The sequence below is a fragment of the Tardiphaga sp. genome (assembly GCF_025356345.1).
Taxonomy (GTDB): domain Bacteria; phylum Pseudomonadota; class Alphaproteobacteria; order Rhizobiales; family Xanthobacteraceae; genus Tardiphaga.
The window spans coordinates 1-56,196 of the sequence record NZ_JANXTC010000383.1 but is presented as its reverse complement, the minus strand read 5'-3'; the positions used below and the strand labels follow the sequence as shown (position 1 = coordinate 56,196).

Here is a 56,196-nt window from a genome sequence, read left to right as displayed (position 1 = left end):
AGTCTGCCGCCGACCGTATCGACCGTATCGCTCCACTTCAAGGCTGACATTTTTTTAGAAAACCCTGTTGCGAAAATCAGGCAATTGCGGCAATAATTCCTAGATTATATCATCTTCACCGCCCGGCCATTCCGGGCCAGGGGACCGCAACCATGCTGACTCACGCCCAGATCTGGGGTGCCCTCGACAAGCTCGCCGAACGCAACGGCATGTCAGCCTCCGGCCTCGCCAAGAAGGCCGGGCTCGACTCCACCACCTTCAACAAGTCCAAGCGCATCACCAATGATGGCCGCGAGCGCTGGCCATCAACCGAATCGGTGTCCAAGGCGCTGGCAGCCACCAACGTGCCGATCGACAGTTTTGTAAGTCTGATCGAAGGTACCAAGCGGATCGTGCAGTCGGTGCCGCTGCTCGGTTTCGCGCAGGCCGGCCATGGCGGCTATTTCGACGATGCCGGCTTCCCCGCTGGCAGCAAGGGCTGGGACGAGATCGGCCTGCCCTCGGTCAATGACGAACACGCTTATGCGCTGCAGATTTCCGGCGATTCGATGAAGCCCGCCTATCGCGACGGCGACACCATCATCGTCTCGCCTGGCGCGCAGATCCGCAAGGGCGACCGCGTCGTGGTCAAGACCCGGGACGGCGAGGTGATGGTCAAGGAACTGAAGCGCCGTACCACCAAGGTGCTGGAGCTGCAGTCGCTGAACCCGAACCATGTCGACCGCAGCTTCCCGGCGTCTGACGTCGAATGGATCGCAAGGATCGTCTGGGCGAGCCAGTAGGACTTGGCGCGAACGTAGCGACGCGCACTTCCTTCCTTCTCCCCTTGTGGGAGAAGGTGGCGCGGGCGAAGCCCGCGTCGGATGAGGGGGTTCGGAGCTTGGGCCCCCCTCACCCGTCTCGAACGCTTCGCGTTCGATCCACCCTCTCCCACAGGGAGAGAGGGGGACGATAGGGCGCCGACTATCTTTAAGCGCTCCTCGCCAGGGCGCCGTCGATCATCCCGATCGCATTGGTTACGCCATAGACGGCGACGAACGAGCCGAAGCGCGGACCCTTCTCCTGGCCGAGCAGCACCTGGTACAACATGTTGAACCAGTCCAGCGAGACGCCGGGACGGCCATCCTTGGCCAGTTTCTTGTGGTCGAGGAACGGCTCGCGGCGGCCGATCTCGTAGACCGCGTTCTGGATATCTTCCGGCGTCGCCGCTTCCGGCAATCCCGACAGCGCGTCGCGCAGATCCTGCAGCGCCACGCGCTCGTTTTCGGTCGGCTCGCGGAAGGTCTTGGTCGGCGCGACGAAGTCGCGATAATAATTGATGGCGTAGCCGACCATGGCGTCGAGCCGCGGATGGGTGGCCGCGCTGACGCCGGGCCGGTAGCGGCGGATGAAACCCCACAGCGTCTCGGCATTCTCGGCGTTGGACGACGACACCAGCGTCAGCAGTAGCTGAAACGTGACCGGCATCTCCGCCACCGGCGGATCACCGGCATGGATGTGCCAGGCCGGGTTGGACAGCCGCTGCTTGCCGTCCTGCTTGGCAAAACCTTCGACGAATTGCTGATACTCGTCGACATTGCGCGGGATCACGTCGAAGAACAGCCGCTTGGCCGCCTTCGGCTCGCGGTACATGAACAGCGACAGCGATTCAGGCGAAGCGTAGCGCAGCCATTCGTCGATGGTCAGGCCGTTGCCCTTCGATTTGGAGATCTTGCCGCCCTTGTCGTCGAGGAACAGCTCGTAGATGAAACTCTCCGGCGGCGTGCCGCCGAGTGCCGCACAGATCCTGCTCGACAGTTTGACGGAATCGATCAGGTCCTTGCCAGCCATCTCGTAATCGATGCCGAGCGCCGCCCAGCGTATCGCCCAGTCGGCCTTCCACTGGCACTTGACGTTACCGCCGGTGACCGGGGTCTCGACTTCCTCATGGGTGTCGGGATCGAGATAGGTGATGGTGCCGGCGCCGACGTCGCGGCGGATCATCGGCACCTGCAGCACCACACCGGTGGTCTTGCTGATCGGCAGGAACGGCGAATAAGTCGCGCGGCGATCCGGACCCAGCGTCGGTAGGATCACGTCCATGACCTTGTCATAGACCGCGAGCATTTTCAGCAGCGTCGCGTCGAACCGGCCGGAGGTGTAGTAGTCGGTCGACGAGGCGAATTCATAGTCGAAACCGAAGTGATCCAGGAAGGCGCGTAGCCGCGCATTGTTGGCGGCGCCGAACGACGGATATTCGTTGGAGAACGGATCCGGGATGCGCGATAGCGGCTTGCCGAGATGCGCGGTCAGCATCTCCTTGTTGGGCACGTTGTCCGGCACCTTGCGCAGGCCGTCCATATCGTCGGAGAACGCGATCAACCGGGTCTTGATCTTGTCGTCGGTCAGCACGCGGAAGGCATGGCGCACCATGGTGGTGCGTGCCACTTCGCCGAAAGTGCCGATATGCGGCAGGCCGGACGGACCGTAGCCGGTCTCGAACAGCACTTCATCCTTTGGCTTCTTCTTCAGCCGCGCAACGATGGCCTTGGCCTGTTCGAATGGCCAGGCGTTAGACTGTTCGGCAAGCGTACGCAGGTCGCTCGCGCTGGGTAGATCGATCGTGGACATCAAAAGGCCTCCGGGCCGCGGAACCTAGCGGCTCCGCAGCAAAATGCCAAACCGCCGATATGGTCGATTTCAGAACGGACTGATGGAAAAATACCGCAGCCACAGATCGGTGTAGCGGCCTTTCTCCCACACCCGGAACAGCGCCCAGTTCAGCGCCTGACGCAGCGTGTCATTGCCCTTACGCACGGCAATGCCGATGCCCTCGCCAAAATAGCGGGTTTCGAGGAAGGGGCCGCCGCTGAAAGCGCAGCAATCCGCTGAATCGGTGCCATTGATCCAGAACGCCAGCGCAATCGCGTCACCGAAGATGAAATCGACTTCGCTGCGTTTCAGCGCCTGCCGCAGCGCGTCGTCATTGGGGTAGGAGGTCAGTACCGCGTCGGTAAACATCGCCTTCAGATAGGCGTCGTGCGAGGAGCCCGCGATGGCGCCGACCTTTTTGCCCTCGAGATATTCCGGCCGGATTTCCGGCATGATTGCGTTCTTGCGCGACACGAAGCGGGCCGGCGCGCGGTAATAGGGATCGCTGAAATCGACGCGGGCGCGAATCTGCGGCGTCACCGCCATCGAGGCAATGATCGCATCGCCGCGGTTGCTGGAAATGGCGTCGAGCATGGTTTCGAAGCGTCGCATCTGGATCGTGCAGGTGACCTTGATCTCCTCGCACAGCAGCCGCGCCAGATCGACATTGAACCCGGCGGGATTGCCATCCGGCCCGGTGAAGTTGAAAGGCGGGTAATCGGTCTCGGTCAGGAAGCGGATCACGGTGATACGTGACAGATCGGGCCGGTCCGGCCGGCGTCGCGGATCCCAGAAGCCCGGCACGGCCTGCGGGCCGGGCTGAGTCACGACGGGCGCAACGGCCTGCGCCATCGCGAGTGAAAGGGGCGCCGTCGCTAAAATGAAAATACCCAGCAGGAATCCAGCCGGCGCGATCCCGCGACTGTGCTTTCCTGTTAGCCTAGTATTGATAGCATTAACCATCTGTGGTTGCATGTCCGGGCACTTCGATTGCCGGTCTTATAGACCATCCGGCATCCCGGGCGAGTGCGTTTGTGCGGGGATTGTTGCGTTGGGGGCGTCGCATGGCCCTTCCGGTCCATGTCACAGGGCGCAGGGCGGGAATGACATGGCCGCGCGACCAGCGGACCGGACCGGCCATTGCACGCGAATTGCCCATCTTTCCGGCCAAGCCCACGATTTCCCGGTCACACAACGACAACCACGCTTTCGAAGAAGGACCGGCCGACGAACTCGATTGCCTGCGCCACGTGCTGACGCCCGATGTGCTGCGATCCGCCGAGCTTCGCGCCCGGCAACTCGGAATCGGCGCCGATCAGGTGCTGATCCGACGGGGTGTAATCAGCGAACACACGTATCTTGAGCATTTGTCGCAGCACACCGGTATCGCGCTGGACGACCTCACCACCGCCAATCGCGCCGATTGTCTGCTCGCCGACCGGCAACTGACGCTCGCCGCGGCCTCCGGCATCTGTCCGCTGCGGCGGAATGACGGGCCGATCTGGCTGATCGCGCCACGCGGGCGCGCGGCGCGCATGCTGTCCCGGCTGGTGGTGGCCTATCCGCATCTCACCCGACGCCTGCGGCTGATGTCTTCGGTCGCGTTGCAGCGGTTCCTTACCGAACAGGGCGGCCGGGCTGCGCTGGCCCACGCCGCAACGCGCGGCCTGCATGATCACCATCCGGCGCTGTCTGCCGCACCAGCCAAGGAGCAAAGCGGTCCATGGCCAAGCCGTCTGCGGCGCGGGTGTGGCGTCGGGTCTATGGTGCTGCTGCCCACTGTCATGGCGCCGGGCCTTTGCAGCACCGCACTGGCGCTGTGGTTCCTCGGCTATGCTGGATTACGGCTGGCCGGGGCGTTCTGGCCCCGCCGACCAGAGCGACACCTGCCGCCGCTGCCGGAGCGTTGCCTCCCCGTCTACAGCGTGATGGTCGCGCTCTATCGTGAGGCCAGTTCGGTCGCACGCCTGGTGCAAGCCATCGAGGCGTTCGATTATCCCCGCGAAAAGCTGGACGTCATTCTAGTGATCGAGCCGGACGACCAGCAGACCCATGCTGCCATCAAACGGCTTGGCTTCAGGCCGTATCTGCGCCACCTCGTCGCACCGGCGGTGGCGCCCAAGACCAAACCGAAGGCGCTAAACTGGGCGCTCCCCTTTGCCCGCGGAAGCTTCGTCGCGGTGTACGACGCCGAAGATCATCCCGACGCCGGTCAGTTGCGCGCCGCGCTCGACGCGTTCCGCCGGCACGGCAGTGACGTCGCCTGCGCCCAAGCCAGCCTGTGCATCGACAACGCCACCCACAGCTGGCTGTCGCGGATGTTCGCGACCGAATACGCCGGACAGTTCGATCTCTATTTGCCAGGCATGTCGGAGATGCGACTGCCGCTGCCGCTAGGCGGTTCGTCTAACCATTTCCGCACCGACATTCTGCGCGAAGTCGGGGGCTGGGACGCGCATAATGTCACCGAGGACGCCGATCTCGGCTTTCGGCTGGCGCGGTTCGGCTATCGTTCGGTCACCTTTGACTCGACAACATACGAGGAAGCGCCGATCCACTTTCACCCCTGGCTGCGGCAGCGCACGCGATGGATGAAGGGATGGCTGCAGACCTGGTGCGTCCACATGCGCCGGCCGCGGCAGCTATGGCGCGAGGCGGGCGCGCGTGGCTTTGTCACGCTCAATATCCTGGCCGGTGGTAATGTGGTGACCGCTCTGGCCTATCCGCTCATGCTCGGCCGCCTCGCGATCGAGTTGCAGGGGGCGGCGTCCGCCAGATGGTACGGCTGGCCGTTGCTACATGTGGTGGCCCTGTCCACTGCGATCGTCGCGACGCTGGTGGTCGGCTGGCTGGGGCTGGGCAAACGCGGGCGCCGCCGCGACAGTTGGATCCTGGCCCTGACGGGCATCTATTGGCTGTATCTGTCGATCGCGGCGTGGCGCGCGGTGTTGCAATATATCTGGGCGCCGCACTACTGGGAAAAAACCGAACACGGCAAGGTCGGGCGTACCCATGCCCAGTTCAGCGAGATTGCCCAGCCCGCACCTCGGTCAGTTCACAAATAGCGTTTCAGCTCTGTCGCCGCCGCGTCCGGGGCGCGCTTCAGGTTGAACGGCGACACGAACTTGCCGTCGCGGTCCATCAGATAGATCAGCGCGGTGTGATCCATGGTATAATCACCGTCCTTAAGTGGCACCTTCTTGGCATAGACCCGGAAGCTGGAAATCACCTTGGCGACCGCCTCCGCATTGCCGGTGAGGCCCTGCAGGTGCGGATCGAAACTCGACAGATATTCCTTCATGGCGGCGGCCGTGTCGCGCTCGGGATCCACCGAGACGAAATAGGCGTTGACGCGACCGGCATCCTTGCCCATCGCGCGCAGCACCTCGGAAATCTCGAACAGAGAGGTCGGGCAGACGTCGGGGCAATGGGTGAAGCCAAAGAAGATCAGCGACGGCTTGCCCTTCAGATTCTGCTCGGTGACCGCCCGGCCGGCCTGGTCGGTGAGTTGGAACGCGCCGCCGATCGAGGCCGGCGCGGTGACGCTGCGAAAGCCACCCGTCAGCCACAGCACGATCAGCAAACCCGCCGCGAGGCTGCCTGCAAACGCGGCAATGATGACCAGCGGCCTGGTGGTGCGATCCGTCATGCGATGTCCCTTGAATGGCTCAGATGCAGGCGGCGATGCCCGACTTGATGATTTCGAAGAATACCGCCGTGCCGTAATGCACCCACAGCGCCACCGCGCCGGTCAACGCGACGACGGTGAAAACCGCCGCCGCCGAGACAATGGCCATCGCCACCCGTGATGGACGCCCGGGCACAGCGACGGTGGTTTGCGAAACATTGGGCTGCGGCATCCGACAATCCCGACCGGGCACGGGCGAACCACCCGCCTACCCCGTCCAGATAGAGCCTGCCGCCGCGACCGGCAAGCGCCGGGCGCGGCGCATGCATCACTTCATACTGAAGGCGGTGACGTTAATGGTGCGCCGAGGCCTGGGCATCCAGATAACAAGGCTTGTACATGCCGGTGAGTTGCCGGCCGCGCAGAAAGATCATCCGCGGCGTCAATCCGCCGCGGTTCGCGATCCAGCGCCGGACTGGCGATGGATACATCGAATACAGCATTTGCGTGGCTTCAGGATTGGTAACCGCGCGGCCATTGGCGCCGAAATCCCAGGCCGCATGAAAGCCCAGATTGGCGTTCGAGGTCACGCAGATCTTGTCATGGGGAACTGCGCCGAGCACGATGGTGCAGGCCGAGGCGCACAGGCCGTCGATGATCACCGTCTCGCCGGAACTGCGCAGGCCCTGATACTTGTCGACATAGGTCCCGATCCGTCCGCCGCGATCATCCGCGATGCGGACCACTGCGTGACTGGCCCCCATCCCCGCGAACAGCAACGCCGCCGCGAGCAACCCCGTAACGAACTTCATGACCTGCCCCAGTTTGAACCGAAGTCGACGGACAATCGAATCTGCCCTGATGACGCAGGACTTGATCAGCGTGTTGCCTGAGGGCGTTTTTGTCCAGACACGCATGAGGCCTCGCACGCGATTCAAATCGAGTGTTGCAAGCGAGATGCAGTCGCGCCGGCGGCGCCGAACTGGAACAGCGATGATGTCGCGCGATGATTCCGATTGCCAGCATGAAGTCCTCGCGCTTCAATCGTTGTTAACAAAATTGGGGGAGCGAATGACGCAGGACGCGGACGTCATTGTGGTCGGCGGCGGGCTGGCTGGCCTGGTCGCCGCCACCGAAATCGCCGATGCCGGCAAGCGCGTCATCGTGCTGGATCAAGAAGGCGAGCAGAATATCGGCGGCCAGGCGTTCTGGTCGTTCGGCGGCCTGTTTCTGGTGGACTCACCAGAGCAGCGCCGGCTTGGCATCCGGGATTCCATCGAACTGGCGATGCAGGACTGGAACGGATCGGCCGGCTTCGATCGCGACGACGATCACTGGCCGCGGCGCTGGGCGGAAGCCTATGTCGCCTTCGCCGCGGGCGAAAAGCGCGACTGGCTGCGCGCGATGGGACACCGCATCTTTCCCGTGGTCGGCTGGGCGGAGCGCGGCGGTTATGACGCGATGGGCCACGGTAATTCGGTGCCGCGCTTCCATGTCACATGGGGCACTGGCCCCGGCATTGTCGAACCGTTCGAGCGCCGCGCCCGCGAGGCGCAGAAGGACGGCCGCCTGACATTCAAATTCAGACACCGCGTCGATGCTCTCGACATCACCCATGGCACCGTCGATGGCGTCAGCGGCACCATCCTCGCGCCCAGTACCGTGGCGCGCGGCGAGAGCAGTTCGCGTGAGGTGACCGGCGAATTTTCGCTGCGCGCGCAGGCGGTCATCATTGCGTCGGGCGGGATCGGCGGCAACCACGAGTTGGTGCGGCAAAACTGGCCCGCGCGGCTAGGGCCGCCGCCCCGACGGATGATTTCCGGCGTGCCCGAACATGTCGACGGCCGCATGATCGGCATCACCGAGGCCGCCGGCGCGCGGCTGATCAATCGCGACCGGATGTGGCATTATGTCGAGGGCCTGCAGAACTGGAATCCGATCTGGCCGAAGCACGGCATCCGCATCCTGCCGGGGCCGTCATCGCTGTGGTTCGACGCCACCGGCAAGCGGTTGCCGGCGCCGCTATTTCCCGGCTCCGACACGCTGGGGCAGCTGCACTACATCCAGTCAACCGGCTACGACTATTCCTGGTTCATCCTGACACAGGCGATCATCAAGAAAGAGTTTGCGCTGTCAGGCTCGGAGCAGAACCCCGACCTTACCGGCAGGAGCTGGCTGATGACCGCGCGCCGCGCCATCAACAAGCGCGCGCCGGCGCCGGTCGAGGCGTTCAAGGACCACGGCGTCGATTTTATCGTGCGCGACAATCTCGATGATCTCGTCGTCGCTATGAATGCGCTATCCGGCGACAATCTTCTGCGGCTCGATCACATCCAGACCCAGATCGAGGCGCGCGACCGCGCCATCGCCAATCCTTACGTCAAGGACGCGCAGGTAATGAACCTCCACAACGCGCGAAAATATATCGGCGACCGTCTGATCCGCACCGCGAAACCGCACCGCATTCTCGATCCCGCGCACGGCCCGCTGATCGCGGTGCGGCTCAATATCCTGACGCGAAAAACGCTGGGCGGTTTCGAAACCGACCTTGATGGCCGCGTATTCGGCCAGAACGGCGAGATCATGCCCGGCCTCTACGCGGCTGGCGAAGCCGCCGGCTTCGGCGGCGGCGGCATGCATGGCTACCGCTCGCTGGAAGGCACGTTTCTCGGCGGCTGCCTGTTCTCCGGCCGCGTCGCCGGACGCGCGGCGGCAAAGGCTTTGGCGTAGGCCCGCGCGCCCTACGCGGCGCGGGCCTGCTCCTCCAGCGCGATGGCGTGCATGATCTCGAAGACGCGTTCGCCTTGCATGCGCCGGGCGTCGAAGCCAGTTATCGCCGCGATGCCACCGAACAGTTCGACGTCCTCGCGCGAATCACCGACATAGCCCATCGACCATGACGGAAAGCCGCGGCACGGCGCCGGCTCAAACGCCAGAATCTGGACCTCGCCGTGGCGCGGATCGCGCTGGATCCGCTCAAAAGTGGCTTCGACATCCGGCAGTTCGCCTTCAAGCACCTGCGCAAAGATCCCGTGGTTGAAAATCAGCGCGCCGGTGATGTCGGCGCGCGCATTATTGACGCGCGACGTCGCCAGGATCGAGGCGATCGCGTCGGCGACTTCCGGCGGTTTCCCGATGACGTGATTATTGCTGTAGTAGACGAGACGATAGAGATGGGGCATGTCCGGACTCCGGTCGAGATGATTCAAGGCGAGACATTCACGACGCGCTGTCGAGGTCCTGTTTGCTCTGATGCGACCGCAGGAAATCGACGATCCGGTCCGGCGGCAGCGGCCGGCTAATCAGGTAGCCCTGCACATCGGTGCAGCCATCGGCGACGATCCGAGCCATCTGCTCCTCAGTCTCCACGCCTTCAGCGGTGGTGGTCATGCCAAGGCTTTGACCGAGCGCCGCGATCGCCCGCACGATCGCCATGCTGTTGGGATCGTCGATGCTGGCGCGGACAAAGGACTGGTCGATCTTGATCTTGTCGAACGGAAAGCTGCGCAGATAGCTCAGCGACGAATAGCCGGTGCCGAAATCATCCATCGAGACGCGCACGCCGATCTTGCGCAGCCGGCGCAGCACGTCGAGCGCTGATCTGTAGTCACCGACCAGCACGCTTTCGGTAATTTCCAGTTCCAGCCGTCCCGGTTCCAGACCGCTCTCCGCCAGCGCCGATAGTACCGTCGCCGCCAGACCGGTGCCGCCGAACTGGATTGCCGACACGTTGACAGCGATGGACAGCGGCTGCGCCCAACCGGCGGCTTCGCGGCACGCGGTCCGGATCACCCATTCGCCGATCGGGACGATCAGCCCGGTTTCCTCGGCAAGCGGAATGAAATCGGCCGGCGACACCAGCCCCCTGGCCGCACTATTCCAGCGCAGCAACGCTTCGAAGCCGGTAATCTGTCGCGACTGCAGATTACATTGCGGCTGATACACCAGCGCGAATTCCCGCATCGCCAACGCGCGGCGCAGCTCGATCTCGAGGTTGCGGCGCGCCTGCATTTCCTCATCCATCGCGGGTTCAAAGAAGCTGTAGGTGCCGCGCCCCTCCTGCTTGGCGCGGTAAAGCGCCAGATCCGCGTTCTTCAGCAGGGTATTGCCATCGTCGCCGTCGGCGGGGCTAAGTGCGATACCAACACTGGCGCCGACATTGATGAGATGGCCTTCGAGCAGATAGGAGCGTCCGATCAGATCGACCAGCCGCTTGCCCAGCTTGGCCGCGGCATGCGGCTGCGCCTGTGCGGTCTGCACCACACAGAATTCGTCGCCGCCGAAACGCGCGGCGAGATCGTCGCGCCCCAGCGCCGAACGGATGCGCTGCGCCACCATACGGAGCAACGCGTCGCCGACATGATGGCCGAGGGTGTCGTTCACCAGCTTGAAGCGATCGAGATCGATCGCCAGTACCGCGACCACCTCACCGTCGACCCGTCGGGTCAGCAACTCGCCGAGCCGCTCGCGCAGCAACAGTCGGTTGCCCAGCAGCGTGAGCGTATCGGTGCGGGCCTCCTCGATGACGCGCGCCCGCTCTGCGCGTTGCTCGGTGACGTCCTCGAGCGTGACCAGACGTCCCTGCGGCAGCGCCGTCTGCCGCAACAGCACGCTCCGGCCACCGACATGCAACAGGGTGTCAGCGGGCTGGCGCAGCAGCGCGAAGCTTTCAAGGCCGGCATACAGTAAAGCTTTTTCCTCGTCGCCCCTGAACATGGAATCGAAATTGGGATTGCTGAGCAGGATTTGGTTTCGCTCATCCAGCACGACGACGGATTGATGCAGGTGGGCAAGCACGCTGCTTGCGAGATCCACGGCAGTGAAATCTTCGGACGGCGCCAACGGGGTCATTTCGAGCGTTGCAAGATTCATTGGGTTCACGGCGCCATGGCTGTTCGGCGTCGAACCTAGGTCGGCTCTATTTCAAATAGGTAAATGGACGCCACACATTTTTTGCGTGTATCAGCGGACGGAACTACATTGCAGTTCCTGTGTTTGGTCGCCGACCGATTTCAATCCATTGGCCTGGCCACGCCGATGAGGGGCAGCTCGTGGCCTACCGTTCCTTTGCCATCGCCATCGATGTTGCACACCAAACCGCGAGATAAGGAATGGGAGGGGTAGATGCCGCACCGGCCGTTGATAAGCGATCTGAATGCTGGAGCGGGCGGAGGGAATCGAACCCTCGTATGCAGCTTGGGAAGCTGCCGTTCTACCATTGAACTACGCCCGCATCGTCGCCTCGCCATCATCTAGCCGAGACTGGACGATCCGCCAAGCCGCTTGATGTCCGCGGCGCAGCATGGGACCGGCGGATCAGCCCGAACGCCAGATTCCGGATGACGGCGCCGTTTCAGGTGCTAACATCGTCTCGGGATGGCAGGGCGTGAATACACATTGTTCGATACGCCGGTCGGCCGATGCGGCATCGCATGGGGCCGGGCCGGAATCGTCGGCGTGCGGCTGCCGGAAGCCCGCGAGATCGAGACTCGGCGCCGCCTGTTGCAGCAATTTCCCGAGGCCCGCGAAATGCGGCCACCAGCCGAGATCGAGACCGCGATCGAGGGCATCGCCACGCTACTGCGCGGCGAAACCTGCTTTCTCACCGAGATCCTGCTCGACATGGCCCACCTGCCGCCGTTCAATCGCCGTGTCTATGATACCGTACGCTTGATCCCGCGCGGCCAGACCCGGACCTATGCCGAGCTCGCAGCCCGGCTTGGCGCCAGCGGCGCGATGCATGCCGTCGGCCAGGCCATCAACCGCAATCCTTTCGCCATCCTGGTACCTTGCCACCGTACCCTCGCCGCCGCCGGTCAAACCAGCGGCTTTGCCGGCAATGCCGGGACCGTTACCAAATTCCGGCTGCTGTCGATCGAGGGCGCGCTGGCCGATCGCGGCCCGTCGCTGTTCGATGCCCTGCTCTCCGGCGCGCCACCGCGGGCGCCGAGCTAGGTTTTCGGGATGACAGCGACCACGATCTTGCAGCGCGGCGCGGTCTCGGTGTCGGATTATCGCTGCACCGCGGGACCCAGTGACAAGCCGTTTGCCGAACAGCACCGCTGCCATTCGATTTCCTATGTCCGCAAGGGCAGCTTCGGCTGCCACAGCCGCGGTCAGTTTCACGAATTGGTCCCGGGCAGCTTTCTGATCGGCCATCCGGGCGAGGAATACACCTGCCATCACGGGCACCACGGCGGCGGCGACGAGTGCCTCGCTATTTTCCTCGCGCCAGAATTGGTCGAGACCATCGGCGACGATCCCGGGATCTGGCAGCGCGGAAGCGTGGCGCCGCTGGCCGACCTGATGGTCCTGGGCGAACTGGCGCAGTCCGCCGCCGAAGGGCGCAGCGACATAGGGCTGGACGAGGTAGCCCAGATACTGGCGTGGCGATTTGTCGAGATGGTGTCGGGGCGCTCGCCCCGGCGACTGCAGGCTGGCGCGCGCGACCGCCTCCGCGCGGTGCGGGCTGCGCTGTGGATCGATGCGCATTCCGCGAACGCGATCGATCTCGAGACTGCGGCAAGACAGGCTGGGCTGAGCCCGTTTTACTTCCTGCGGCTGTTTTCCAACGTGCTCGGCGTCACCCCGCACCAATATCTCATGCGGTCGCGGCTGCGCCATGCCGCCCGGCTGCTCGCGGAAGGGGACCGCGCCGTGACAGACATCGCCCTCGATGTCGGCTTTGGCGACCTTTCCAACTTCGTGCGCAGCTTCCACCGCGCCGCCGGGGTCTCACCGCGCGGCTTCCGGCAGGCGTCGCGCGGCGACCGCAAGATTCTCCAAGACCAGCTGGCGGCATCCCGCGCACAGTGATCTAGCGATCATTCGGGGCAACCAGCATGGCTTCCATCCACAAGGAGATTTCGATCGACGTGCCCGCCCACGAGGTCTGGGACGCCGTCGCTGATTTTGGCGCCCTGCACACAAGGCTGGTGCCGGGTTTCGTGACCGATACACGGCTCGACGGCGACGTCCGAATCGTGACGTTCGGCAGCGGCGTGGTCGCCGACGAGATTCTGGTCGGTTGCGATCCCGCGCGGCAACGACTGGCCTATGCCATCATCAGCGAGCGGCTGACGCACCACAGCGCCTCAGTGCAGGTGGTAGCCAATGGCGCCACCTGCTGCCGGGTGATCTGGTCCGTCGATGTGCTGCCGAACGAAATCGCGCCCTATATGGACGCGCAGATGGATCTGGGCGCGCAAGCGATGCAGGCCAAATTCGCGAGGGCCTCATGACCGCGGCCTTCCTCGCAGCGCTGGGCGCCGAAGGCCCTGCCCCTGACCGGGCCGGCCAAATGGACCTCTATGGCTGGCTGATCGGGTCGTGGGATCTCGACGTCACACATGTCATGGAGGATGGCGCGCGGCGCCGGCGACCGGGCGAGTGGCATTTCGGCTGGGTGCTGGAGGGTCGCGCCATCCAGGATGTCTGGATCGTGCCGCCGCGCGGCGAGGCACGGGCGGGCGATGCAGCCGCGAACCGCTATTCCTACGGCTCGACGCTGCGGATCTACGACCCCCGCCACGGTGGCTGGCAGATCCAGTGGACCGACCCGGTGACGCTGAATTTCTGCAGCATGACGGGCCGCCGCGACGGTGCCGACATCGTCCAGCTCGGACGCAATGCCAGCGGCGACGCCATCCGCTGGCGCTTTACACAGATCACCCCGCAATCGTTTCTATGGCGCGGCGAGACCTCGTCCGACAACGGCGAGAACTGGCGGCAAGATGTCGAGTTTCTGGCCAAGCGTGCCGGCTAGTTCATGACAGCGTCGGCCGTATCCGGGGTACCGGGCCGGCCTTGGCGCCCCAGTTGGACAACACCACGCTCAGCACCGAAAGTACGCCCAGCAGCACCATCGAGGCGGCCGTCAGCCGGAAGAAGTTCTGGCTGGTCGCGTCGATCGACACCAGATACCAGCCGCCGATACAGATGAAGATCAGCCGCGCGCTCTGCGCCAGCACCGGGCCCAGCACCCGCGCCGCGCCCTGCGCGGAGAAATACATCGTGGTGGCAAGGCCGAGAAAGGCATACATCGGCGCGGCCGTGGCGAGATATTGCTGACTCGCGGCACGGACGCCGGCGTCGCTGGTGAACAGGCTGACCCAGAGGTCCGGATAGATGGCGATCAGCGTGCCGAGCAGGCCGAGCGCGGTAAAAGCGAGCGAGGCCGCGGTCCATGCGACGCGACGCGCCCGCGCCACCCGGCCGGCGCCGATCGCCATGCCGACCATTGGCACCGCCGCGATGCCCACGGCGAAGGCCAGCGTCGACAGCAGATATTCCAGCCGCGCCCCGACCCCGTAGCCGGCCAGTACCTCGTTACCAAACCGCGCCAGCATATGGGTGAAGATAGCGAGACTGAGCACGCCCTGCAGCGGCGCAAAACAGGCGATGACGCCGACCTTGAGGATGTCGAAGAACATGGCGCGCTGGATTCCGGCCTTGCCCAGCCGCGGCCGCACCCGCGCACGACCGGAAAAAACATAGCCGCCCATGATGGCGATGCCGACCGCATAGGCGATCAGCGACCCGGCGGCGACGCCCGGCATGCCGAAGGACGGAATCGGACCGAAGCCGAGCCCGAGCACGCCGCCAAGAATGATCTGCAGCGCGGCTGAATTCAGCGTAATCACCGACGGCAGCTTCATATTGCCGGTGCCGCGCAGGATCGAGGCCAGCGTATTCATCAGCCACGGGATCACGCCACCGCCGAAGAAGATCGTGGTGTAGCCGATCGCCTGCGTCAGCACGCTGCCGCGTCCGCCCAGCGCCGCCATCAGCATCGGCCCGAACAGCAGCATGCCGGCAGTGAAGATCAGGCCGAAGAATATTCCGATCAGCAGCGCGTGAGCCGCCAGCATCGAGGCGCGGTCGCGGTCGCCGGCGCCGAGCGCCCGCGCCATCGCCGACGACACGCCGCCGCCCATGGCGCCGCCGGACATCGTCATGGTCAGCATCACGAACGGGAATACCAGCGCCATCGCCGCCAGCGCTTCAGTACCGAGCCGGCCGATATAGGAAGTTTCCGCAATCACCACCAGCGAGGCGGCCGACAGCGCGACCACATTCGGCCATGACAGCCGCAGCAGGGTCGGCAGGATCGGATGATCGAGCAGAACATTCCTGACCGGTGCCGCAAGCCCGGGTAGCGCCTTGCCGGCGTCGACCAAGGGCAGTTCGGCGACGGCGATGTCGGACATGCGCTTCCCTGTTGTCCGGTCTTGATAGCCGGATCACCTGTTGTTCCTAGCATCGATTATTGAAACGGACATGCGCGCTATGCGCATGGGCCGGCCGCAATTTCAGGAATGCCTGCCGTTTCAAGCGCAACGCTCCGCGGGGCCTATCGACGCAGAGCCTTCACGTGAAGTTCATGGCAGCGCCGTGAACGTTCGCCGTGTTGCCGCATTTGATACAGGCAATCAAAGGAACTCGCATGCGCAACAAACTTCTGCTTTCCGGCTGTCTCGTCGCTCTGGCGCTGCCACTGGCCGCCTGCAACGAGCAGGCGACCCATGTGTCCGGCGAGGATTTTGGCGCAACGCCCAAACTGGTCGAGCCCGTCAATACTCTTATCCCGACAGTGAACATCGCGACCGCGACCGGCTGGCCGCAGGGCGGCAAGCCCACCGCCGCCAGTGGCATGGCGGTCAACGCCTTTGCCACCGGGCTGGACCACCCACGGACGCTTTACACGCTGCCGAATGGCGACGTGCTGGTCGCCGAAACCAATGCGCCGCCGAAGCCAGACGACAGCAAGGGCGTCAAGGGCTGGATCATGAACATGGTGATGAACCGCGCCGGCGCCGGCGTGCCGAGCGCCAACCGGATCACCCTGCTGCGCGACGCCGATGGCGACGGCGTCGCCGAGACAAAGACCGCGTTTCTGGAAGGCTTGAACTCGCCCTTCGGCATGGTGCTGGTGGGCGACGAGTTCTTTGTCGCCAATGCCGATGCGGTGGTGAAATTCCCCTACAAGACCGGCGACACCAGGATCACCGCCGCGGCGGTGAAGGTCGCCGACCTGCCGGGCGGCACCATCAATCATCACTGGACCAAGGACCTCACCGCCAGCCCGGATGGCCGCAAGCTCTATGCGACGGTCGGCTCCAACAGCAATGTCGGCGAAAACGGCATCGAAGCCGAGAAGGACCGCGCCGGCATTCTGGAAATCGACCGGGTCAGCGGCGCATCGCGGGTGTTCGCCTCCGGACTGCGCAATCCGAACGGCCCGTCCTGGCAGCCGCAGAGCGGCGCGCTGTGGGTTGTCGTCAACGAGCGCGACGAGATCGGCAGCGATCTGGTGCCGGACTACATGACGTCGGTGCAGGATGGCGGCTTCTACGGCTGGCCCTATAGCTGGTATGGCCAGCATGTCGACGTCCGCGTCAGCCCGCAGCGTCCGGACCTGGTCGCCAAGGCGATCGCGCCCGATTATGCGCTCGGCGCGCATACCGCCTCGCTCGGCCTGACCTTCAACACCGGCACGTTGTTTCCGGACAACATGAAGAACGGCGCCTTCATCGGTCAGCACGGCTCGTGGAATCGCCAGCCGCGCAGCGGCTACAAGGTGATCTTCGTGCCGTTCGCCGATGGCAAGCCGTCCGGCCCGCCGCAGGATGTGCTGACCGGCTTCCTCAACGAGGCCGGCAACGCCCAGGGCCGCCCGGTCGGCGTCAAGCTCGACAGACAGGGCGCGCTGCTGGTGGCCGACGATGTGGGCAATGTCGTATGGCGCGTCACGCCGGCCGGCGCCAAGGCGGCGTCGGCGCAATAAGAGAAGCAATAAGCAAGATTAAGGCCTCCGGACCGGAGGCCTTTTGCTCGTCCAGGGCGCGAACGCAGGATCATCCGGAGGGGCGCGTAAGCTGATATAGTTGACCTCGACATCATCGGCGCCGTCGCGCTGTTGCAACGACAGGAGCCCGCGTGCGTCTTTTCGTGTTCGGCCTCGGCTACAGCGCCAGGCGCTTCATCGATCTTTACCCTGAGAATTTCGCGCAGATTGCCGGCACGGTCCGCAGCGCCGACAAGCAAGCGGCGTTTCAGGGCACCGCCGTGGAATCATTGCTGTTCGGGCCGGACCAATGCGATCCGGCCATTGCCGGGCAGATCGCGGCAGCCGACCTCCTGCTGGTCTCGATCCCGCCTGGCACGGCCGGAGATCCGGTGCTCGCGAGATTTGGCGCGATGATCGACGCCAGCCCGATCCGTCGTATCGTCTACCTCTCGACCGTTGGGGTATATGGCGACCATGGCGGCGGATGGATCGACGAGACCGCCGAAGTGGCGGGCGAAGGCCGCCGACGATTCCGGATCGACGCGGAGGCAGCCTGGCTCGCTTTGCCCGGTGATCGCACTACCAGCCTGCGACTGGCCGGCATCTACGGCCCCGGCCGTAATGCGCTGGTCAATCTGCGTTCCGGGACGGCGCGGCGTATCGTCAAACCCGGCCAGGTCTTCAACCGCATCCATGTCGACGATATCTCGCAATCGATCGCGCGGGCCTTTACGCATTCACGCGCCGGGGTCTGGAATGTCTGCGACGACGAGCCAGCGCCACCGCAGGAGGTGATCGGCTTTGCCGCCTCGCTGATGGGCCTCGCCCCGCCACCGGAGCAGGCCTTTGACGACGCCGAGATGAGTGCAATGGCGCGCAGCTTCTATTCCACCAACAACCGAATTGCGAATGCACGATTGACGCATGAACTGGGTGTCAAACTAGCCTACCGGACCTATCGCGAAGGCCTTGCGGCGCTTTGGCAAGACGGCGAATGCAAATAGCGGGAATGCAGCCGCATTCTAAAAACGCGGCGAGCCGGTCGGCCCGCCGCGTGGCTCGACCCAAGCTCCGTTAGCCGTTTACTTTTCCTGTTCCATGGTCACGGCCACAGCCGCATTGGCGGAAAGTCTTACCTTGTCGCCTTCGACTTCGGCGACCAGGCTTCCGTCGATAAAGTGATGATGGCCCTTGTGATGGCCTTCGCCGCTGTCCTTCCTGGTCAGCTTGATGCGACCGCCTTCGAAGTGGTCGACGGTGCCGACGTGGACGCCGTCGGCGCCGATGACTTCCATATGTTCTTTGATGCCGCTGGTGCCGGTCATGTCGAATTCCTATCTGGGTTGGGCGCATGTAACGCGCGAAACGGGTTCCAGTTCGATCCGTCCGGATCCTTAATCGGAATGACCGTCGGGGCAGATGGCTCGATCGGTCGGGACAGCGACCATTTACTATCCTGGCCACATCCGCCAGGAACCGGCAGGCATTTTCAAAATGACGAATTCGAGCGTGATTCCGGACTTTGTCGACCGCCACCAGAGGCTTTTCGTACTGACCGGTGCCGGCTGCAGCACCCATTCGGGAATCCCTGATTACCGCGATGCCGAGGGCAACTGGAAGCGGACCCAGCCGGTGACATTCCAGGCCTTCATGGGCAATGAAGCCACGAGGCAACGCTATTGGGCGCGCAGCCTGATCGGCTGGCAGAGATTTGGCCGCGCCCGCCCCAATGACGCCCACCGCGCTCTGGTCCGCCTGGAGCAGATGGGAAAATGCGAAGTTCTCCTGACCCAGAACGTCGATCGGCTGCACCAGAACGCCGGCAGCTCGGGGGTGATCGATCTGCACGGGCGGCTCGACACGGTTCGTTGCATGGGATGCGAGCGCAAGATGTTACGCGAGGATTTGCAGCATGAGTTGGGCCGGCTGAACCCCGGCTGGCTGGCTTTGGACGCGCTCGATGCCCCCGACGGCGACGCCGAACTCGACAGCGTTGACTTCTCGTCGTTCAAGCTGCCGGCCTGCGCCGGCTGCGGCGGCATTCTGAAGCCGGACGTCGTATTTTTCGGCGAGACCGTGCCGCGCGAGCGGGTTGATACCGCGCTCGCTCACCTCGGCAAGGCCGACGGCATGCTGATCGTCGGCTCCTCGCTGATGGTCTATTCCGGTTTCCGCTTCGTGCAAGCCGCGGCCCGTGCCGGCCTACCTATCGCGGCGATTAATATGGGCCGGACCCGCGCCGATGAGGTCCTGACCTTCAAAGTGGACGACCGCTGCGAAACCGCGCTGGCCTTTCTGCTATGACACGACGGGAACGGACACGACCATGAGTTTTTTCGAACGACTGAAAACGGCCGCGGCCACCGAGTGGCAGGCCTATACTGCGCATCCGTTTACCGAGGCGCTGGCGGATGGTTCTCTGCCGCAAGCGGCCTTTCGTCGCTATCTCGTGCAGGACTACTTGTTCCTGATCGAGTTCGCGCGCGCTTACGCGCTTGCCATCTACAAGTCGCCGACCCTGGCCGACATGCGCGAGGCGGCCGCCGGCGTGTCCGCGATTCTCGACGTCGAGATGGATTTGCATGTGAAACTGTGTGCCGATTGGGAACTATCGCCGGACGACCTCGAACGAACCGTCCCGGCCCCCGAGATGCTGGCCTATACGCGCTATGTGCTCGACACCGGCATGCGCGGCGATCTACTGGCGCTGACGGTCGCGCTGGCGCCCTGCGTGATCGGCTATGCGGAGATTGCTAGCCGGCTCGCCGCGCGGCCCGGCGCCGATGCCGCAGCAAACCCCTATCGCGGCTGGATCGCCGAATATGCCGGCGCGCCGTACCAGCAGATCGCTGCAAAGGCGCGCGACCACCTCGATCGGCTGGCCGAGCACTACGCAACCCCGACGCGCGAGGCCGAGCTGATCGTGATCTTCAAGCAAGCCACCCGGCTCGAGGCCGACTTCTGGGAAATGGGCTGGCGCCACGCGTAGCGTCGAGTTGTGAGTTAGTCACGAGCTTCGCCTGGCTGTGCTGATCGTCTCGCAGGACCACATGGAAGTGGATCTGGATGCGAAATCGGCGCAGGGCTCGACGTCGTCAACGCTTCGAGGGGCCGACGAACTGTCTATTCCGGCGTTCGGTCTGCGATGCTCCGTGGCCGACCTTTATCACCGAACCCCGCTGGCAACGCCTTGTCCCTAGGTCAGATATGACCGCTACACCCGAAAATGCTTCGACAGCTTCAAACTCTGGCCCTGGTAGTTCGAGCCGATGCGCTGGCCATACAGCGCATCGGGGCGCGACAGCATTTTTTCGTAGACCAGCCGGCCGACGATCTGGCCGTGTTCGAGGATGAACGGCACTTCGCGCGACCGCACTTCCAGTACGGCACGAGACCCCTTGCCGCCAGCACCGTCATGGCCGAAGCCGGGATCGAAGAAGCCGGCATAATGGACGCGAAATTCGCCGACCAAGGGATCGAACGGCACCATCTCGGCAGCATAATCCGGCGGCACTTGCACCGCTTCCTTGGAAGCGAGGATGTAAAACTCGCCGGGATCGAGGATCAGCGTGCCGTCAGGGCGCGCCGCGATCGGCTCCCAGAACTCACCGGCAACATAGCCCGCGCGGCGATCAATATCGACCACGCCGGTATGACGCTTGGCGCGATAGCCGACGAAGCCCGAGGCGTTGTCACCGGACAGATCGACCGAGAGCGCAACACCATTGTTGAGGTCGGCATCAAGGCTGTCGACGAGTGGCTCCATCGCATGCAGTTCTTCCAGCGCCTCATTGTCGAGGATGGCGTCGCCAACGCGAAACCGCACCTGCGACAGCCGCGAGCCCTCGCGCAGCAGCACTGGAAACGTCTTCGGGCTGATCTCGGCGTAGAGCGGGCCATGATAGCCGGCGCCGATCACGTCGAAGCGGCGGGTTCCGTCGGCGATCACCCGGGTGAAGACGTCGAGCCGGCCGGTCGAGCTCTTCGGGTTGGCGGCGGCAAAGATATTCGACGGCAACGCCAGGCTCTCGATCAGCGGGACGATGTAGACGCAGTTGGTCTCCAGCACCGCGCCGTCGGACAGATCTATTTCGTGCAGCTTCAACTCGTCGATGCGTTCGGCCACGGTCGAGTTCGGACCTGGCAAAAAACTGGCGCGGACGCGGTAGGCAATATCGCCGAGCCGCAGATCGAGGCTGGCCGGCTGTATCTGGCTTTCCACGAACGGATAGGCCGGCAGGATCAGGCCGGCATCGGCCATCGCCGCGATCATGCGGTCGGGCAGAATACCATCGGCATCATCAGGCAGCGTAAAGGGCACTGAACTCATCCTTGTCACGTCCCGGCACGGACGCTTGCGAAAACGCAATTTCACCGGTTATCCCAGCCCCGGCTTGACGGAAAGGGCCGAGCGGAATATCAGCAGGATTATCCCGTGGTGATTTGAGCCGGCCGGCTTGCAGCCACGTTAAACAAGTCGCTAAACAGGCCGGGGACGCATGTGTGATCCCGGCCGTTGGACGTTCGTCCAGGCCGGTTTTTTTGTGGCTGTTTTTGCAGCCATAACTGGAGGTCACATGTCTGAGACGAAATCGCCCACCGCCTACCGCCCGGAAACCCGCCTCGTGCATGCCGGTATGCTGCGCTCGCAATTTGGCGAAACCTCCGAAGCGCTGTTTCTGACGCAAGGCTTCGTCTACGAGACCGCCGAACTGTGCGAGGCGCGCTTCAAGGGCGAAGACCCCGGCTTCATCTATTCGCGGTTCTCCAATCCGAACACCTCGATGTTCGAAAACCGCATGATCGATCTCGAAGGCGCCGAGGCCGGACGCGCGACCGCGACCGGGATGGCCGCCGTCACCACCGCCATCCTGGCGCCGCTGCGAACGGGCGACCACGTTGTCGCGGCCAAGCAACTGTTCGGTTCCTGCCGCTATGTGGTGGAAGAGCTGCTGCCGCGCTACGGCATCGAGTTCACGCTGGTCGACGGCCTCGATCTCGACGCCTGGCAGAAGGCGATGCGCCCGAACACCAAGACCTGCTTCCTGGAAAGCCCGACCAACCCGACGCTCGACGTGCTCGACATTCCGGCGATCGCCGAGATCGCGCATGCCGGGGGCGCTCGGCTGATCGTCGACAACGTGTTCGCGACGCCGATCTGGCAGAGCCCGCTGACGCTCGGCGCCGATGTGGTGGTTTATTCCGCGACCAAGCACATCGACGGCCAGGGCCGCTGCCTCGGCGGCATCATCCTCGGCTCCAAGGATTTCATCGCCGAACACATCCACAATTTCCTGCGCCAGACCGGGCCGGCGATCTCGCCGTTCAATGCCTGGGTGCTGGTGAAGGGCCTCGAGACGCTGGCAATCCGCGTCAAGCAGCAGACCGAGACCGCGGCGGTGATCGCCGACGTTCTCGCCACACATCCGAAAGTCACCCGGCTGATCTATCCCGGCCGGGCCGACCATCCGCAGGCGGCGCTGGTGAAGAAGCAGATGCGCGCCGGCTCGACGCTGATTGGCTTCGAGATCGACGGTGGCAAGCCCGCCGCGTTCCGTTTCCTCAACGAGCTGAAGCTGACGCGGATCTCCAACAACCTCGGCGACTCCAAGAGCCTGATCACGCATCCCGCGACCACCACGCATCAGCGGCTACCGATCGAGGCCCGCGCCGAGCTGGGTATCAGTGAAGGTTTCGTGCGGTTTTCCACCGGGCTCGAGCACAAGGATGATCTGCTCGAGGACATGGAAGCGGCGCTGAAGAAGGCGTAGCCGCAACGATACACACCGTCCCGGGTCGGCGTTCGCATCGCGACCTTGTCCGGGACGGCCTTACATCGGCCTGAGCGCCTGGACGTTCGACGGCACGTTGATGCCGAGTTTGACCTGGCCGACCGACTTGATGATGTTGTCGCCCAGCAGCTGGGCAAAGCAGGCATAGCCCCAGTCGTTCATGTGCAGGCCGTCGGCGATGACAAAGCTGTCAAACGCCATCGCCTGGCCCTCGTGCCATTCGCGCATCACTTCGAAGCGCGGGAACACGCCGACCTTGCGCAGTTCGGCAACCTTGTTGAGCAGCGCAATGATCTTGCTGGCGCTCTCCGGTTTCGCGTTCACCGCCGGCGAATATTGCGGATCGACCAGCACCAGATCGGCGCCGGCCGCCTGGATTTGGGTGATGCCCTCTTCTACCATCTTCGCGGTATCGGCGGGGTCGAGATTGCGCAGCACCGCATTGGTCCCTACCTGCCAGATCACCAGATCAGGCTTCATGTCGATCACCGAGGCCTGCAGTCGCGCCATCATTTCCGGCGCGTCCTCGCCACCCTGACCGCGATTGGCGACGGTGATGTCGGCGGTGGGATAGGCACGGTGGAGCTGCGCCGCGAGACGATTGGGATAGGTGAATTCCGGCGCGGTCGAGCCGAAACCGGCGGTGGAGGATGAGCCGAAAGCCACGATCAGCACCGGCTCGCCGGCGGCGAGCTTGGTGGCGACGTGCGGCAGCGAGCCCATCGCCTTGGCGCCGCCCTTTGGCGACCGGCATGGCACCCGGCTGAAAATATCGCTGGCGGTTTTGGCGACTTCCTTGACCTTGTCGATCGCCGTGGCGGCGATGCCTTTCTTCTGCGGGCCGGCTTCGGTCGCGGCGATCGCCGTACCAGCCGGGGCCTGCGCGAGGGTCGTGGCGTTGTCGGCGGGCCTGGCGACGTTGACGATCACGGCCTGCGCCGAGTCGGCACGGGCCTGAGACAATTGCCCGGGAAGCACCAACGCGGTGGAAGTCAGCAAGGCGACACTAGCAATGCGAGACAATAAATGGCCGTGGAAACTCATTAACGCTGAATCCTCAATTCCGCTGGACTGGCGTGGGCCGCATCGACCACGAAGGTAGATAATGCCCGACCGAGGCAATCATGCACCCGCTTGGCAAGTTCGAGGCCCGGCGACGGGCTGAACAGGTCGAAATCGCCATTTTCATTCCATTGCCTCATGATCGCGAAGCGGTCAAACAGCGGAACATCGTGCTGCTGCGCCACCACACGCATGTTATCTAGGTAGGCCAAGCCTGAAATCATCGTCTCGGTGCGTGGACTATACTGGAGATTCATTAAAATCACGTCGGTTCCCGCCGCCTTCATGGCGGACACGCCTTCATCGAGGGCGTTGCGGAAATCGTCGGCATCAATCTGCCGCATCGCATCGACGGTTCCAACCTGCCAGATGACCAGCGACGGCTTGCGTTCCTCGACGAGCTTGCCGAGGACCGGGACCATTTCCTCGGCGGTCTTCTTGACCTGCAGCTCCAGCGACACATTGACGTCGACCTTGGGAAATTTGTCGCGCAAATAGGTCTGCAGCCGCGCCGGATAGGCCGCCGACTGGTCGGATACGCCAATCACGGAGGATCGGCTGCCAATCACCAGAACATTGAGCTTGCCACTCGGCTTGACCGCTTCGGCGACCTTCGGCAGGGCACTTTCCGAGGTCAGAAGGTAGGCGGGAACCTCACAGCCTTGTGGCACCGGGATTTCGGCATAGGCCGGGGTGGCCAGCAAGCCGACCAGCATCGTGAGGCGCAATATCGCTATCGCTCTCATGCTCCCCCTCCCGCGAGATCCGCGTCGGCGCTTTTTGCGCGCGTTCCGCCTTTGACCGCTACCCGCTTGTACCACGAAAATAGCCATGCGGCAGACGACATGATCACGATGCCGGCGATGCTGACAAGCAGGTGCATCCAGGGACCGCCGGACACCTCGGCCAACACGAAGTGTCCGGCGAAGGCCAGGAACACGCCGATGCAGAAAATCTCCAGCGAATGCTGGCCGCATCGAATCATCGGCCGCAGCCACGGCGACTTCAGCCCGGCCCAGTCCTTGCGCAGGAAACGCACGGTAATCGCCGCCAGCGCCAGGAAATGCGCGAAGCGCAACACGTCGAGGTCGGGCTTGTTGATGGGGTACATCCACTGCTCGATCACCTTCGGCAGCAGATGGTGGATCTGCGGAATGTACCAGGTCAGCGTCACCCAGAAAGCCGCCAGCAGATAGGCCACCGAAAGCCACAGCGTCACCGGCGACGCCAGCACCCGCGACATCCGCCGCGCACCGCCCAGCGCGCACCAGGCCCCGAACACGAACAGCAGCTGCCAGGCGAACGGGTTGAACGCCCAGGCGCCATTCGGATAGGCCGTGAGATAAAGGTCGAACTGCCAGGTCAGCGCGTACAGTAGCACCGACAGCGCCAGCGTGAAGTCCGCGCGGCGCTGCAATAACCAGAGGATCGGCGACAGGAACAGCATCAACACGATATATAGCGGCAACACGTCCATATTTACCGGGCGAAATCTCAGCAACAGCGCCTGAACAATGGTCACATCGGGCTGCTTCAGGAAGTCGAGAATGCCCATTTCCTCGGAATAGAGTGGGTTCTCGAAGCTCGTCGCCACGTAGGAAATCTCTGCCAGGAATATCGTGAACAGGAAGATGTGAGCGACATAGATCTGCCAGACCCGCTTCAGTATCCGCGCGCTGGCCACCAGCGTGCCCTGCTCCAGCATGGCGCGGCCATAGACGAAGGCAGCGGTATAGCCGGAGATGAAAATGAAGATCTCCGTGGCGTCGCTGAAACCATAGTTACGGATCGTGAACCAGGTCAGGATATTGGGAGGCAGATGATCGATGAAAATCAGCCACAGCGCCAGGCCACGAAACAGATCAAGCCGCAGCTCGCGCTCCGCCGAGGCTACCGGGAAGGTCACGGCATCGGCGCGCGGGCGGGCGACCGGCACGGTTTGTGCCGCCTCCGCGGGCAATGCACCGGCAATCGGGTCGGCAACGGAGGTCATTTTCACCGCTCAAAACAGGTCGACTCGCAAAGTCGCGTGTAACCAATAAAAAAATCAACCCAAAGCTGCAATCTATTTGCAAAAGGGCTGTTCGCGGATAAGACGCAGTTACCGAAGTTATGCCCGAACTATGTTGAAACGGCGATACCACCACGAAAAACCGCCCGATTTGAAGCCGCCTTCGCTTTTCGCTTTGATCCTAGCGCATTTTGGACGATTAAACTGCCATGTATCGCGCCGTAACCCGTCAGATCGAAGTCACCGTCGAGCCGAGCTTCCTGCCGGAACGTTCGTCGCTCGAGAAACGCCAGTTTTTCTGGTCCTACACGGTGGTGATCACCAATTCCGGCGCCGAGACCGTGCAGCTAAAGACCCGGCACTGGATCATTACCGACGCGTCGGGCCGGATGCAGGAAGTGCGCGGTGAGGGCGTGGTCGGCGAGCAGCCGGTGCTCGCTCCCGGGGAGCGCTTCGAATATACCAGCAAGGTGCCGCTGCCGACGGCCTCCGGCTTTATGGCAGGCACCTACCAGATGGTGACCACCGAGACCGGCGAACCGTTCGAGATCGACGTCCCGGCCTTTTCGCTGGACGGCCCCGAAAACCAGCGGACGCTGAATTAGGCGACGGCCTTGACTAAACTACCCCGGCCTCGGCCGGGGTAAACTCGTAGACCGAACTGCAGAACTCGCAGGTCACCACCACCTTGCCGTCCTTGACCATATCGGCGCGGTCTTGCGGTTCGAAACTGTTCAGCATGCCGGATACCGCATCGCGGGAGCACGAGCATTGCGCCCGCAGCGGCAACGGCGCGAAGACGCGCACGCCGCGCTCATGAAACAGCCGATATAGCAGCCGTTCCCCGGACAGATCAGGGTCGATCAGTTCGACATCCTGGACGGTGGCCATCAGCGACTGGCCTTCGACCCACGCATCATCCTCCGGCGCTTCGTCGATCTCGATGCCATCCGGCGCATCGCCGGGCGACAGATCGCGCTGGGCGCGGTCCGGTGCCTTCGGCAGGAACTGAAGCAGCATGCCGCCGGCGCGCCAGCGGCGCTTCGGGCCGCCTTCGCCGCCGCGCCACTCCTCACCGACCGCCAGCCGGACCCGGGTCGGGATCTGCTCGGAGCGCAGGAAATATTCATGGGCGGCATCTTCGAGCGTACCACCGTCCAGCGCCACCAGCCCTTGGTAGCGACTCATGTCCGGGCCCTGATCGACGGTCATGGCCAGATGCCCCTTGCCGAGTAGCGCCGCGGAATCGAGGCCGGGCGCCAGCCGCTTTTCGTCAAAGCGGGCATAGGCCCGCATCCGGTCGGGCGCCTGAAAATCGACGATCATCAGCGACACGGGACCATCGGTCTGGGTTTGCAGGATGAATCGGCCGTCGAATTTCAGCGCCGAACCGAGCAAGGTCGTCAGCACGATCGCCTCGCCGAGCAGTTTTGCGACTGGTGCGGGATAGTCGTGTTTGTTGAGCAATTCGTCGAGCGCAGGCCCAAGCCGGGTCAGCCGGCCGCGCAGGTCGAGCGCCGCGACTTCGAACGGCTCCACCGCGTCGTCGATCGGAATCGCCGACGGGGCACGAATGGGGAGGTCGGGCGGGAAGGTCGGATCGGGAGAATGCGTGATCATGCGACTCTATCTGGGGGCGCTGGCGGACAATGGAAACCCCGGATGCGGGGAAAAGTGGGTCTGTCGTCCCGGGCCAGCGAGCACCATCTAACGCCGACCCGGGACCCATACCCTCCGAGCCAGTGCCGAACCCGCAGGCGGCGCCCGTCTTTTATCAACAAGGCGATAGCGTGCATGGCTCCGGGCTTTCGCTCGCTTGCCGCGATGACAGAGCCTTACGCCACCGCGTGAAGGCACCAGGCCAGAATGCCCTTTTGCGCATGCAGGCGATTTTCGGCTTCATCGAACACCACCGATTGCGGACCGTCTATCACCTCGTCGGTCACCTCCTCGCCGCGATGCGCCGGCAGGCAGTGCATGAAGATTGCGTCCGGCTTGGCCAGTGCCATCAGCCGCGCATTGACCTGGTAGGGCTTCAGCAGATTGTGACGAGTCTCGCCGTCCTTGTCGCCCATTGACACCCAGGTATCGGTGACGACGCAGTCGGCACCTTTCACCATAGCGTCCGGATCGTTGCTGAAGGTGATCGGCGCATTGGTGGCCTTGACCCAGTCCTTGAACGGCTTCTTCGGCGCCAGTTCCGGCGGCGTGGCGATGTTGAGCTTGAACTGGAAGCGCTCGGCGGCGTGGGCCCACGACATCAGCACGTTGTTGTCGTCGCCGGTCCAGGCAATGGTGCGGCCCTTGATCGGGCCGCGATGTTCCTCGAACGTCATCAGATCGGCCATCACCTGACACGGATGCGAGAACCGCGTCAGGCCGTTGATGACCGGCACCGTGGCGTTGTTCGCCAGCTCCATCAGCGAGTCGTGGTTCAGGATCCGGATCATGATGATGTCGACAAAGCGCGACAGCACGCGCGCGGTATCGGCGATCGTCTCGCCGCGACCAAGCTGCATTTCGGCGCCGGTCAGCATCACCACTTCGCCACCGAGCTGGCGCATGCCGACCTCGAACGATACCCGGGTGCGCGTCGAAGGCTTTTCGAAAATCATCGCCAGCGTCTTGTTTTCCAGCGGCCGGTCGAGCTTGGCATTGCCCTTCAGCTTCGCCTTCATCGCGAGGCCAGCGTCGAGCATGTTGCGAAGCTCGGCGGTCGGAAGCGCGCTAAGGTCGAGGAAGTGGCGCAACGACGTACTCATCACGCCGCTCCCTGCGTGCGATCGGCGGCAGACAGCGCGATGCAGGCCTGTTCCAGCCGCTGCACAGCCTCATCGATCTCGGCCGCGGTGACGATCAAAGGCGGCAGGAAGCGCACCACATTGTCGCCGGCACCGACGGTCAGCAGCTTGGCATCGCGCAAGGCGGCCACCAGATCGCCCGACGGCACGACCGCCTTGAGGCCGATCAGCAGGCCTTCGCCACGCACTTCACTGACGACGCCAGGGAAACGATCCACGGCGGAGGCCAGCTTCTGCTTCAGCAGCAGCGACATTTTCTTGACGTGATCGAAGAAGCCGGGCTTCAGCATCACGTCGAGCACCGCGCTGGCTGCCGCGATCGCCAGCGGGTTGCCGCCGAAGGTCGAGCCGTGCGAGCCCGGCGCCATGCCGGCGGCGGCTTCCGCGCTGACCAGACAGGCGCCGATCGGGAAACCGCCGCCGAGCGCCTTGGCCAACGACATCACGTCGGGCGTCACGCCAATGCGCTGATAGGCGAACAACTCGCCGGTGCGCCCCATGCCGGTCTGCACCTCGTCGAACACCAGCAGGATGCCGTGCTCGTCGCAGAGGTCGCGTAACGCACCGAAGAAGGCATTGGCCGGGGCGCGGACGCCGCCCTCGCCCTGCAGCGGCTCGATCAGGATGCCGGCTGTCAGCGGGCCGATCGCCTGCTTCACCGCCTCGATGTCGCCGAGCGGCACCTGGTCGAAGCCGTCAAGCGGCGCGCCGTAGCCTTCGAGATATTTGGCCGAACCGGTCGCGGCCAGCGTGCCAAGCGTGCGGCCATGAAACGCGCCCTCGAAGGTGATGATCCGGCTGCGCTCGGGATGGCCCTTGGAGAAGTGATAATGCCGGGTCACCTTCAGCGCGCATTCCATCGCCTCGGCGCCGGAATTGGCGAAGAACACATAGTCGGCAAAGCTCTGCTCGCATAGTCGCGCGGCCAGCCGCTCGCCGTCCGGGCTCTTGAACAGGTTCGACATGTGCCACAGCTTGGTGGCCTGCTCCTGCAGCGCGGTGACCAGATGCGGATGGGCATGGCCGAGCGCGTTGACGGCAACGCCGCTGGTAAAGTCGAGATAGCGCTCGCCATTGGTTCCAATCAGCCATGCGCCTTCGCCACGCTCGAAGGCGAGATCCGCCCGGGCAAATACGGGAAGCAGATGAGAAGGGCTTGCACTCTTGGTCATAACCAGTCCGATCGAAAAGTTCGGGGGCCTGTCCAATAGTGCTCGCGCGCCGGCGGACAGCAGACCCCAAAAACGAAACGTGCCGCCTTTCCAGGCGGCACGTGGTCATTATTCTATGTGTGCGGTGATGACTGTCAACCTAACATGCGTCTTCCGAGTCACAGCGAGTCGCAGAAAAAGCCGATTTTGCTGGTTTATTTGCAGAAGCATGTGGACGCGGCCTGACCGACTCTTGCGGACGAGTCACGGCATATTGTAGCTTTTCGGCTGTCGGGTACGACATCTCGTGCGGCAGTTTGATCCTTTAGTCTTGTGCGTGGCGTAAACGCCCGGTCGCAATTATCGCGCCCGGCGAGCGCTAAGGGATTCTGACTACGGATGTTTTTGTCGACCCCAGGTCGCAGCGCTGCCTCCGAGCCGGCGCGAACGAAGGGAAAATGGCGATGACGGTAATGACATGGACCGACGATCGCGTCGAGCAATTGAAGAAACTGTGGGAAGGCGGCCTGTCGGCCAGCCAGATCGCCGCTGAGCTGGGCAATGTGACGCGCAATGCCGTGATCGGCAAGGTGCATCGGCTGGGTCTTTCCGGCCGCGCCAAGAGCCCATCCTCGGCAGCGCCGCGGCCGCGCAAGACGCGTCCCGCGCAACAGATGGTGCGGATGTCACGCCCGGTGGCGCGTGGCAACACCGCTCTGGCCCACAACTACGAAGTCGAGATGGAGCCAGACCCCATCACCTATGACAATGTGGTGCCGATGAGCCAACGCCTGACGCTGGTGGAACTCAACGAAGCCACCTGCCATTGGCCGATCGGCGATCCGTCGAGCTCGGAATTCTATTTCTGCGGCGGCAAGGCGCTGCAGAGCCTACCCTATTGCGCGCACCACTCGCGCATCGCCTATCAGCCGGCCTCCGACCGTCGCCGTCAGGCGCCGAAGCCGCTGCGATAAACCGCAACAATCAAGTAAGACACAATGCCCGGCGATGAGCCGGGCATTGTTGTTTGAGAGCTGACCTCTGCATTTTCCGTCGTCATTGCGAGGAGCGAAGCGACGCGGCAATCCAGAGGGCCCAAGCTCGGCAAGAACTGGATTGCTTCGTCGCAAGGGCTCCTCGCAATGACGGTCGAGAGGCCGTCGCTAACGTCCTACTCCGCCGCCTTGTCGAACCGGTCATCCAGCGCGTAGCCGGCACCGCGGACGGTGCGGATCGGGTCGATCTCGCCTCCGGGATTGAGCAGTTTTCGCAAGCGACCGATGTGAACGTCCACGGTACGCTCGTCGATATAGATGTCGCGGCCCCAGACGCTGTCGAGCAGTTGCTCGCGGCTGAACACGCGGCCGGGATGCTCCAGGAAGAATTCCAGCAAGCGATATTCGGTCGGACCGAGGTCGATCGGACGACCTGACCGCACCACGCGACGCTTGTCACGGTCGAGTTCGATATCGCCGAACGCCAGAATGGTGGCGAGACGTTCCGGCGCCGCGCGCCGCAATAGACCCTTCACACGTGCGAGCAGCTCCGGCACCGAGAACGGTTTGACGATATAGTCGTCGGCGCCGGTGGCGAGGCCGCGGACGCGTTCGCTTTCCTCGCCGCGGGCGGTCAGCATGATGATCGGCAGCGCCTTGGTTTCCGGCCGCGCGCGCAGCCGGCGACACAGTTCGATGCCGGACAGGCCGGGCAGCATCCAGTCCAGTACCACCAGATCAGGCACCCGCTCTTTCAATCGGGTGTCGGCGTCGTCCCCCCGGGCGACCGTCTCGACCTCATAGCCTTCGGCATCGAGATTGTAGCGCAGCAGCGTGGTAAGCGCTTCTTCATCTTCGACCACCAGGATGCGCGCGTTCATATTGATACCTTTTCAGTCAGCGTGTCCCGGTCGTCAAACCGGATGCCCGTTCTGCGAAATATGTTTTCAGAGGGGAGCGTTCGCGAAGGTGGTCATGTCGCCCTTCGGGCGCTTGTCGAGGATCGCCTGTCCCTCGATCATGTAGAAGACGGTTTCCGCGATATTGGTGGCGTGATCACCGATCCGCTCGATGTTTTTGGCGCAGAACATCAAATGGATACAGAAACTGATATTGCGCGGATCCTCCATCATGTAGGTCAGCAATTCGCGGAACAGCGACGTGCAGATGGCGTCGATTTCCTCGTCGCCCTTCCACACCACCATGGCGGCCGGCAGATCATGCGCGGCATAGGCATCGAGCACCGCCTTGACCTGTGACCGCACCAGTTCGGTCATGTGCTCGAGGCCGCGGATCAGCTTCAGCGGATGAAAGTCGCTGTCCAGCGACGCGACGCGCTTGCCCATGTTCTTGGCAAGATCACCAATCCGCTCCAGATCGGTGGCGACGCGCATGGCGCCGACGATCTCGCGCAGATCCACCGCCATCGGCTGGCGCCGCGCGATGGTTAGCACCGCGCGCTCCTCAATGACCCGCTGCAGCTGGTCGATCTCCTGATCGGCGGCGGCCACCTTGGCACCCAGCACGATATCACGGCGCACCAGCGCATCGACGGACTCCGTGATCTGTCGTTCGGCAAGCCCGCCCATCTCGGCGACCAGACGGGTGAGTTCCTGCAGGTCGCCGTCGAAGGCCTTGGTGGTGTGTTCGAAAGCCATGGTTATTCCTCCCGCGATAAACGCGTCAGCCGAAGCGGCCGGTGATGTAATCCTGGGTACGGCGATCGTTCGGTGAGGTGAAGATCTTGTTGGTCGGACCAAATTCGATCAACTCGCCGAGATACATGAAAGCCGTGGACTCCGAGACGCGGGCGGCCTGCTGCATGTTATGGGTGACGATCGCGATCGTGTACTCTTCCTTCAACTCGTCGATCAGTTCCTCGATCTTGGCGGTCGAGATCGGATCCAGCGCCGAGCACGGCTCGTCGAACAGGATTACTTCCGGCCGCACCGCGATGGTGCGGGCGATGCACAGGCGTTGCTGCTGGCCACCTGACAGGCTGAGGCCCGAGGCGTTCAGCTTGTCCTTGACCTCGTTCCACAACGCGCCGCTGCGCAGCGCCTTCTCGACACGGCCATCCATCTCCGACTTGGAGATTTTTTCGTAAAGCCGGACACCGAAGGCGATGTTCTCATAGATGGTCATCGGGAACGGCGTCGGCTTCTGGAACACCATGCCGACGCGGGCGCGCAGCAGGTTCAGGTCGAGATGCGGGTCGAGCACGTTCTGGCTGTCGAGCATGACCTGGCCCTCGGCGCGCTGGCCAGGATAGAGGTCATACATGCGGTTGAAGATACGCAGCAGCGTGGACTTGCCGCAGCCCGACGGACCGATAAAGGCGGTGACGCGATTGGCCATCAGCGTCAGGTTGATCTTCTTCAAGGCGTGGTGATCGCCGTAATAGAAATTCAGGTCGCGCACAGACACTTTGGCACGCGCCTCACCCTGCGCCGATTGCGGCGGCAGCGCGATGGTGGGAACGCCCGACGATACGGAAAGCTCACTCATTTGGTTGTCCTCTCGGCGCCAAGGATGCGCGCGCCAATGTTCAGGGCAAGAACGGTCAGGGTGATGATCAGCGCCCCGCTCCAGGCGAGCTGTTTCCAGTACTCGTAGGGGCTCTGAACGAAATTATTGATGGTCACCGGCAGGTTGGCCATCGTCTTGCTGAGATCCAGGCTGAAGAACTGGTTGCTCAGCGCGGTGAACAGCAGCGGCGCGGTTTCACCGGCAACACGGGCGGTCGCCAGCAGCACACCGGTGATCAGACCGGCTCGGGCCGCGCGATAGGCGATCCGCTTGATCACCAGCGAGCGCGGCAGGCCGAGCGCCGACGCCGCCTCGCGCAGCGGGTTGGGCACCAGGCCGAGCATGTCCTCGGTGGTTCGCACTACCACCGGGATGACGATCACGGCCAGCGCTAGCGAGCCGGCAAAAGCCGAGAAGCCGCCCATCGGCACCACCACCGCGCCATAGACGAACAGGCCGATGATGATCGAGGGCGCCGAAAGCAGGATGTCGTTGATGAAGCGGATCACGGAGGTCAGACGGTCGTTCTTGCCATATTCCGCCAGATAGGTGCCGGCGAACAGGCCGAGCGGCGCGCCGATCCCGACGCCGATCACCGTCATGATGATCGAGCCGACGATGGCGTTGAGCAGGCCGCCCTCCTTGGAGCCGGGCGGCGGCGTGTTCTCGGTGAACAGCTGCACGCTGATGCCGGCGAGGCCATTGTAGAACAGCGTGAACAGGATCAGCGCGAGCCAGGTGACGCCGAAGATCGCGGCGCCGAAGCACAGCGCGCGGATCATGAAATCTTTGCGGCGGCGGGATGCGTAAATCGGGTTCATGATCAGTTGCCCGCCTTCTTTTCAAGCCGCATCAGCATCAGGCGCGCGCCCGACAGCACGAAGAAGGTCAGTACGAACAGCAGCAACCCGAGCAGGATCAAGCCGGACTGGTGCAAACCGTCGCTTTCCGCGAACTCGCTGGCGATCGCCGCCGAGATCGTGGTGCCGGGCCCGAACACCGAGCCGGTGATGCGGAACGAATTACCAATGATGAAGGTCACGGCCATCGTCTCGCCGAGCGCACGACCCAGCGCCAGCATGATGCCGCCGATGACGCCGACGCGGGTATAGGGGATGACGACATTGCGCACGACTTCCCAGGTGGTGCAGCCGACGCCGTAAGCGGCTTCCTTCAGCACCGGCGGCACCGTCTTGAATACGTCGACCGAGATCGAGGTGATGAAAGGCAGCACCATGATGGCGAGGATCAAAGCGGCGTTGAACAGGCTGAGATAAGAAGGCGGACCCGCGAAAATGGTACCGAGCACCGGCACGCCTTCGAAGGTGTTGATCATGAACGGCTGGACGTGGTTGGCCAGAAACGGGCCGAGCACGAAGAAGCCCCACATACCGTAGATGATCGAGGGAATGCCGGCGAGCAGTTCGACCGCCATGCCGATCGGGCGACGCAGCCATTGCGGGCACAGCTCGGTCAGAAAAATCGCAATCCCCAGGCCGACCGGAATGGCGATCGCCATCGCGATCACCGAGGTCACCAGCGTGCCGTAGACCGGGCCGAGCGCGCCAAGCACCGGCGGATCGGCGGACGGCGCCCAGCGCTGCGTCCACAAGAACGAAAACCCGAACTCCTTCATCGCCGGCCACGCGCCCGCGATCAGCGACACAATGATGCCGCCGAGAATCAGCAGCACCGACAGCGCGCAGAGGCGCGTGATCCAGTAGAAAGCCTGGTCGCCGAACTTGAAGGCGTTGAGCGCCTTGGCACGGTCATACGGTCCGGCGGCATCCATCGACGAGCTCTGTACGGCCATATCTGCCACGCCAGTCCCCTGTTTGTTACGCTATTTTTGATGATTGGCTGTCATTCCGGGATGCGACAGACGGCGAAGCCGGATGGCGCAGGCCCGGAATCCCGGAGATTTCTTGAACATTTCGAGGTTCCGGGTTCGCTCGCAGCAAGCCGCTCGCGCCCCCGGAACGACAAATTCAAATCAGCTCTTGATATCAGCCGACCAGGTCTTTTCGATCAGCTTGACCACCGGAGCCGGCATCGGGATGTAATCGAGCTCTTCCGCCATCTTGTCACCCTTCTCGAACGCCCAGGTGAAGAACTTGATGGCTTCGGCCGATGCGGCCTTGTCGGCCGGGGTCTTCTGCATCAGGATAAAGGTCGCGGCGGTGATCGGCCAGGAAGCTTCGCCCGGCTGGTCGGTAAGGATCACGTAGTAGCCGGGAGCCTTGGCCCAGTCGGCATTCGACGCAGCCGCCTGGAAGGCGGCAACGGTTGGCTGCACGGTCTTGCCAGCCTTGTTGATCATCGCGGCGTAGGTCAGCTTGTTCTGCTTCGCATAGGCGTATTCGACGTAACCGATCGCATTCTTGGTCTGACCGATATTGCCGGCGACGCCTTCATTGCCCTTGGCGCCGACGCCGACCGGCCATTCGACGGCGGTGCCGGAACCGACCTTGGTCTTCCAGTCGGCACTCGCCTTGGCAAGATAGTCGGTGAAGTTGAAGGTCGTGCCCGAACCGTCCGACCGGCGAACCACGGTGATGGCGGCCGAAGGCAGCTTCAGCTTCGGGTTCAGCTTGGCGATCGCGGCGTCATCCCACTTGGCAATCTTGCCGAGATAGATGTCGGCGAGCAGCTCGCCGGACAGCACCAGTTCGCCGGAGTTGATGCCTTCGAGATTCACGACGGGAACGATCGCGCCCATCACCATCGGCCACTGGACGAGTCCGTCCTTCTCGAGCGCGTCAGCCTTGAGCGGCGCATCAGTGGCGCCGAAAGTCACGGTCTTGACCTGGATCTGCTTGATGCCGGCGCCGGAGCCGATCGACTGGTAGTTCAGACCGTTGCCGGTCTCTTTCTTGTAGGCATCGGCCCACTTCGAATAGACCGGGAACGGGAAGGTGGCGCCAGCGCCAGTGATGTCGGCGGCGAATGCCGACGTCGACGCGGCAACAAGGCCTGCGGCGACGATTGCCTTGAGCAATTTCATGATGGTCTCCATCTGCTGAGCCAGGCGCCGGATGCGCCTGTAGTGCCCATGCGGCCCCGTTTAAGCGGCCTCCGTTGACCTTTTATGATGATTAAGTGACAGTTGGATGACAGTCTCATCTAATTGATAAGATTACGTAATTCGATATTTGATTCGAAGTTTGACGGGAAATTAGGACGATTTGGCGACCCGTAACCCGGAGCGCCCGGTGCGATCACGGCCGCGTGATCCCGCGTCCAGCAGCGCACACTCGATTTAGACACGGCGGCACGGAACATCCCCCGTTTTGAACCATTCTCATTGGCGTCCCGCGCTGCAACATGCGCGATCGACTGAACGCCCCCAGCCCCGCTGCGTAGCCCCGGAGTTTGCATGACCGAAGACCCGACCCATTCCCGCAGCCATGTCACGCGCCGCGATGTGATCGTTGCCAGCGCCGTGCTTGCGCTGGCCGCTGGTCACACGGGGTCGGCGCAGGCCGCCACCGCAACGCCTTCCTCCCCTTCCCCCACTCCGGAATATCCCAAGATGGACGTTACGCTCACGGTGAATGGAAAGCCTCACACCCTGGCGCTTGACCCGCGCGTCACCCTTCTCGATACGCTACGCGAGCATTTGCATCTGACGGGAAGCAAGAAAGGCTGCGACCACGGCCAGTGTGGTGCCTGCACCGTGATCGTCGAGGGCCGGCGCATCAATTCATGCCTGTCGCTCGCGGTGATGCACGAAGGCGACAAGATCACCACCATCGAGGGTCTGGGGACGCCCGAGCAGTTGCATCCGATGCAGGCCGCTTTCGTCAAGCACGACGGCTTCCAGTGCGGCTATTGCACGCCCGGCCAGATCTGTTCCTCGGTCGCGGTGCTGGACGAGATCAAGGCCGGCATTCCGAGCCACGTCACCCACGACCTGATGAACGTGTCGTTCTCCGACCACGAGGTTCGTGAGCGCATGAGCGGCAACATCTGCCGCTGCGCCGCCTATCCCAACATCGTCGCCGCGATCCACGACGTGCAGAAAGAAAACGCATGAAGGCCTTTACCTATCAGCGCGCCAGCAGCGCCAAGGAAGCCGCCGCGGCTGCGGCCGCAACCCCGAATGCCAAATTCATCGCCGGCGGCACCAATCTGCTCGATCTGATGAAGCTGGAAATAGAAACGCCGGCACATCTGATCGACGTCAACCGGCTCGGCCTTGACGCCATCGAACCGACCGACAAGGGCGGCCTGCGGATCGGGGCGCTGGTGCGCAACACCGACCTCGCCGCCGAGAAGCGCGTGATGAAGGATTACGCGCTTCTCAGCCGCGCTCTGCTGTCCGGCGCGTCCGGCCAGCTCCGCAACAAAGCCACCACCGCCGGCAACCTGCTGCAGCGGACACGCTGCCCGTATTTTTACGACGCGACGAAGCCCTGCAACAAGCGCGCTCGGGGCAGCGGCTGCTCGGCGATCGGCGGCTTCAGCCGCAACCTCGCTATTCTCGGCACCAGCGAAGCTTGCATTGCGACGCACCCGTCCGACATGGCGGTGGCGATGCGTGCGCTGGATGCCGTGATCGAAACGGTGTCGCCCGATGGCGGCAGCCGTACGATTCCGATCGCGGACTTCCACGTGCTGCCGGGCTCGACGCCCGACATCGAGACGACGCTGAAGCCCGGTGAATTCATCACCGCCGTGACGTTGCCGAGACCGCTCGGCGGCACGCATATCTATCGCAAGGTCCGCGACCGGGCTTCCTATGCATTCGCAACGCTGTCGGTGGCCGCGATAATCACCAAGGACAATGGCGCGCGCTTCGCCTTTGGCGGCGTCGCCCACAAGCCCTGGCGGGTCGAGGCGGCCGAGCAGCGCCTGTCGGAAGGCGCCAAGGCCGTCGCCGACGCCGTGCTGGCGGGCGCGGCTACTACCGAACAGAACGAATTCAAATTGCCGCTGTTGCGCCGCACGCTGTCATCCGTCGTCGCGCAGGCTAACGGCTAGAGGAAATACACCATGGATTTCAACACTCCCGCCGCACAGAATCCGATCGACCGCGAGATCGTCGTCACCAAGCCGCATGACCGCATCGATGGTCCCGTCAAGGTGACCGGACGCGCGACCTACGCCTATGAATACCATGCCGAGGCTCCTAACGCCGCCTATGGCTTCATCCTTGGCGCCTCAATCGGCAAGGGCAGCATCGCCGCTATCGATACCGCCGCCGCGGAAAAGTCCCCCGGCGTGCTGCTGGTGCTGACACACAAGAATGCACCGAAGCAGTCGAAAGACGGCCGTCATAATGCACCGCAGTTACAGGGCCCCGACGTCCGGAATTTTGACCAGGCGGTAGCTCTGGTCGTGGCGGAGACTTTCGAACAGGCACGCAGCGCCGCGCGGCTGATCCGCGTCGATTATACGATCAGCCCGGGTCGCTTCGACCTCGCCGCCGAGAAGAGCAAGGGCACAATGCCCGACGACGTGCCCGACACCAATATCGGCGACTTCAACGGCGCGATGGCTTCCGCGCCCGTGACCCTCGACGTTAGCTACACCACGCCGGATCAGGCGCATTCGATGATGGAACCCCAGGCCAGCGTGGCGATGTGGGAAGGCGACAAACTGACGCTCTACACGTCGCACCAGATCGTGCACTGGGCCGTCGACGGGGTCGCCAGCACGCTGGGCATCGCCAAGGACAAGGTACGGATCGTCTCGGCCTATGTCGGCGGCGGCTTTGGTTCGAAGCTGAAAATCTACAGCGATCCGATCCTGGCAGCGGTAGCCGCAAAACAACTCAACCGCCCGGTCAAGGTGGCGCTGACCCGGCCCCAGATCTACAACCACACCAGCCATCGCCCGGCGACGATCCAGCGGCTGCGGTTCGGCGCCGAGCGCGACGGCACCCTGACCGCTATCGGCCACGAAGTATGGTGCGGCAACCAGGCCGGCGGTGAACCGGAGAATGCGGCCGATCAGACCCGGCTGCTTTATGCCGGCGCCAACCGCATGACCCGGGTCAGGATGACGCTGCTCGATTTGCCGCTCGGCGCCGCGATGCGCGCGCCCGGCGAGGCTGTCGGGCTGCTGGCGCTGGAATGCGCGATGGATGAGCTGGCGGAAAAACTGGCGATCGATCCGATCGAGCTCCGCATCAAGAACGATACCCAGTTTGATCCTGAAAAGGGTCCGAGCCGACCGTTCTCGACCCGCGGGCTTGTCCAATGCCTGCGCACGGGCGCCGAGAAATTTGGCTGGGACAAGCGCAATGCCAAGCCGGGGATGGTTCGCGATGGCCAGTGGCTGGTCGGGATTGGCGTCGCTTCAGCGATCCGCAGCAATCTGGTGCAGCCATCCGGCGCGCGCGTCACCCTCGACGGCAAGGGCGTACTGACCATCGAGACGCAGATGACCGATATCGGAACCGGCAGCTACACCATCCTGGCGCAGATCGGCGCGGAGATGCTGGGCCTGACGATGGCGCAGGTCCGCGTCAAACTCGGCGACAGCGACTTCCCGCATTCGGCCGGATCGGGCGGATCATGGGGCGCCAACAGCGCCAGCGCGGGCGTCTATGCCGCCTGTGAAAAATTGCGTGGCGCCATCGCCGCCAAGGCCGGGTTCAATTCCACCGACCTGATCTTTGCAGAAGGCAAGATCGTCACCGCGGGACGCAGCGTCGACCTGACAGAAATCGTTGGTTCGGCCAGCATCACGGTGGAAGATTCCATCACGTTCGGCGACCTCACCAAGAAATTCGCGCAGGCGGCATTCGGCGCGCATTTCGCAGAAGTGGGCGTCGATACGGCAACCGGTGAGGTCCGGGTTCGACGGCTGCTGAGCGTGTGCGCCGCCGGTCGCATCATCAACCCGAAGACCGCGCGCAGCCAGTGCCTCGGCGGCATGACCATGGGGATCGGCGCGGCACTGATGGAAGAGCACGTCGTCGATACCCGTCATGGCTACTTCGTCAACTACGATCTCGCCGAGTACCAGGTGCCGGTGCATGCCGACGTTCCCGATCTCGACGTGATCTTCCTCGAGGAGCGCGACGACAAATCGTCGCCGATCAAGGCCAAGGGCGTCGGTGAATTGGGTATCTGCGGCGTGGGCGCGGCCATCGCCAACGCGGTCTACAATGCCAGCGGCGTCCGCATTCGCGATTATCCGCTGACGCTGGACAAGGTTCTGAAGAAACTTCCGGTCGCCGCCTGATCTGGGCGAAGCAACTCAATTCACCGCGGACGGCACCTTCGGGAAGGCCGCGGTGAAGGTGGCGCCATTTTTCGGCACGCTCTCGATCAACAGCCGGCCGCGATGCCGGTTGAGAATATGTTTCACCAGTGACAGGCCAAGGCCGGTGCCGCCCTGCGCGCGGCTGTCGCCGACATCGACTCGGTAAAACCGTTCTGTCAGACGCGGCAGATGTTCCGGCGCGATCCCGGGCCCGAAATCGCGCACCGCGACGCGCACCTCCGGCACCCCCTCGCCAGTGGCGGCCGCGGTCACCGACACCACTACGCGCCCGCCTGACGCACCATATTTCAGCGCGTTCTCGATCAGGTTCTCGAACAGACGCAACAATTCCTCGCGGTCACCAGCGATCACCACCGGGGCATCCGGAAGCGCCATCTCGATCTTGACGTGACGCTCGGCGGCGAGCGGTTCGAGGCCATCGCCGACCTGGCGGATGATGGGAAGGATATCGACCTGCATGTCGGGCCGTACATGGGCGGTGAGTTCAACCCGTGACAGCGACAGCAGATCATCGATCAGCCGCGCCATTCGTCTCGCCTGGGTATGCATGATGCCCAGGAATCGTTCGCGTGCCTTGGCGTCGTCCTTCGCCGGGCCCTGCAGGGTTTCGATGAAACCGGACAACGCCGCCAGCGGCGTACGCAATTCATGGCTGGCATTGGCGACGAAATCAGCGCGCATTTCTTCCACCCGACGCAGCGGGGTCTGATCGTGAAACGTCAGCAACATGCAGGTGTCAAGGCCACCGAACGCGGTCGGAACCGACAACGGCGTAATGATCAGCTCCATCCAGCGATCGACCGGGACGTGATCGAGATAGGTGGCACGGCGCGGCTCGGTGGTGGCGATGGATTCCCGCAGCGCGGTGACGATCTCGGGCGAGCGCAAGGCGAACTGCGCCAGTTCGTTCTTGCGCAGCGCCGGCGCCAGTTGCGCGGCCGCGCCGTTGAAATGAATGACGCGCCCGGCGCGGTCGAGCAGCACGGCGGGATCCGGCATGCCGGCGATGATGGCGCGTACGGCGGGCGCTTCCACCGGATTGTCGCCCAATACTTCCTCGCGCGACGTCGCCACATCGTGCAGGCGCCACGGCACCAGCGCGGCGCCTGCGATGCAGGCGAAGGCAATGCCGGCACGGGTCGGCGACAGTTCGCCGAACATCACCAGCGCGATCAGCGCCAGGCCGGCAGCCAGCAGGATGATCGCGGAATGCCGCAATCGGTCCGGCCAAGGCGAAAACAATGTCGGGGGAGAAGCTTCGACGGCCATCTGGCGGGTTCTCTTCCTGCTCCGGGGGGCGGGATCAGGCGCCGGAGCCGCCATGTTCTTTCAGGGGACGACCGATGCCCTTGTGGGGATCAGCCTCAACCGCCACCGCGATCGCCTGCAGCTTCTTCGAGCGCGCGCTGACAATAAGCTCGCGACACGTCAGCAGAATGACGGAAATAAAGAACGGCGCTAGATAATACAGCACGCGGAACAGCAGCATGCCGGCCAGCAATTCTTCCTTGTCCATCTGCCACAGCCCGATCAACATCGCGGCATCGAACACGCCAAGGCCGCCAGGTGAGTGGCTGGCAAATCCGAGCAGGGTGGCGGAGACAAAGATCACCGCGACCACCACAAAACCGAGATTGGGCTCGTCGGGCACCAGCATGTACATGGCCAGCGCGCAGAAGCCGAGGTCAACGATGCCGATCACGATCTGCAGCAGCGTCAGCGGGCCGCCCGGCAGCATCACCGACCACGGGCCGCGGCCGACGCTGCGCGGCTTGATCCAGACCCATGCCACATAACAGGCAAGGCCGAGCAAGATCGCGAAGGCAAACAGCCGGTTGAGCCAGGGCGGCAGCTGATCGATCGCGCTGGCGGCTTCCGGATGATAGGCGATGCCCATACCGAGCACCGCGGCATTGCCGAGCCAGAAGGTCAGCCCGGCCAGGAAACAGATCTTGGCGACGTCAATCGCATTAAGGCCCCAGGCCGAATAGATCCGGTAGCGGACCGCCCCGCCCGTAAACACGCTGGCGCCGACATTGTGGCCGATCGAATAGCTGGAAAACGCGGCCAGCGCATTGACGCGATAGGGGATATCGCGGCGGCCGATCGCCCGCACGGCAAACCAGTCGTAGAAGGTCAACGTAAAATAGCCAGCGGCTACCGACAGCGCGGCAAGGCCGATCAGTCTCGGTTCGGTCGCCTTCATTGCCTCATAGACGGCGGGACCGTTGATGTTGCGCAGCTTGTGATAGAGCATGTAGCAGGCGAAGCCGATCACGGCGACGCTGAACAGAACACCGAGCTTGTGCAGGATTTGCTTGTCGCGCAGAAACGAGACCGCCCTGCGTATTGCTTCCAGCATCTCAACCTCGAATGCGATCCCAGATCATTGGCAGCATATAATCGCCGCGCAACCACCGTCTCATTTTTTCAGGACGGTCTGTCCTAGCGTGTTTTGCGGAAAAGTGGAATTCGCGCGCCTGAGTGAAAAACACGCAGGATTGATATATTAGCTGATCCCTAACAAACCAGTGCCGTGGTTTACCGGTGATGTCGCGACAAAATGGCAGCGGGACGCCATCTCACGCCATGATGAACCATTCGTGACATGTGATGCCGGCCCGGCGGAGAGGCGTTGGGAGACCAGCAGATCGAGTTCCGGCGCCAATCCGGTCAACAGGGCATGAGCCTGGCCGCGATAACGCTGTTGCCAGACCCGGTCAGTGACCATCGGATGACGCAGCGTGCCACGAACCAACTTGAAGAAGGCGTCCCGGTCGGCGCGGTTTGTTCGGGACCAAGCCGCTCCGCCTGATAGCCCCGGTCATTGGCCCCAGCATTGTAGCGGCCGAACATTCGACAATGCGCCGCCAGGCTCATGCCGTCACCTGACGCGACACCACCCAATCGCGCAGCCAAGATCCGATCGCGCAGCCCACCAGGTAACAGCCGAACAGCGCGAGACCGAGATCGAGTCCGTAGCCAAACCGGCCGGGCACCAGCCGGGCCGCCGCGATTCCGACCACGATGGCGGCCAGCACGCCCAGCCGCTGCTTCCAGGCGCGTGACACCGAGGTGCCACGATAGACCACCGCGATCCAGCCCATGCCGAAACCTATCAGGAAAGCACCGAACAGCCAGCCCCACAGAAACATCGCCAGATAGATCATGCTATTGCCTTACCACGAATTCGATGCGGCGGTTTTGCAGCTTGCCATCGTCGGTGTCGTTGACCGCGATCGGCTGGCTGCTGCCGTAGCCGGTAGTGGTGAAGCGGGATTCCGGCAGGCCCGCCGCGACTAGATAATCCTCGACTGCCTGCGCCCGCTTTTCCGACAGCGTCTGGTTGAAAGCGGGATCGCCATCGCCGTCGGTGTGGCCGATGATCTCGAAATTGGTGGTGGGACAGCGCATCGCGATCTCGATCAGACGATCGAGCAGCCCGGCGGAATCCGCATTAATGGTGGCACTGGAGGTCTCGAACCGGATCCGGCCCTTGGTGAGGTTCTGCACGAACAGTTGCTGACACACGGTGGAATCCACCGGCGAAGCGGCCGGCTTGACCGAGACTTCTGCCTTGGTCTGCCAGCCCGGCGGCAATTCGCGTGTGAGACCAGCACGAATCCGATCGGCGGCGACCTCATACAGGGCGTCGCCGGACAGCTTGACCTCGCGGTCAGACACCACCAGCGTACCGGTCGACAGCCGTGACAAGGCGCCAAGCGCCGAGGTCACCGCTGCCGCGAAACCGGCGGGCGCGCCGATGCTGGCCTTGAGGTTATCGAGGATCTTCTCATTGGCAAATTTGCGGCCGGCGGCGCCGGCCAACGCGGCATGCACGTTGTTGTCGGGAACATAGCCGCTTAGCGTCAACGTCACTGCGACCGGGTCCTTGTTGGCCTGAAAAATATAGGGCGGCGCCTTGACGTCATTGGTCGTGACCGTAAATCCGTCCGGAAGATTCTTCAGCGCGGCGGCGATGGCCTCGCGGCCGCCGAGCTCACGCGCCATGCCGGAGAGGCTGACATTGCTGTCCGTGATCGTGATCTTGCCGTCCTTCAGCTTGGAGATCTGGTCGATCAGCAGCAGCGCCGCGGCATCAAAGCGCGGCGGCGCGCCACGTTTCAGCCCCATGCGGTCCGACACCTCGGTACCGTTGAGCGCCGCGCGCGCGGTCTCGACAATGCGCGCTCTGCTGGCCGGCAGCGGCGCCGTACCCCACAACGTCACCCGCACATTGTCGCGCTCGGCGACCCAGATGAATGGCTTGGCCTCGGCAACCAGACGGGTGTTATCATTGACCAGCCGCACGCCGGGCACCGCCTCCACCGACGAAACCGCGCTGCGCCGGCCGTCTTCGGAGAATGCCTCGGCATCGAACGAGACGTCACGGCCGCCAACAACGATCCGGGTCTTGTCGAGCACGGTATTCTTCAGCGACGCGCCGCTGCGCGCCGCCAGATCCGCCTCCAACGGCAACGTCGTGCTCCAGGCGGCCAGCGCCCACAGGATGGCGAGGGGAACGAGGCCGGGCCACCATTTGCCGCTCCACCTGAAAAGTCCGTACATTCGAGTTCCTGCGGAGGTCTGGAAGCAGAGAGAAAACAAACCCTTGCGGGGCTGTCAAACTGAAATCGCCATTCGCTATGGTGCGCCGGCGGGTAGTGGGGTAACGGTTATTCAACCGTTGCTGATTATGTCTGGTGGGTAGCATCAATTGCTTGGTCATACGATGAAGCAGATCCGTACCAACATGATCCGTGCCGGGCTGGACGCGCTGTATTTCAGCGGCGCCCACCGCGTGCTGCGACCGATTTTTGGCGGTGTTGGCACCGTCTTCATGCTGCATCACGTTCGCCCAGCGCAGGCCGGGCCGTTTCAGCCGAACCGTCATCTTGAAATCACCCCGGACTTCCTGCGGGCCACGCTGGCCTATATCCGCGCCTCGGGCATCGACATCGTGCCCCCCGAGGAGGTGCGGCGACGGCTGGCCGAACGGGATTTTGCACGGCGCTTCGCCTGCTTCACCTGCGACGACGGCTATCGCGACAACCGCGACTTCGCACTTCCGGCGATGCGGGACTTCGACGCGCCGTTCAGCGTCTACGTCGCCAGTGATTTCGCCGATGGCGCCGGCCGGCTGTGGTGGATCGCGCTGGAACGGGTGGTCGCAAGCGCCGATGTGATCGACGCCCCGATCGACGGCCGAATCATTCGCCTGGATACCTCGACGCTGCCCGGCAAGGCGACCGCCTATGACCGCTTGCATGGCTGGCTGCGCGGCCTGCCGGGCGATCTCGATATCCGCCGCGAAATGTCGGCATTATGCGCCGCCCATGGTGTCGACGAAGACGCGATCAGCCGCGAACTCTGCCTGTCTTGGGACGAATTGAAGCCGTTCGCCGCCGACCCCCTGGTTACGATCGGCGCCCACACCGTCAGCCACGGCAATCTTGCCAAACAGTCCGAGGCAATGGCGCTGCACGAACTAACGACCAGCCGTGAGCGCATCGAAGCGACACTGCAACGTCCCGCCGTCGATCTGGCCTATCCCTATGGCGATCGCCAAGCCGCCGGCCCGCGCGAATTTGCGCTGGCGCGGACGGCCGGTTTCCGTACCGCTGTGACGACTCGGCCCGGCGTGATCTTCGCCGACAGTTCCGAGCAACTCACCGCGCTGCCGCGGGTCTCGCTGAACGGCAATTTTCAGGATACCCGCTACCTGCCCGTGCTGACCTCCGGCGCGGCCACCGCGGTGTGGAACGGGTTTCGCCGCGGAACGGCGTGACCAGCAGCTCACCGCCGGTCATCGCACTGATGATTCCGGACGATGCCGTTTAATACAGCCGAGCCTATAGATTGAGCAATTAACCAGCTCCCGCTGCTCTCTGGGTCGATTTCGGAACACGAAAATCCGGAATTCAACGCTGATAACACTTCATATTTTGAATAAACAATATCGCGGAGGCACCTTGCACACAATGGCATGCCGATTGCTTGATTAACTATGAGAGGTGCATGGCTCCGGGAGAGATTCGGCAATGGCGCACTCGCTGCATACAACAACCGTCAACGCCGAGCCCGCTCCCATTTTGGTTGACTGGGGCAGCACGGCTCTCTTGATCATCGATATGCAGCGCGATTTCATGGAGCCTGGCGGGTTTGGCGAGACGCTCGGCAATGACGTCTCGCGACTGGCCCGCGCCGTCGCGCCGATCGCCGCCGTGCTGAAGGCCGCGCGTAACAGCGGTCTGCTGGTCATCCACACCCGCGAAGGCCACTTGCCCGATTTGTCCGATGCGCCCCCCGCCAAGATCGAGCGTGGCGCGCCGTCGTTGCGGATCGGTGACCCCGGCCCGATGGGGCGCATTCTGATCCGCGGCGAGGCGGGCCACGACATCATTCCCGCGCTGTATCCGGTCGAAGGTGAGCTCGTCATCGACAAGCCCGGCAAGGGCGCGTTCTACGCCACCACGCTGGGCGCCGATTTGAAGGCACGCGATATCGACACGCTGCTGGTCTGCGGCGTCACTACCGAAGTCTGCGTCAACACCACCGTTCGCGAGGCCAATGACCGCGGCTATCGCTGCATCGTGCTGGCCGACGGCTGCGCCTCCTACTTTCCGGAATTCCACGAGATGGGCCTGAAGATGATCAAGGCCCAGGGCGGCATCTTTGGTTGGGTCTCCGACTCCGCCAGCGTCCTTCAAGCCATGGCCCAAGAACACTTGCAAGAACACGTAGTGGAGACTTCACCCATCTAGCAGCGGGAGCATCATCATGAACACGTTCGCAGGGACTGCCGGAAAATCCGATTTCAAGCCGATGTTATGGACGCCGGGCGACTGGAATGCGTTTTTCGGTTTCGGCACCAATATCCTCGTCAACATGCTGGTACTGACGGGCCTGTTGCGCTTCGTGCTGAAGATGCCGGACGCTATCGTATTCGGCCGCATCCTGCCGGCGCTCGGCCTGATGATGTGCCTGTCGACCTTCTATTACGCCTGGCTCGCCTACAAGCTAGCGCAAAAAACCGGTCGCTCCGACGTCTGCGCGCTGCCTTCGGGCATCAGCGTGCCACATATGTTCATCGTCACCTTCGTGATCATGCTACCGATCGCCATCACCACCGGTGATCCCGTCAAGGGCTGGGAGGCAGGCCTCGTCTGGGTGTTCTTCCAGAGTTTCATCCTGATGATCGGCGGCTTTATCGCGCCGTTCATCCGAAGGGTGACGCCGCGCGCGGCCCTGCTCGGCACGCTGGCCGGCGTCTCCATCACCTTTATCGCGATGCGTCCGGCGCTGGAAATGTTCATGACGCCGGTGATTGGTCTCACCTGTTTCGCCATCATCCTGCTGAGCTGGTTCGGCGGTTACAAATACCCGAAGAACATTCCGGCCGGGCTGGTGGCGATCGGCGTGGGCATGGTGATCGCGTGGGGCTCCAACCTGCTCGGCATCGGGGTCGGCGGTGTCAGCGGCGCCGGGGTCACGGCGGCGTTCGGCAATTTCGGCTTCTCGGTGCCGATCCCGGCGATCGATCACGTCTTCTCCGGCTTCCAGTTCCTTGGCATCATCCTTGTTACCGCCATCCCTTACGGGATCTACGACCTGGTCGAGGCGATGGACAATGTGGAGTCCGCGGAAGCCGCCGGCGACGAATACCCGACCACCCGCGTGCTCACCGCCGACGGCGTCGTGTCGCTGATCGGCTGCCTGATGGGCAACCCCTTCATCAATGCGGTCTACATCGGCCATCCCGGCTGGAAAGCGATGGGCGGCCGGATCGGCTACTCGGCGGCTACCGGCATCATGGTGGTGGTGCTGTCGTGGTTCGGCATCATCTCGCTGATGCTGGCGATCGTCCCGGTCGTCGCGATCTCGCCGATCCTGCTGTACATCGGCATGCTGATCTGCGCGCAGGCGTTCGAGACCACCCCGCGTGAACATGCTCCCGCGATCGCGCTGTCGCTGACGCCGCATCTGGCGGCCTGGGCCACGGTGCTGCTGTCCGGCGCGCTCGGCGCCGCCGGCATGAATTTCGGCGCCCAGCACGCGCCGGATTTTGTCGCCAAAATGGGCCAGAACGGCGTGCTGTTCCACGGCCTCGAGGTGATGGGCGGTGGCTCGATCCTCACCGGCCTGGTGCTCGGCGCGATCGCGGTGTTTGTGATCGAGCGCAAGTTCGTCAACGCATCGGCCTTCGCGCTGGCCGGCGCGGTCCTGACCTATCTCGGCTTCATGCATGGTGAGGCGATCGGGACCGGCGGTGGTTGGGGGGTGACGCCTGGCGTCGCGCTGGCCTATGCTCTGGTCGCGGCCGGGTTCTTCGCAGCGGAGAAGTTCGGCACGGCCACTGTTTCTGTCCCGCAGCATCCGGAGCCATCCCTTGCAATACCTGCCGAATAAATTCGTTGTCGTCAGCGGATGGCGCATTGGCGCCATCCGCAGCAGGTTCGCCGCGTGACCGAAACCATCGCAGCCATCGTCGCCGCGCACCGCGCCGGCTCCGTCACCCCCGCGCAGACCATCGCCCGCAGTTTCCAGCGCATCCGCGATCACAACGATCCCGCGATCTTCATCGCGCTACGCGATGAAGCGTCCGCCATTGCGGAAGCGCAGGCGCTGGGCGCGAAAGACCCGGCGACGCTGCCGCTCTATGGTGTGCCGGTCGCGGTGAAGGACAATATCGACGTTGCCGGCCTGCCGACCACCGCCGCCTGCCCCGCCTTCGCCTATACGCCGAGCCGCGACGCCAGCGCGGTGGCACGACTACGCGCCGCAGGCGCCATTATCATCGGCAAGACCAATCTCGACCAGTTCGCCACCGGGCTGGTCGGCGTGCGCTCACCCTACGGCATCCCGAAAAACGCGGTGCGTGACGACCTGATTCCGGGTGGATCGAGTTCGGGGTCGGCGGTGGCCGTCTCCGCCGGTCTGGTTCCGCTGTCACTCGGCACTGACACCGCCGGCTCCGGCCGGGTACCGGCGATGCTCAACAATATTGTCGGGCTCAAGCCCAGCCTGGGCCTCGTCCCGACCGCCGGCGTGGTGCCGGCCTGCCGCACGCTGGACTGCGTATCGATTTTTGCGCTGACGGTCGACGATGCGATCGCGGCGCTCGACGTGATGGGCGGCTATGATGCCCATGACCCGTTTTCAAGGCAGCGTACCGTTGGCGCGCTCTCCGAATTTCCGAAAGGCCTGCGGCTTGGTGTGCCGCGCAACGGGCAGTTGATCTTCTTCGGCGATACGGTCTCGGAAAAGGCCTATGCCGACGCGCTGAAACGCTGGACCGCGCTCGGCGCCACCCTGGTCGAATTCGACCTCGAGCCGTTCTATGAGACCGCGCGGCTGCTCTATGACGGGCCGTGGGTGGCGGAGCGCCTGCTGGTGATCCGTGACCTGCTGGCCTCGGCGCCGGATGCTATCCATCCGGTGACCCGAGAAATCACCATCGTCGGCGCGCGCCAGAGCGCCACCGATACATTTGCCGCATTATACAGACTGCAGGGCCTCAAGCGCACCGCCGAGGCGGCGTTCGCCGACATCGATGCTCTGGTACTGCCGACCGCGCCGACGGCCTATTCGACGGCGCAGGTGCTGGCCAATCCGATCGAACTGAATAGCCGGCTCGGCACCTACACCAATTTCGTCAACCTGCTCGATCTGTGCGGGCTGGCGATCCCCGCAGCGATGCGCGGCGACGGCATTCCGTTCGGCATCACGCTGCTGGCACCGGCCGGCGACGACGCGAAGCTGGCAAGCCTTGGTCGCGTATTTCACGCTGATACAAAGCTTCCACTGGGCAGCAAGAAACTGCCGCAGCCGCCGCTCGCGGCGCTGCCAGCAGCAAAATCCGACGACATCCCGATCGTCGTGGTCGGCGCGCATCTGTCGGGCATGGCGCTGAACGGCGAGCTCACCGCGCTCGGCGGACGACTGATCAGGGCCACGACCACCGCGCCGGACTACCGGTTCTACGCGCTGAACGGCACCACGCCGGCCAAGCCCGGATTGCTGCGCGTCGAGGCAGGCAGCGGCTCGGCGATCGCCGTCGAGATCTGGTCGCTGTCGGCGGCGGCGTTCGGCAAATTCGTCGCGTCGATTCCGCCGCCGCTATCGATCGGCACGCTGCAACTGGCGGACGGCTCGGGCGCCAAGGGTTTTATGGTGGAGCCTATCGCCGTTGAGGATGCCCGCGACATCTCGCATTTCGGCGGCTGGCGCGCTTACGCCGCGGATCCTCAGAAATAGCTGTCGCGTCCCGGACGCGGTGCCGCCTTCTTCGTGCGCCCCGCAGCGCCGGACCGCATCAATCTCTGTCGACCGCTATGGCCCCGGCTCCGCGAAGCAATACTTCGTATTGCATCGCCTCCGGGGCACGATTCAGCTTGATCAAGCCGCGCGGATATTTTCCATGAAGCGATCGAGTTCGGCGCGCAACCGCGTGCTCTCGCTCGACAGCGACTGCGCGGAATTGAGCACCTGCTCGGATGCTGCTCCCGTCTCGGTGGCGCCGCGGTTGACGGCCGTGATATCGCCCGCGACCTGCTGGGTGCCGTGGGCGACGCGCTGCACGTTCTGCGCGATCTCCCGGGTGGCGGCGCTCTGCTGCTCGACGGCGCTGGCGATCTGCGTGGCAATGCTGGAGATTTCTCCAATCGTGTTGCCGATCTGCTTGATCGCGGTGACCGATTCCTGCGTCGCGCTCTGCATCCCGGCGATCTGCGCCGAGATTTCATCGGTGGCCTTCGCCGTCTGGCTGGCCAGCGATTTCACTTCCGACGCCACCACCGCGAACCCGCGACCTGCTTCGCCGGCCCGCGCCGCCTCGATGGTCGCATTCAGCGCCAGCAGATTGGTCTGTTCGGCGATCGCCGTGATCAGATTGACGACGTCGCCGATCCGCTGCGCGGCGCGCGACAATTCATTGATCCGCGCATCGGTCTGCACGGCCTGCGCCACCGCATTGTCGGCGATCCGGCTGGAGGTCTGTACCTGGCGGCCGATCTCGGTGACCGACTGCGACAATTCCTCGGTAGCGGTGGCCACCGACTGCATGTTGGAGGAAGCTTCTTCCGACGCGCCGGCAACCCGGCCCGACAGGCCTTCGGTAGTTTCCGCGGTCCGGGTCAGCGTGCTGGCGGCCGATTCGAGCTGGCCGGCCGAGGCCGACACATTCGACACGATCGCGCCGACGGCGGATTCGAAATCATCGGCGAAGCGGATCAGTTCGGAGCGGCGGGCAGCGCTGGCGGAACGGTTATGTTCGTCATTGGCAGCGGCATCGCGCTCGGCCTTGGCCACCGCCTGCACCTTGAATTCCTCCACGGCGGAAGCCATGTCGCCGAGTTCGTCGCGACGGCCGAGCCCCGGCAGCACCACGTCGAAATCGCCGGCGGCGAGTTGGCGCATCGCGGCGCACATCGCGATCATCGGCTTCGAAATGCTTCTGCCGAGCAGAACGGCGAGCAACGCGCCGATAATGAAGCCACCGAGACCGAGGCCGGCGACCTGGCGCTCGGTATCATGGATCACGGCGTCGGACTGCTGCTCGAGCTGCTGCTGATATGACAGCAGGTCATCTTTCATAGCGGCGGAGAGTTTGGTGATGGCCGTCGCGGTGGAGGTCATCTGCCGTGCCAGCAGGTCGATGGCCTTGGTATTCTCGACATATTGGGTGAAGGCCTCGCGATATGCCTTCACATCGGCGCTGATGACCTTGATCTTCTGGATAATGCGCTCGTCATTGGCGTAGATCGACACAAACGAGGTCTCGAGAAACTTGGTGCGCGCAAAGGCGGCGTTGGCAATTTTCTCGTCGGCGCGGCCGATATAGGTATTCATCAGCGATGACGCGGTAATGAACTGGGTGGCGATATCCTTTACCGTGTCCTGCACCGATGTGAGCCCCGCCAAAGTGGCGGAGTCACCGAGATCATCCAGCTTGTTGCGCAGCATCAGCGCCATCCGGGAGATCTGGCCCGTGGCGATCTGATCGTTCTTGCCCTTGACCGCCAGAATGTCGGCAAACACCTTCGAAAAGACTGCGAACTCCTGGGATAGCCGGGTGATTTTCTCGAGCGGCGCCGGATTGGTAGTCGCCTTCATCGACTGCTCGATGGCATTTTTCAGGCTGGCTTCGGCGGCAAGCGCGGCCTTAGAATCGGCTTCCGCGCCGGTGATGACGTAATAGCGCGCCAGATTCTGGTATGAGGTCAGCTCGCGATCAATGGTCCGGGCGAGGCCGGATTCGGCGACGCTGCCGCGGTAGGCGACGACGCCAGTGGCGACACGCTCGAAGCCGAGATAAGCGAGGCCCATGCTGAGTGCGGAGATCGCCAGCACGGCGGCAAATCCCACCGTCACCTTGGCGCGAAACCGCAGCGACGGAAATTTCGACGAATTCGGATTGGGCAGAACAAGGGTCTTCGATTCCACAGCAGGCTCCCGGTCGCACTCCCAAGCGTCGGTGTTGCCCGCAGACTTACGCCTGAGAACCCCGACATCACGACATTAGAATGCAATGGCTAAAGGGGAGTAAACGCGTACCGTTGTCACCAGAAGTTGCCAGCCGGCCCGGAAGTTGCCAGAAATTTCCGGGCTGGCTACCGATCTAGGCCGCCTTAGCCACCGGTGGCGCCAGCGCCTGCCATTCGCCGGCGAGTTGCAGCTTCGGTTCGGTGAGTGCCTGCAATTGCTCCAGCGTCATGCCGTCCACCATCTCCACCACGAACAGCCCCCGCGGCGTGACGTCGATCACCGCGAGGTTGGTGTAGATGCGCTTGACACAGCCCGCCGCCGTCAAAGGCAGGCTGCAATGCCGGACGATGCGCGGCTCGCCCTTCTTGCTGGTGTGCTCCATGATGACGCGGATTTCCCTGGCGCCGACCGCCAGATCCATCGCCCCGCCAACGCCGGGCGGAAACGCCGGGTCCTCGGTGGTCCAGTTGGCGAGATCGCCGGATTCGGAGACCTCAAAGGCGCCGAGCAGGCTGACATCGAGATGGCCGCCTCGGATCATCACGAAGGCATCGGCGTGGTGCACATAGCAGCCCCCGGTAATCAGCGTGGTGTAGTTCTTTCCGGCGTCGATCAGGTTTTCATCTTCCATGCCGGGCTCCGGTTTGTGGCCGAGTCCGAGGACGCCGTTCTCGCTGTGGAAGATCACTTCGCGATCATCCGGCACATAGCTCGCGGTCAGCGTCGGAATGCCGATGCCCAGATTGACGAAGGCGCCTTCGGGCAGATCCTGCGCGGCGCGCCAGGCCATCTGTTCACGAGTGAGCGGCTTGTAAGGTAAAGTCATGCATTTGCTCCGACGACGACCACGCGGTCGATAAAGATACTCGGCGTCACCACCGCTTCCGGGTCCAGGCTGCCCAGCTCGACCATCTGGTTGACCTGCACGACGCTGAGGTCGGCGGCCATCGCCATCACCGGATTAAAATTGCGTGCCGACTTGATGTAAGTGAGATTGCCCCAGCGGTCCGCCTTGTCGGCGCGCAGCAGCGCGATGTCGCCCTTCAACGGCTTCTCGAACACGTGCAACTTGCCGTCGATCTCGCGGGTTTCCTTGCCCTCGGCCAGCTTGGTGCCAGCCGACACCGGCGAAAAGAAGCCGCCGAGCCCCGCGGCATGGCAGCGCATCCGCTCCGAAATGGTGCCCTGCGGCACCAGTTCGAGCTCCAGGCTCTTGGCTCGGTAGGCATTCAGGAAGGCGCTGTAGTCGCCGGAGCGCGGATAGGAGCAAATCACCTTGACCACCCGGCCGGAGTTGATCAGCCGGGCGAGACCGACATCGCCATTGCCGGAATTATTGGCAACGATCGTCAGGTTGCGCGCGCCCTGCTCGTGCAGCGCCTCCAGCAGATCGTCGGCAACGCCGACCGCGCCGAAGCCGGCCACCAGCACGGTGGCGCCGTCCTTCACGCCGGCAACGGCTTCCGCCAGATTATTCACTTGCTTGTCGATCACGCCAAACTCCCTGTCGCGGAATTATTGTTTCGTTACGGCTGCTTGCCGTATTTGCTGCAGCGCGAATAGAGCATCAAGCACGGCGGGCATAAAGGCACAAATTTGCACATCGGATGCGCACGCCTGCTTCCCGTTCCCCACCTCGAAACGCAAGGCAAGCGATGCCTCCGAACAAGCCCCCTCGGCGGGAAGGGCAAGCCGCTGCGACAGGTCGCAAGCATTCAACCAAAATCCCATTGCAAAGTTTTCGGCTCGCGCTTCTAATTGGAATAATTAAAAATATCGGGAGGTCCGCGTGTCCACAGTGAAACTGACGGTCAACGGCAAGTCTGTGTCCGCCGATGTCGAAGACAGAACCCTTCTCGTCCATCTGCTCCGCGAAACCCTCAATCTGACCGGCACCCATGTCGGTTGCGACACCAGCCAGTGCGGCGCCTGCATCGTGCATATCGACGGCCGCGCGGTGAAATCCTGCACGACGCTGGTCGGCCAGGCCAATGGCAGCCATGTCACCACCATTGAAGGCATTTCGCGCGGTGACGAGTTGCATCCGATGCAGGCGGCGTTCCGCGACAATCACGGCCTGCAATGCGGCTACTGTACGCCCGGCATGATCATGGCCTCGATCGACATCGTGAACCGTCATGGCGGCGACCTCGACGAGGCCACCGTGCGGCAGGAGCTCGAAGGCAATATCTGCCGCTGCACCGGTTATCACAACATCGTCAAATCGGTGCTCGACGCAGCCGCGCGCATGAAGGTGGCCCAGGCAGCGGAGTGATCCGGTGCCATTGCGAATTTCAATTCAATGAAACTGCCGGATTTCGAAAGAAACGGCAGCGCACAAAAACTCCGACAGGGAGATGATCATGGGCGTGGAAGGCATCGGCGCGAGCGTCGTGCGCAAGGAAGACAAGCGTTTCATCACCGGCCGCGGCCGTTATGTCGACGACATCAAGGTGCTGGGCCTGACCCACGCGCATTTCGTCCGCAGTCCGCATGCCCATGCCAAAGTGAAGGGCATTGACGCCACGGCGGCCAAGGCGATGCCCGGCGTGGTCGATGTGCTCACCGGGCAGCAACTGGTCGACGACAAGATCGGCAATCTGATCTGCGGCTGGGCGGTGTCCTCCAAGGACGGCACGCCGATGAAGATGGGGGCGTGGCCCGCGATGGCGCCGGACACCGTGCGCTTCGTCGGCCAGGCCGTCGCGGTGGTCATTGCCGAGACCAAGAACCAGGCCCGCGATGCCGCGGAAGCCGTCGTCGTCACCTATGAGGAGCTGCCGGCGGTCGCGCATATCAAGGCCGCGATCGCGCCCGGCGCGCCGCAGCTGCATCCGGAAGCGCCCGGCAATGTCGTTTATGACTGGGCGATCGGCGAGGAGAAGGCCGTCAACGACGCCTTTGCCAAGGCTGCAAACGTGGTGTCGCTGGAACTGGTCAACAATCGTCTGGTGCCTAATGCGATGGAGCCGCGCGCGGCGATCGCCGAATACAACGACGCCGAAGAGCATTTTACGCTGCACACGACGTCGCAAAATCCGCATGTCGCCCGGCTGGTATTGTCGGCGTTCTACAATATCGCGCA

Annotated in this window: 52 protein-coding genes, 1 tRNA gene and 1 riboswitch; of the genes, 23 read left to right on the top strand and 30 right to left on the bottom strand. The window is 63.4% G+C overall.

The window, feature by feature from the left end:
- Positions 1–152 precede the first annotated feature (152 nt).
- Positions 153–782 carry a helix-turn-helix transcriptional regulator gene (locus Q0S16_RS23435; RefSeq protein ID WP_295853868.1) on the top strand — a complete coding sequence of 210 codons (630 nt, stop codon included), beginning with the start codon at positions 153–155 and terminating at the stop codon, positions 780–782.
- Positions 783–969: 187 nt separating this feature from the next.
- On the opposite strand, the gene Q0S16_RS23430 is transcribed toward Q0S16_RS23435, so the two are convergent.
- On the bottom strand, positions 970–2,610 hold the full coding sequence (locus Q0S16_RS23430; RefSeq protein ID WP_295853865.1) for a lysine--tRNA ligase: 1,641 nt from the start codon (positions 2,608–2,610) through the stop codon (positions 970–972).
- 69 nt (positions 2,611–2,679) lie between these two features.
- The gene (locus Q0S16_RS23425; RefSeq protein ID WP_295853862.1) at positions 2,680–3,606 is read right to left on the bottom strand and encodes a transporter substrate-binding domain-containing protein; all 927 of its coding nucleotides are present in this window, start codon (positions 3,604–3,606) and stop codon (positions 2,680–2,682) included.
- Between the two features lie 128 nt (positions 3,607–3,734).
- Here Q0S16_RS23425 and Q0S16_RS23420 point away from each other — a divergent pair, with 128 nt between their 5' ends.
- Positions 3,735–5,696 carry a glycosyltransferase family 2 protein gene (locus tag Q0S16_RS23420; protein ID WP_295853860.1) on the top strand — a complete coding sequence of 654 codons (1,962 nt, stop codon included), beginning with the start codon at positions 3,735–3,737 and terminating at the stop codon, positions 5,694–5,696.
- Here the strand turns inward: Q0S16_RS23420 and Q0S16_RS23415 are convergent.
- The 3 genes from Q0S16_RS23415 to Q0S16_RS23405 form a co-directional block, all read right to left on the bottom strand.
- Entirely contained in the window at positions 5,687–6,280 is a 594-nt protein-coding gene (locus Q0S16_RS23415; protein ID WP_295853858.1) for an SCO family protein, read from the bottom strand. The two genes, Q0S16_RS23420 and Q0S16_RS23415, sit on opposite strands and share 10 nt — an antisense overlap.
- A 19-nt stretch (positions 6,281–6,299) precedes the next feature.
- Positions 6,300–6,491 (bottom strand): hypothetical protein, encoded by a 192-nt coding sequence (locus tag Q0S16_RS23410; protein WP_295853857.1) that lies wholly within the window; start codon positions 6,489–6,491, stop codon positions 6,300–6,302.
- 121 nt (positions 6,492–6,612) lie between these two features.
- A complete protein-coding gene (locus Q0S16_RS23405) occupies positions 6,613–7,071 on the bottom strand; it encodes a hypothetical protein (protein ID WP_295853854.1) in 459 nt (152 codons plus the stop codon).
- Between the two features lie 259 nt (positions 7,072–7,330).
- On the opposite strand from Q0S16_RS23405, the gene Q0S16_RS23400 reads away from it, so the two are divergent.
- A complete protein-coding gene (locus Q0S16_RS23400) occupies positions 7,331–8,989 on the top strand; it encodes an FAD-binding dehydrogenase (RefSeq protein WP_295853853.1) in 1,659 nt (552 codons plus the stop codon).
- An 11-nt stretch (positions 8,990–9,000) separates the two neighbouring features.
- On the opposite strand, the gene Q0S16_RS23395 is transcribed toward Q0S16_RS23400, so the two are convergent.
- The 3 genes from Q0S16_RS23395 to Q0S16_RS23385 form a co-directional block, all read right to left on the bottom strand.
- Positions 9,001–9,441, bottom strand: a complete 441-nt coding sequence (locus Q0S16_RS23395) for a BLUF domain-containing protein (RefSeq protein ID WP_295853850.1) — start codon at positions 9,439–9,441, stop codon at positions 9,001–9,003.
- A 37-nt stretch (positions 9,442–9,478) separates the two neighbouring features.
- Positions 9,479–11,074 (bottom strand): EAL domain-containing protein, encoded by a 1,596-nt coding sequence (locus tag Q0S16_RS23390; RefSeq protein WP_295853847.1) that lies wholly within the window; start codon positions 11,072–11,074, stop codon positions 9,479–9,481.
- Positions 11,075–11,418: 344 nt separating this feature from the next.
- Positions 11,419–11,492 (bottom strand) — tRNA-Gly (locus Q0S16_RS23385).
- Positions 11,493–11,635: 143 nt separating this feature from the next.
- Between Q0S16_RS23385 and Q0S16_RS23380 the strand changes: the two genes are divergently transcribed.
- From Q0S16_RS23380 to Q0S16_RS23365, 4 genes are read left to right on the top strand one after another with little or no spacing between them, the layout of a single operon-like run.
- On the top strand, positions 11,636–12,214 hold the full coding sequence (locus Q0S16_RS23380) for a methylated-DNA--[protein]-cysteine S-methyltransferase (RefSeq protein ID WP_295853844.1): 579 nt from the start codon (positions 11,636–11,638) through the stop codon (positions 12,212–12,214).
- A 9-nt stretch (positions 12,215–12,223) separates the two neighbouring features.
- On the top strand, positions 12,224–13,075 hold the full coding sequence (locus tag Q0S16_RS23375) for an AraC family transcriptional regulator (RefSeq protein ID WP_295853841.1): 852 nt from the start codon (positions 12,224–12,226) through the stop codon (positions 13,073–13,075).
- 26 nt (positions 13,076–13,101) lie between these two features.
- Positions 13,102–13,500 carry an SRPBCC family protein gene (locus tag Q0S16_RS23370; RefSeq protein ID WP_295853838.1) on the top strand — a complete coding sequence of 133 codons (399 nt, stop codon included), beginning with the start codon at positions 13,102–13,104 and terminating at the stop codon, positions 13,498–13,500.
- Entirely contained in the window at positions 13,497–14,024 is a 528-nt protein-coding gene (locus Q0S16_RS23365) for a hypothetical protein (protein ID WP_295853836.1), read from the top strand. Before Q0S16_RS23370 ends, Q0S16_RS23365 begins: the two co-directional genes overlap by 4 nt.
- A 1-nt stretch (position 14,025) precedes the next feature.
- On the opposite strand, the gene Q0S16_RS23360 is transcribed toward Q0S16_RS23365, so the two are convergent.
- Positions 14,026–15,468 (bottom strand): MATE family efflux transporter, encoded by a 1,443-nt coding sequence (locus tag Q0S16_RS23360; protein WP_295853833.1) that lies wholly within the window; start codon positions 15,466–15,468, stop codon positions 14,026–14,028.
- Between the two features lie 236 nt (positions 15,469–15,704).
- Here Q0S16_RS23360 and Q0S16_RS23355 point away from each other — a divergent pair, with 236 nt between their 5' ends.
- Positions 15,705–17,045 (top strand): sorbosone dehydrogenase family protein, encoded by a 1,341-nt coding sequence (locus Q0S16_RS23355; RefSeq protein WP_295853831.1) that lies wholly within the window; start codon positions 15,705–15,707, stop codon positions 17,043–17,045.
- A 152-nt stretch (positions 17,046–17,197) separates the two neighbouring features.
- Positions 17,198–18,052 (top strand): SDR family oxidoreductase, encoded by an 855-nt coding sequence (locus Q0S16_RS23350; RefSeq protein ID WP_295853827.1) that lies wholly within the window; start codon positions 17,198–17,200, stop codon positions 18,050–18,052.
- 78 nt (positions 18,053–18,130) lie between these two features.
- Here Q0S16_RS23350 and Q0S16_RS23345 read toward each other — a convergent pair whose 3' ends face one another.
- Positions 18,131–18,373 (bottom strand): DUF2171 domain-containing protein, encoded by a 243-nt coding sequence (locus Q0S16_RS23345; protein WP_295853824.1) that lies wholly within the window; start codon positions 18,371–18,373, stop codon positions 18,131–18,133.
- A 169-nt stretch (positions 18,374–18,542) separates the two neighbouring features.
- Between Q0S16_RS23345 and Q0S16_RS23340 the strand changes: the two genes are divergently transcribed.
- Together Q0S16_RS23340 and tenA are read left to right on the top strand one after the other, a co-directional pair.
- Entirely contained in the window at positions 18,543–19,352 is an 810-nt protein-coding gene (locus tag Q0S16_RS23340; RefSeq protein WP_295853822.1) for an NAD-dependent protein deacetylase, read from the top strand.
- A 22-nt stretch (positions 19,353–19,374) separates the two neighbouring features.
- Entirely contained in the window at positions 19,375–20,037 is a 663-nt protein-coding gene (gene tenA, locus Q0S16_RS23335) for a thiaminase II (protein WP_295853819.1), read from the top strand.
- A gap of 225 nt (positions 20,038–20,262) precedes the next feature.
- Here tenA and Q0S16_RS23330 read toward each other — a convergent pair whose 3' ends face one another.
- Positions 20,263–21,369 carry a 2'-deoxycytidine 5'-triphosphate deaminase gene (locus Q0S16_RS23330; RefSeq protein WP_295853891.1) on the bottom strand — a complete coding sequence of 369 codons (1,107 nt, stop codon included), beginning with the start codon at positions 21,367–21,369 and terminating at the stop codon, positions 20,263–20,265.
- A gap of 104 nt (positions 21,370–21,473) precedes the next feature.
- Positions 21,474–21,553: riboswitch (SAM riboswitch) on the top strand.
- Between the two features lie 72 nt (positions 21,554–21,625).
- On the opposite strand from Q0S16_RS23330, the gene Q0S16_RS23325 reads away from it, so the two are divergent.
- The gene (locus Q0S16_RS23325) at positions 21,626–22,819 is read left to right on the top strand and encodes an O-succinylhomoserine sulfhydrylase (protein ID WP_295853816.1); all 1,194 of its coding nucleotides are present in this window, start codon (positions 21,626–21,628) and stop codon (positions 22,817–22,819) included.
- 60 nt (positions 22,820–22,879) lie between these two features.
- Here the strand turns inward: Q0S16_RS23325 and Q0S16_RS23320 are convergent, their stop codons facing one another.
- Genes Q0S16_RS23320 through Q0S16_RS23310 form a run of 3 tightly spaced genes read right to left on the bottom strand, consistent with a single transcriptional unit; the run spans position 22,880 to position 25,895 of the window.
- Positions 22,880–23,836 (bottom strand): SGNH/GDSL hydrolase family protein, encoded by a 957-nt coding sequence (locus tag Q0S16_RS23320; protein WP_295853888.1) that lies wholly within the window; start codon positions 23,834–23,836, stop codon positions 22,880–22,882.
- A gap of 47 nt (positions 23,837–23,883) precedes the next feature.
- Positions 23,884–24,648, bottom strand: coding sequence for an SGNH/GDSL hydrolase family protein (locus tag Q0S16_RS23315; protein WP_295853813.1), 765 nt, complete (start codon positions 24,646–24,648; stop codon positions 23,884–23,886).
- The gene (locus Q0S16_RS23310; protein WP_295853810.1) at positions 24,645–25,895 is read right to left on the bottom strand and encodes an OpgC domain-containing protein; all 1,251 of its coding nucleotides are present in this window, start codon (positions 25,893–25,895) and stop codon (positions 24,645–24,647) included. The genes Q0S16_RS23315 and Q0S16_RS23310 overlap by 4 nt, the downstream gene beginning before the upstream one ends.
- A 227-nt stretch (positions 25,896–26,122) precedes the next feature.
- Here Q0S16_RS23310 and apaG point away from each other — a divergent pair, with 227 nt between their 5' ends.
- On the top strand, positions 26,123–26,518 hold the full coding sequence (apaG, locus tag Q0S16_RS23305; RefSeq protein WP_295853807.1) for a Co2+/Mg2+ efflux protein ApaG: 396 nt from the start codon (positions 26,123–26,125) through the stop codon (positions 26,516–26,518).
- 13 nt (positions 26,519–26,531) lie between these two features.
- Here the strand turns inward: apaG and Q0S16_RS23300 are convergent, their stop codons facing one another.
- The 3 genes from Q0S16_RS23300 to Q0S16_RS23290 all read right to left on the bottom strand — a co-directional run bounded on the left by Q0S16_RS23300 (position 26,532) and on the right by Q0S16_RS23290 (position 29,886).
- Positions 26,532–27,533 carry an Hsp33 family molecular chaperone gene (locus tag Q0S16_RS23300; protein WP_295853804.1) on the bottom strand — a complete coding sequence of 334 codons (1,002 nt, stop codon included), beginning with the start codon at positions 27,531–27,533 and terminating at the stop codon, positions 26,532–26,534.
- Between the two features lie 215 nt (positions 27,534–27,748).
- Entirely contained in the window at positions 27,749–28,675 is a 927-nt protein-coding gene (argF, locus tag Q0S16_RS23295; RefSeq protein WP_295853801.1) for an ornithine carbamoyltransferase, read from the bottom strand.
- Positions 28,675–29,886, bottom strand: coding sequence for an aspartate aminotransferase family protein (locus Q0S16_RS23290; RefSeq protein ID WP_295853799.1), 1,212 nt, complete (start codon positions 29,884–29,886; stop codon positions 28,675–28,677). Before Q0S16_RS23290 ends, argF begins: the two co-directional genes overlap by 1 nt.
- 443 nt (positions 29,887–30,329) lie before the next feature.
- Between Q0S16_RS23290 and Q0S16_RS23285 the strand changes: the two genes are divergently transcribed.
- The gene (locus Q0S16_RS23285) at positions 30,330–30,839 is read left to right on the top strand and encodes a GcrA family cell cycle regulator (protein WP_295853797.1); all 510 of its coding nucleotides are present in this window, start codon (positions 30,330–30,332) and stop codon (positions 30,837–30,839) included.
- Between the two features lie 197 nt (positions 30,840–31,036).
- Here the strand turns inward: Q0S16_RS23285 and phoB are convergent, their stop codons facing one another.
- The 6 genes from phoB to pstS form a co-directional block, all read right to left on the bottom strand.
- Complete coding sequence (phoB, locus tag Q0S16_RS23280) at positions 31,037–31,741, bottom strand: phosphate regulon transcriptional regulator PhoB (protein WP_295853795.1); 705 nt, start codon at positions 31,739–31,741, stop codon at positions 31,037–31,039.
- A 66-nt stretch (positions 31,742–31,807) separates the two neighbouring features.
- Positions 31,808–32,518 carry a phosphate signaling complex protein PhoU gene (phoU, locus tag Q0S16_RS23275; protein ID WP_295853794.1) on the bottom strand — a complete coding sequence of 237 codons (711 nt, stop codon included), beginning with the start codon at positions 32,516–32,518 and terminating at the stop codon, positions 31,808–31,810.
- 25 nt (positions 32,519–32,543) lie between these two features.
- The gene (gene pstB, locus Q0S16_RS23270) at positions 32,544–33,368 is read right to left on the bottom strand and encodes a phosphate ABC transporter ATP-binding protein PstB (protein WP_295853792.1); all 825 of its coding nucleotides are present in this window, start codon (positions 33,366–33,368) and stop codon (positions 32,544–32,546) included.
- On the bottom strand, positions 33,365–34,210 hold the full coding sequence (gene pstA / locus Q0S16_RS23265; protein ID WP_295853790.1) for a phosphate ABC transporter permease PstA: 846 nt from the start codon (positions 34,208–34,210) through the stop codon (positions 33,365–33,367). Before pstA ends, pstB begins: the two co-directional genes overlap by 4 nt.
- Positions 34,211–34,212: 2 nt before the next feature.
- Positions 34,213–35,211 (bottom strand): phosphate ABC transporter permease subunit PstC, encoded by a 999-nt coding sequence (gene pstC, locus Q0S16_RS23260; RefSeq protein ID WP_295853788.1) that lies wholly within the window; start codon positions 35,209–35,211, stop codon positions 34,213–34,215.
- Between the two features lie 171 nt (positions 35,212–35,382).
- Complete coding sequence (pstS, locus tag Q0S16_RS23255; protein ID WP_295853786.1) at positions 35,383–36,393, bottom strand: phosphate ABC transporter substrate-binding protein PstS; 1,011 nt, start codon at positions 36,391–36,393, stop codon at positions 35,383–35,385.
- A 372-nt stretch (positions 36,394–36,765) separates the two neighbouring features.
- Here pstS and paoA point away from each other — a divergent pair, with 372 nt between their 5' ends.
- From paoA to Q0S16_RS23240, 3 genes are read left to right on the top strand one after another with little or no spacing between them, the layout of a single operon-like run.
- Positions 36,766–37,425 (top strand): aldehyde dehydrogenase iron-sulfur subunit PaoA, encoded by a 660-nt coding sequence (gene paoA, locus Q0S16_RS23250; RefSeq protein ID WP_295853784.1) that lies wholly within the window; start codon positions 36,766–36,768, stop codon positions 37,423–37,425.
- Positions 37,422–38,372 carry a xanthine dehydrogenase family protein subunit M gene (locus tag Q0S16_RS23245; protein WP_295853782.1) on the top strand — a complete coding sequence of 317 codons (951 nt, stop codon included), beginning with the start codon at positions 37,422–37,424 and terminating at the stop codon, positions 38,370–38,372. The genes paoA and Q0S16_RS23245 overlap by 4 nt, the downstream gene beginning before the upstream one ends.
- A 12-nt stretch (positions 38,373–38,384) precedes the next feature.
- Positions 38,385–40,583: a xanthine dehydrogenase family protein molybdopterin-binding subunit gene (locus Q0S16_RS23240; RefSeq protein WP_295853781.1), complete on the top strand. Its 2,199-nt coding sequence runs from the start codon at positions 38,385–38,387 to the stop codon at positions 40,581–40,583.
- 15 nt (positions 40,584–40,598) lie between these two features.
- Here the strand turns inward: Q0S16_RS23240 and Q0S16_RS23235 are convergent, their stop codons facing one another.
- The 4 genes from Q0S16_RS23235 to Q0S16_RS23220 form a co-directional block, all read right to left on the bottom strand.
- Positions 40,599–41,894 carry an ATP-binding protein gene (locus Q0S16_RS23235; protein WP_295853780.1) on the bottom strand — a complete coding sequence of 432 codons (1,296 nt, stop codon included), beginning with the start codon at positions 41,892–41,894 and terminating at the stop codon, positions 40,599–40,601.
- 34 nt (positions 41,895–41,928) lie between these two features.
- On the bottom strand, positions 41,929–42,987 hold the full coding sequence (locus tag Q0S16_RS23230) for a UPF0104 family protein (RefSeq protein WP_295853779.1): 1,059 nt from the start codon (positions 42,985–42,987) through the stop codon (positions 41,929–41,931).
- A 514-nt stretch (positions 42,988–43,501) separates the two neighbouring features.
- Positions 43,502–43,795 (bottom strand): hypothetical protein, encoded by a 294-nt coding sequence (locus tag Q0S16_RS23225; RefSeq protein WP_295853778.1) that lies wholly within the window; start codon positions 43,793–43,795, stop codon positions 43,502–43,504.
- Position 43,796: 1 nt separating this feature from the next.
- Positions 43,797–45,194 (bottom strand): OmpA family protein, encoded by a 1,398-nt coding sequence (locus tag Q0S16_RS23220; protein WP_295853777.1) that lies wholly within the window; start codon positions 45,192–45,194, stop codon positions 43,797–43,799.
- Between the two features lie 163 nt (positions 45,195–45,357).
- Between Q0S16_RS23220 and Q0S16_RS23215 the strand changes: the two genes are divergently transcribed.
- From Q0S16_RS23215 to atzF, 4 genes are all read left to right on the top strand, one after another.
- Positions 45,358–46,413, top strand: coding sequence for a polysaccharide deacetylase family protein (locus Q0S16_RS23215; RefSeq protein ID WP_295853767.1), 1,056 nt, complete (start codon positions 45,358–45,360; stop codon positions 46,411–46,413).
- Between the two features lie 253 nt (positions 46,414–46,666).
- The gene (locus Q0S16_RS23210; protein WP_295853765.1) at positions 46,667–47,389 is read left to right on the top strand and encodes an isochorismatase family cysteine hydrolase; all 723 of its coding nucleotides are present in this window, start codon (positions 46,667–46,669) and stop codon (positions 47,387–47,389) included.
- Positions 47,390–47,405: 16 nt separating this feature from the next.
- Positions 47,406–49,034: a regulator gene (locus tag Q0S16_RS23205; protein ID WP_295853762.1), complete on the top strand. Its 1,629-nt coding sequence runs from the start codon at positions 47,406–47,408 to the stop codon at positions 49,032–49,034.
- Positions 49,035–49,052: 18 nt separating this feature from the next.
- Positions 49,053–50,882, top strand: a complete 1,830-nt coding sequence (gene atzF, locus Q0S16_RS23200; RefSeq protein ID WP_295853760.1) for an allophanate hydrolase — start codon at positions 49,053–49,055, stop codon at positions 50,880–50,882.
- Between the two features lie 141 nt (positions 50,883–51,023).
- On the opposite strand, the gene Q0S16_RS23195 is transcribed toward atzF, so the two are convergent.
- From Q0S16_RS23195 to Q0S16_RS23185, 3 genes are all read right to left on the bottom strand, one after another.
- Positions 51,024–53,069: a HAMP domain-containing methyl-accepting chemotaxis protein gene (locus Q0S16_RS23195; RefSeq protein ID WP_295853758.1), complete on the bottom strand. Its 2,046-nt coding sequence runs from the start codon at positions 53,067–53,069 to the stop codon at positions 51,024–51,026.
- A 175-nt stretch (positions 53,070–53,244) separates the two neighbouring features.
- Positions 53,245–53,937, bottom strand: a complete 693-nt coding sequence (locus Q0S16_RS23190) for a 3-oxoacid CoA-transferase subunit B (RefSeq protein WP_295853755.1) — start codon at positions 53,935–53,937, stop codon at positions 53,245–53,247.
- Positions 53,934–54,605 carry a 3-oxoacid CoA-transferase subunit A gene (locus Q0S16_RS23185; RefSeq protein ID WP_295853753.1) on the bottom strand — a complete coding sequence of 224 codons (672 nt, stop codon included), beginning with the start codon at positions 54,603–54,605 and terminating at the stop codon, positions 53,934–53,936. The genes Q0S16_RS23190 and Q0S16_RS23185 overlap by 4 nt, the downstream gene beginning before the upstream one ends.
- Before the next feature lie 295 nt (positions 54,606–54,900).
- On the opposite strand from Q0S16_RS23185, the gene Q0S16_RS23180 reads away from it, so the two are divergent.
- Together Q0S16_RS23180 and Q0S16_RS23175 are read left to right on the top strand one after the other, a co-directional pair.
- Positions 54,901–55,386, top strand: coding sequence for a 2Fe-2S iron-sulfur cluster-binding protein (locus Q0S16_RS23180; RefSeq protein WP_295853751.1), 486 nt, complete (start codon positions 54,901–54,903; stop codon positions 55,384–55,386).
- 88 nt (positions 55,387–55,474) lie between these two features.
- Positions 55,475–56,196 (top strand): molybdopterin cofactor-binding domain-containing protein (locus Q0S16_RS23175; RefSeq protein ID WP_295853748.1); only part of this gene is annotated, 722 nt, incomplete at its 3' end.

Bases quoted from the DNA above. Each gene is read 5' to 3' on its own strand.
- Q0S16_RS23435 (WP_295853868.1), top strand. From the start codon at position 153: ATGCTGACTCACGCCCAGATCTGGGGTGCCCTCGACAAGCTCGCCGAA.
- Q0S16_RS23430 (WP_295853865.1), bottom strand. From the start codon at position 2,610: ATGTCCACGATCGATCTACCCAGCGCGAGCGACCTGCGTACGCTTGCC.
- Q0S16_RS23425 (WP_295853862.1), bottom strand. From the start codon at position 3,606: ATGCAACCACAGATGGTTAATGCTATCAATACTAGGCTAACAGGAAAG.
- Q0S16_RS23420 (WP_295853860.1), top strand. From the start codon at position 3,735: ATGACATGGCCGCGCGACCAGCGGACCGGACCGGCCATTGCACGCGAA.
- Q0S16_RS23415 (WP_295853858.1), bottom strand. From the start codon at position 6,280: ATGACGGATCGCACCACCAGGCCGCTGGTCATCATTGCCGCGTTTGCA.
- Q0S16_RS23410 (WP_295853857.1), bottom strand. From the start codon at position 6,491: ATGCCGCAGCCCAATGTTTCGCAAACCACCGTCGCTGTGCCCGGGCGT.
- Q0S16_RS23405 (WP_295853854.1), bottom strand. From the start codon at position 7,071: ATGAAGTTCGTTACGGGGTTGCTCGCGGCGGCGTTGCTGTTCGCGGGG.
- Q0S16_RS23400 (WP_295853853.1), top strand. From the start codon at position 7,331: ATGACGCAGGACGCGGACGTCATTGTGGTCGGCGGCGGGCTGGCTGGC.
- Q0S16_RS23395 (WP_295853850.1), bottom strand. From the start codon at position 9,441: ATGCCCCATCTCTATCGTCTCGTCTACTACAGCAATAATCACGTCATC.
- Q0S16_RS23380 (WP_295853844.1), top strand. From the start codon at position 11,636: ATGGCAGGGCGTGAATACACATTGTTCGATACGCCGGTCGGCCGATGC.
- Q0S16_RS23375 (WP_295853841.1), top strand. From the start codon at position 12,224: ATGACAGCGACCACGATCTTGCAGCGCGGCGCGGTCTCGGTGTCGGAT.
- Q0S16_RS23370 (WP_295853838.1), top strand. From the start codon at position 13,102: ATGGCTTCCATCCACAAGGAGATTTCGATCGACGTGCCCGCCCACGAG.
- Q0S16_RS23365 (WP_295853836.1), top strand. From the start codon at position 13,497: ATGACCGCGGCCTTCCTCGCAGCGCTGGGCGCCGAAGGCCCTGCCCCT.
- Q0S16_RS23360 (WP_295853833.1), bottom strand. From the start codon at position 15,468: ATGTCCGACATCGCCGTCGCCGAACTGCCCTTGGTCGACGCCGGCAAG.
- Q0S16_RS23355 (WP_295853831.1), top strand. From the start codon at position 15,705: ATGCGCAACAAACTTCTGCTTTCCGGCTGTCTCGTCGCTCTGGCGCTG.
- Q0S16_RS23345 (WP_295853824.1), bottom strand. From the start codon at position 18,373: ATGACCGGCACCAGCGGCATCAAAGAACATATGGAAGTCATCGGCGCC.
- Q0S16_RS23340 (WP_295853822.1), top strand. From the start codon at position 18,543: ATGACGAATTCGAGCGTGATTCCGGACTTTGTCGACCGCCACCAGAGG.
- tenA (WP_295853819.1), top strand. From the start codon at position 19,375: ATGAGTTTTTTCGAACGACTGAAAACGGCCGCGGCCACCGAGTGGCAG.
- Q0S16_RS23325 (WP_295853816.1), top strand. From the start codon at position 21,626: ATGTCTGAGACGAAATCGCCCACCGCCTACCGCCCGGAAACCCGCCTC.
- Q0S16_RS23315 (WP_295853813.1), bottom strand. From the start codon at position 24,648: ATGAGAGCGATAGCGATATTGCGCCTCACGATGCTGGTCGGCTTGCTG.
- Q0S16_RS23310 (WP_295853810.1), bottom strand. From the start codon at position 25,895: ATGACCTCCGTTGCCGACCCGATTGCCGGTGCATTGCCCGCGGAGGCG.
- apaG (WP_295853807.1), top strand. From the start codon at position 26,123: ATGTATCGCGCCGTAACCCGTCAGATCGAAGTCACCGTCGAGCCGAGC.
- Q0S16_RS23300 (WP_295853804.1), bottom strand. From the start codon at position 27,533: ATGATCACGCATTCTCCCGATCCGACCTTCCCGCCCGACCTCCCCATT.
- argF (WP_295853801.1), bottom strand. From the start codon at position 28,675: ATGAGTACGTCGTTGCGCCACTTCCTCGACCTTAGCGCGCTTCCGACC.
- Q0S16_RS23290 (WP_295853799.1), bottom strand. From the start codon at position 29,886: ATGACCAAGAGTGCAAGCCCTTCTCATCTGCTTCCCGTATTTGCCCGG.
- Q0S16_RS23285 (WP_295853797.1), top strand. From the start codon at position 30,330: ATGACGGTAATGACATGGACCGACGATCGCGTCGAGCAATTGAAGAAA.
- phoB (WP_295853795.1), bottom strand. From the start codon at position 31,741: ATGAACGCGCGCATCCTGGTGGTCGAAGATGAAGAAGCGCTTACCACG.
- phoU (WP_295853794.1), bottom strand. From the start codon at position 32,518: ATGGCTTTCGAACACACCACCAAGGCCTTCGACGGCGACCTGCAGGAA.
- pstB (WP_295853792.1), bottom strand. From the start codon at position 33,368: ATGAGTGAGCTTTCCGTATCGTCGGGCGTTCCCACCATCGCGCTGCCG.
- pstA (WP_295853790.1), bottom strand. From the start codon at position 34,210: ATGAACCCGATTTACGCATCCCGCCGCCGCAAAGATTTCATGATCCGC.
- pstS (WP_295853786.1), bottom strand. From the start codon at position 36,393: ATGAAATTGCTCAAGGCAATCGTCGCCGCAGGCCTTGTTGCCGCGTCG.
- paoA (WP_295853784.1), top strand. From the start codon at position 36,766: ATGACCGAAGACCCGACCCATTCCCGCAGCCATGTCACGCGCCGCGAT.
- Q0S16_RS23245 (WP_295853782.1), top strand. From the start codon at position 37,422: ATGAAGGCCTTTACCTATCAGCGCGCCAGCAGCGCCAAGGAAGCCGCC.
- Q0S16_RS23240 (WP_295853781.1), top strand. From the start codon at position 38,385: ATGGATTTCAACACTCCCGCCGCACAGAATCCGATCGACCGCGAGATC.
- Q0S16_RS23235 (WP_295853780.1), bottom strand. From the start codon at position 41,894: ATGGCCGTCGAAGCTTCTCCCCCGACATTGTTTTCGCCTTGGCCGGAC.
- Q0S16_RS23230 (WP_295853779.1), bottom strand. From the start codon at position 42,987: ATGCTGGAAGCAATACGCAGGGCGGTCTCGTTTCTGCGCGACAAGCAA.
- Q0S16_RS23225 (WP_295853778.1), bottom strand. From the start codon at position 43,795: ATGATCTATCTGGCGATGTTTCTGTGGGGCTGGCTGTTCGGTGCTTTC.
- Q0S16_RS23220 (WP_295853777.1), bottom strand. From the start codon at position 45,194: ATGTACGGACTTTTCAGGTGGAGCGGCAAATGGTGGCCCGGCCTCGTT.
- Q0S16_RS23215 (WP_295853767.1), top strand. From the start codon at position 45,358: ATGAAGCAGATCCGTACCAACATGATCCGTGCCGGGCTGGACGCGCTG.
- Q0S16_RS23210 (WP_295853765.1), top strand. From the start codon at position 46,667: ATGGCGCACTCGCTGCATACAACAACCGTCAACGCCGAGCCCGCTCCC.
- Q0S16_RS23205 (WP_295853762.1), top strand. From the start codon at position 47,406: ATGAACACGTTCGCAGGGACTGCCGGAAAATCCGATTTCAAGCCGATG.
- atzF (WP_295853760.1), top strand. From the start codon at position 49,053: ATGGCGCATTGGCGCCATCCGCAGCAGGTTCGCCGCGTGACCGAAACC.
- Q0S16_RS23190 (WP_295853755.1), bottom strand. From the start codon at position 53,937: ATGACTTTACCTTACAAGCCGCTCACTCGTGAACAGATGGCCTGGCGC.